Annotated in this window: 60 protein-coding genes, 1 pseudogene and 1 riboswitch (1 of these 62 running past the window's edge); of the genes and pseudogenes, 30 read left to right on the plus strand and 31 right to left on the minus strand. The window is 73.0% G+C overall.

All coding sequences use genetic code 11. The annotated features are described in order from the left end of the window. Positions 1-12: 12 nt before the first annotated feature. The 5 genes from ACPCK6_RS03145 to ACPCK6_RS03165 form a co-directional block, all read right to left on the minus strand. Positions 13-894, minus strand: coding sequence for a potassium-transporting ATPase subunit C (locus ACPCK6_RS03145; RefSeq protein WP_423480287.1), 882 nt, complete (start codon positions 892-894; stop codon positions 13-15). Continuing rightward, positions 894-3,068, minus strand: coding sequence for a potassium-transporting ATPase subunit KdpB (gene kdpB / locus ACPCK6_RS03150; RefSeq protein WP_423480288.1), 2,175 nt, complete (start codon positions 3,066-3,068; stop codon positions 894-896). The genes ACPCK6_RS03145 and kdpB overlap by 1 nt, the downstream gene beginning before the upstream one ends. A 20-nt stretch (positions 3,069-3,088) precedes the next feature. Then, entirely contained in the window at positions 3,089-4,744 is a 1,656-nt protein-coding gene (gene kdpA / locus ACPCK6_RS03155; protein WP_423480289.1) for a potassium-transporting ATPase subunit KdpA, read from the minus strand. After that, complete coding sequence (kdpF, locus tag ACPCK6_RS03160) at positions 4,744-4,833, minus strand: K(+)-transporting ATPase subunit F (protein WP_036311210.1); 90 nt, start codon at positions 4,831-4,833, stop codon at positions 4,744-4,746. The genes kdpA and kdpF overlap by 1 nt, the downstream gene beginning before the upstream one ends. A gap of 184 nt (positions 4,834-5,017) precedes the next feature. Further along, positions 5,018-5,437, minus strand: coding sequence for a hypothetical protein (locus ACPCK6_RS03165; RefSeq protein WP_423480290.1), 420 nt, complete (start codon positions 5,435-5,437; stop codon positions 5,018-5,020). Positions 5,438-5,609: 172 nt separating this feature from the next. Between ACPCK6_RS03165 and ACPCK6_RS03170 the strand changes: the two genes are divergently transcribed. Further along, positions 5,610-5,780 (plus strand): hypothetical protein, encoded by a 171-nt coding sequence (locus ACPCK6_RS03170; protein ID WP_423480291.1) that lies wholly within the window; start codon positions 5,610-5,612, stop codon positions 5,778-5,780. Positions 5,781-6,104: 324 nt separating this feature from the next. Here ACPCK6_RS03170 and ACPCK6_RS03175 read toward each other — a convergent pair whose 3' ends face one another. Then, complete coding sequence (locus ACPCK6_RS03175; RefSeq protein ID WP_013283796.1) at positions 6,105-6,323, minus strand: hypothetical protein; 219 nt, start codon at positions 6,321-6,323, stop codon at positions 6,105-6,107. Positions 6,324-6,408: 85 nt separating this feature from the next. On the opposite strand from ACPCK6_RS03175, the gene ACPCK6_RS03180 reads away from it, so the two are divergent. Beyond that, complete coding sequence (locus ACPCK6_RS03180) at positions 6,409-7,164, plus strand: SAM-dependent methyltransferase (RefSeq protein WP_423480292.1); 756 nt, start codon at positions 6,409-6,411, stop codon at positions 7,162-7,164. A gap of 38 nt (positions 7,165-7,202) precedes the next feature. Beyond that, positions 7,203-7,628 (plus strand): ATP-binding protein, encoded by a 426-nt coding sequence (locus ACPCK6_RS03185; protein WP_194798836.1) that lies wholly within the window; start codon positions 7,203-7,205, stop codon positions 7,626-7,628. Positions 7,629-7,656: 28 nt separating this feature from the next. Here ACPCK6_RS03185 and ACPCK6_RS03190 read toward each other — a convergent pair whose 3' ends face one another. Then, positions 7,657-8,439, minus strand: coding sequence for a DUF3152 domain-containing protein (locus ACPCK6_RS03190; protein WP_396882141.1), 783 nt, complete (start codon positions 8,437-8,439; stop codon positions 7,657-7,659). Between the two features lie 203 nt (positions 8,440-8,642). On the opposite strand from ACPCK6_RS03190, the gene ACPCK6_RS03195 reads away from it, so the two are divergent. The 3 genes from ACPCK6_RS03195 (at position 8,643) to ACPCK6_RS03205 (ending at position 11,543) form a co-directional block, all read left to right on the plus strand. Further along, positions 8,643-9,833 (plus strand): DUF2786 domain-containing protein, encoded by a 1,191-nt coding sequence (locus ACPCK6_RS03195; protein ID WP_423480293.1) that lies wholly within the window; start codon positions 8,643-8,645, stop codon positions 9,831-9,833. A 100-nt stretch (positions 9,834-9,933) separates the two neighbouring features. Continuing rightward, a complete protein-coding gene (locus tag ACPCK6_RS03200) occupies positions 9,934-10,296 on the plus strand; it encodes a YciI family protein (protein WP_228531393.1) in 363 nt (120 codons plus the stop codon). Beyond that, positions 10,293-11,543, plus strand: coding sequence for an RNA polymerase sigma factor (locus ACPCK6_RS03205; protein WP_423480294.1), 1,251 nt, complete (start codon positions 10,293-10,295; stop codon positions 11,541-11,543). The genes ACPCK6_RS03200 and ACPCK6_RS03205 overlap by 4 nt, the downstream gene beginning before the upstream one ends. A 66-nt stretch (positions 11,544-11,609) precedes the next feature. Here ACPCK6_RS03205 and ACPCK6_RS03210 read toward each other — a convergent pair whose 3' ends face one another. From ACPCK6_RS03210 to ACPCK6_RS03225, 4 genes are all read right to left on the minus strand, one after another. Then, complete coding sequence (locus ACPCK6_RS03210) at positions 11,610-11,783, minus strand: CsbD family protein (RefSeq protein WP_281943306.1); 174 nt, start codon at positions 11,781-11,783, stop codon at positions 11,610-11,612. Between the two features lie 67 nt (positions 11,784-11,850). Continuing rightward, complete coding sequence (locus ACPCK6_RS03215) at positions 11,851-14,106, minus strand: heavy metal translocating P-type ATPase (protein ID WP_423480295.1); 2,256 nt, start codon at positions 14,104-14,106, stop codon at positions 11,851-11,853. Positions 14,107-14,123: 17 nt separating this feature from the next. After that, the gene (locus ACPCK6_RS03220; protein WP_423480296.1) at positions 14,124-15,104 is read right to left on the minus strand and encodes a DUF8832 domain-containing protein; all 981 of its coding nucleotides are present in this window, start codon (positions 15,102-15,104) and stop codon (positions 14,124-14,126) included. 36 nt (positions 15,105-15,140) lie between these two features. After that, positions 15,141-15,347: a heavy-metal-associated domain-containing protein gene (locus tag ACPCK6_RS03225; RefSeq protein ID WP_423480297.1), complete on the minus strand. Its 207-nt coding sequence runs from the start codon at positions 15,345-15,347 to the stop codon at positions 15,141-15,143. Positions 15,348-15,427: 80 nt separating this feature from the next. On the opposite strand from ACPCK6_RS03225, the gene ACPCK6_RS03230 reads away from it, so the two are divergent. The 4 genes from ACPCK6_RS03230 (at position 15,428) to ACPCK6_RS03245 (ending at position 18,819) form a co-directional block, all read left to right on the plus strand. After that, positions 15,428-15,727 carry a metal-sensitive transcriptional regulator gene (locus tag ACPCK6_RS03230; RefSeq protein ID WP_013283780.1) on the plus strand — a complete coding sequence of 100 codons (300 nt, stop codon included), beginning with the start codon at positions 15,428-15,430 and terminating at the stop codon, positions 15,725-15,727. A gap of 126 nt (positions 15,728-15,853) precedes the next feature. After that, positions 15,854-16,063: an SHOCT domain-containing protein gene (locus tag ACPCK6_RS03235; protein WP_030503502.1), complete on the plus strand. Its 210-nt coding sequence runs from the start codon at positions 15,854-15,856 to the stop codon at positions 16,061-16,063. 163 nt (positions 16,064-16,226) lie between these two features. Continuing rightward, on the plus strand, positions 16,227-17,501 hold the full coding sequence (locus ACPCK6_RS03240; RefSeq protein WP_396882135.1) for a YibE/F family protein: 1,275 nt from the start codon (positions 16,227-16,229) through the stop codon (positions 17,499-17,501). A 154-nt stretch (positions 17,502-17,655) separates the two neighbouring features. Continuing rightward, a riboswitch (cyclic di-AMP (ydaO/yuaA leader) is annotated at positions 17,656-17,786 on the plus strand. Positions 17,787-17,790: 4 nt separating this feature from the next. Then, on the plus strand, positions 17,791-18,819 hold the full coding sequence (locus ACPCK6_RS03245) for a coiled-coil domain-containing protein (protein ID WP_318332128.1): 1,029 nt from the start codon (positions 17,791-17,793) through the stop codon (positions 18,817-18,819). 57 nt (positions 18,820-18,876) lie between these two features. Here ACPCK6_RS03245 and ACPCK6_RS03250 read toward each other — a convergent pair whose 3' ends face one another. Further along, on the minus strand, positions 18,877-19,530 hold the full coding sequence (locus ACPCK6_RS03250) for a carbonic anhydrase (protein ID WP_318332127.1): 654 nt from the start codon (positions 19,528-19,530) through the stop codon (positions 18,877-18,879). A gap of 167 nt (positions 19,531-19,697) precedes the next feature. Here ACPCK6_RS03250 and ACPCK6_RS03255 point away from each other — a divergent pair, with 167 nt between their 5' ends. Together ACPCK6_RS03255 and mycP are read left to right on the plus strand one after the other, a co-directional pair. Continuing rightward, the gene (locus ACPCK6_RS03255) at positions 19,698-20,039 is read left to right on the plus strand and encodes a helix-turn-helix transcriptional regulator (RefSeq protein ID WP_396882133.1); all 342 of its coding nucleotides are present in this window, start codon (positions 19,698-19,700) and stop codon (positions 20,037-20,039) included. Positions 20,040-20,096: 57 nt separating this feature from the next. Then, the gene (gene mycP, locus ACPCK6_RS03260) at positions 20,097-21,335 is read left to right on the plus strand and encodes a type VII secretion-associated serine protease mycosin (RefSeq protein ID WP_318332125.1); all 1,239 of its coding nucleotides are present in this window, start codon (positions 20,097-20,099) and stop codon (positions 21,333-21,335) included. A gap of 60 nt (positions 21,336-21,395) precedes the next feature. Here the strand turns inward: mycP and ACPCK6_RS03265 are convergent, their stop codons facing one another. The 7 genes from ACPCK6_RS03265 to eccCa all read right to left on the minus strand — a co-directional run bounded on the left by ACPCK6_RS03265 (position 21,396) and on the right by eccCa (position 28,032). Then, complete coding sequence (locus tag ACPCK6_RS03265) at positions 21,396-21,677, minus strand: WXG100 family type VII secretion target (protein ID WP_013283773.1); 282 nt, start codon at positions 21,675-21,677, stop codon at positions 21,396-21,398. 28 nt (positions 21,678-21,705) lie between these two features. Then, complete coding sequence (locus ACPCK6_RS03270; protein WP_013283772.1) at positions 21,706-22,014, minus strand: WXG100 family type VII secretion target; 309 nt, start codon at positions 22,012-22,014, stop codon at positions 21,706-21,708. A 216-nt stretch (positions 22,015-22,230) separates the two neighbouring features. Continuing rightward, positions 22,231-22,500, minus strand: coding sequence for a hypothetical protein (locus tag ACPCK6_RS03275; protein ID WP_423480298.1), 270 nt, complete (start codon positions 22,498-22,500; stop codon positions 22,231-22,233). A gap of 12 nt (positions 22,501-22,512) precedes the next feature. Further along, complete coding sequence (locus ACPCK6_RS03280) at positions 22,513-23,241, minus strand: hypothetical protein (protein WP_135243014.1); 729 nt, start codon at positions 23,239-23,241, stop codon at positions 22,513-22,515. Positions 23,242-23,272: 31 nt separating this feature from the next. After that, complete coding sequence (locus tag ACPCK6_RS03285; protein ID WP_194798849.1) at positions 23,273-23,566, minus strand: hypothetical protein; 294 nt, start codon at positions 23,564-23,566, stop codon at positions 23,273-23,275. A 16-nt stretch (positions 23,567-23,582) separates the two neighbouring features. Beyond that, a complete protein-coding gene (locus ACPCK6_RS03290) occupies positions 23,583-23,993 on the minus strand; it encodes a YbaB/EbfC family nucleoid-associated protein (RefSeq protein WP_135243012.1) in 411 nt (136 codons plus the stop codon). A 73-nt stretch (positions 23,994-24,066) separates the two neighbouring features. Continuing rightward, positions 24,067-28,032, minus strand: a complete 3,966-nt coding sequence (gene eccCa, locus ACPCK6_RS03295) for a type VII secretion protein EccCa (RefSeq protein WP_423480299.1) — start codon at positions 28,030-28,032, stop codon at positions 24,067-24,069. A gap of 168 nt (positions 28,033-28,200) precedes the next feature. On the opposite strand from eccCa, the gene eccD reads away from it, so the two are divergent. Beyond that, positions 28,201-29,598: a type VII secretion integral membrane protein EccD gene (gene eccD / locus ACPCK6_RS03300; protein ID WP_423480300.1), complete on the plus strand. Its 1,398-nt coding sequence runs from the start codon at positions 28,201-28,203 to the stop codon at positions 29,596-29,598. On the opposite strand, the gene ACPCK6_RS03305 is transcribed toward eccD, so the two are convergent. Further along, entirely contained in the window at positions 29,582-30,754 is a 1,173-nt protein-coding gene (locus ACPCK6_RS03305) for a type VII secretion protein EccE (RefSeq protein ID WP_423480301.1), read from the minus strand. The two genes, eccD and ACPCK6_RS03305, sit on opposite strands and share 17 nt — an antisense overlap. 162 nt (positions 30,755-30,916) lie before the next feature. Here ACPCK6_RS03305 and eccB point away from each other — a divergent pair, with 162 nt between their 5' ends. The 8 genes from eccB (at position 30,917) to ACPCK6_RS03345 (ending at position 37,384) form a co-directional block, all read left to right on the plus strand. After that, on the plus strand, positions 30,917-32,386 hold the full coding sequence (gene eccB, locus ACPCK6_RS03310) for a type VII secretion protein EccB (protein ID WP_423480302.1): 1,470 nt from the start codon (positions 30,917-30,919) through the stop codon (positions 32,384-32,386). A 116-nt stretch (positions 32,387-32,502) separates the two neighbouring features. Beyond that, positions 32,503-32,874, plus strand: a complete 372-nt coding sequence (locus tag ACPCK6_RS03315; protein ID WP_423480303.1) for a DUF2563 family protein — start codon at positions 32,503-32,505, stop codon at positions 32,872-32,874. Next, positions 32,867-34,153: a WXG100 family type VII secretion target gene (locus ACPCK6_RS03320; protein WP_423480304.1), complete on the plus strand. Its 1,287-nt coding sequence runs from the start codon at positions 32,867-32,869 to the stop codon at positions 34,151-34,153. Before ACPCK6_RS03315 ends, ACPCK6_RS03320 begins: the two co-directional genes overlap by 8 nt. 160 nt (positions 34,154-34,313) lie before the next feature. After that, complete coding sequence (locus ACPCK6_RS03325) at positions 34,314-34,715, plus strand: hypothetical protein (protein WP_423480305.1); 402 nt, start codon at positions 34,314-34,316, stop codon at positions 34,713-34,715. Between the two features lie 157 nt (positions 34,716-34,872). Beyond that, positions 34,873-35,703 carry a hypothetical protein gene (locus ACPCK6_RS03330; protein WP_396882124.1) on the plus strand — a complete coding sequence of 277 codons (831 nt, stop codon included), beginning with the start codon at positions 34,873-34,875 and terminating at the stop codon, positions 35,701-35,703. A 146-nt stretch (positions 35,704-35,849) separates the two neighbouring features. Further along, complete coding sequence (locus ACPCK6_RS03335) at positions 35,850-36,185, plus strand: YkvA family protein (RefSeq protein WP_013283759.1); 336 nt, start codon at positions 35,850-35,852, stop codon at positions 36,183-36,185. A 30-nt stretch (positions 36,186-36,215) separates the two neighbouring features. After that, positions 36,216-36,629 carry a pyridoxamine 5'-phosphate oxidase family protein gene (locus tag ACPCK6_RS03340; RefSeq protein ID WP_423480306.1) on the plus strand — a complete coding sequence of 138 codons (414 nt, stop codon included), beginning with the start codon at positions 36,216-36,218 and terminating at the stop codon, positions 36,627-36,629. 146 nt (positions 36,630-36,775) lie between these two features. Beyond that, positions 36,776-37,384: a C39 family peptidase gene (locus ACPCK6_RS03345; RefSeq protein ID WP_396882122.1), complete on the plus strand. Its 609-nt coding sequence runs from the start codon at positions 36,776-36,778 to the stop codon at positions 37,382-37,384. A gap of 51 nt (positions 37,385-37,435) precedes the next feature. On the opposite strand, the gene ACPCK6_RS03350 is transcribed toward ACPCK6_RS03345, so the two are convergent. Further along, the gene (locus tag ACPCK6_RS03350; protein WP_396882121.1) at positions 37,436-37,618 is read right to left on the minus strand and encodes an antitoxin; all 183 of its coding nucleotides are present in this window, start codon (positions 37,616-37,618) and stop codon (positions 37,436-37,438) included. A 130-nt stretch (positions 37,619-37,748) separates the two neighbouring features. Between ACPCK6_RS03350 and ACPCK6_RS03355 the strand changes: the two genes are divergently transcribed. Next, positions 37,749-38,846 carry an AI-2E family transporter gene (locus tag ACPCK6_RS03355; protein WP_423480307.1) on the plus strand — a complete coding sequence of 366 codons (1,098 nt, stop codon included), beginning with the start codon at positions 37,749-37,751 and terminating at the stop codon, positions 38,844-38,846. Positions 38,847-38,855: 9 nt separating this feature from the next. Here ACPCK6_RS03355 and ACPCK6_RS03360 read toward each other — a convergent pair whose 3' ends face one another. After that, a complete protein-coding gene (locus ACPCK6_RS03360; RefSeq protein ID WP_423480308.1) occupies positions 38,856-39,509 on the minus strand; it encodes a dienelactone hydrolase family protein in 654 nt (217 codons plus the stop codon). Positions 39,510-39,763: 254 nt separating this feature from the next. On the opposite strand from ACPCK6_RS03360, the gene ACPCK6_RS03365 reads away from it, so the two are divergent. The 3 genes from ACPCK6_RS03365 to ACPCK6_RS03375 all read left to right on the plus strand — a co-directional run bounded on the left by ACPCK6_RS03365 (position 39,764) and on the right by ACPCK6_RS03375 (position 40,734). Next, positions 39,764-40,156: a MerR family transcriptional regulator gene (locus ACPCK6_RS03365; RefSeq protein ID WP_013283752.1), complete on the plus strand. Its 393-nt coding sequence runs from the start codon at positions 39,764-39,766 to the stop codon at positions 40,154-40,156. After that, positions 40,126-40,473 (plus strand): thioredoxin, encoded by a 348-nt coding sequence (gene trxA / locus ACPCK6_RS03370; protein ID WP_281600360.1) that lies wholly within the window; start codon positions 40,126-40,128, stop codon positions 40,471-40,473. Before ACPCK6_RS03365 ends, trxA begins: the two co-directional genes overlap by 31 nt. A gap of 81 nt (positions 40,474-40,554) precedes the next feature. After that, on the plus strand, positions 40,555-40,734 hold the full coding sequence (locus ACPCK6_RS03375) for a hypothetical protein (protein ID WP_269702644.1): 180 nt from the start codon (positions 40,555-40,557) through the stop codon (positions 40,732-40,734). A gap of 42 nt (positions 40,735-40,776) precedes the next feature. Here ACPCK6_RS03375 and ACPCK6_RS03380 read toward each other — a convergent pair whose 3' ends face one another. The 3 genes from ACPCK6_RS03380 to ACPCK6_RS03390 are packed head-to-tail and all read right to left on the minus strand — an operon-like array spanning position 40,777 to position 44,416. Then, complete coding sequence (locus ACPCK6_RS03380) at positions 40,777-43,152, minus strand: glycoside hydrolase family 65 protein (protein ID WP_396882118.1); 2,376 nt, start codon at positions 43,150-43,152, stop codon at positions 40,777-40,779. Then, positions 43,149-43,901 (minus strand): HAD family hydrolase, encoded by a 753-nt coding sequence (locus ACPCK6_RS03385; protein ID WP_423480309.1) that lies wholly within the window; start codon positions 43,899-43,901, stop codon positions 43,149-43,151. The genes ACPCK6_RS03380 and ACPCK6_RS03385 overlap by 4 nt, the downstream gene beginning before the upstream one ends. Positions 43,902-43,948: 47 nt before the next feature. After that, positions 43,949-44,416: a DUF4442 domain-containing protein gene (locus tag ACPCK6_RS03390; protein WP_396882116.1), complete on the minus strand. Its 468-nt coding sequence runs from the start codon at positions 44,414-44,416 to the stop codon at positions 43,949-43,951. Positions 44,417-44,713: 297 nt separating this feature from the next. On the opposite strand from ACPCK6_RS03390, the gene ACPCK6_RS03395 reads away from it, so the two are divergent. Beyond that, on the plus strand, positions 44,714-45,073 hold the full coding sequence (locus tag ACPCK6_RS03395; protein WP_396882115.1) for a cyclic-phosphate processing receiver domain-containing protein: 360 nt from the start codon (positions 44,714-44,716) through the stop codon (positions 45,071-45,073). Here the strand turns inward: ACPCK6_RS03395 and ACPCK6_RS03400 are convergent. Continuing rightward, positions 45,055-46,041 carry a sulfotransferase family protein gene (locus tag ACPCK6_RS03400; RefSeq protein ID WP_423480310.1) on the minus strand — a complete coding sequence of 329 codons (987 nt, stop codon included), beginning with the start codon at positions 46,039-46,041 and terminating at the stop codon, positions 45,055-45,057. The two genes, ACPCK6_RS03395 and ACPCK6_RS03400, sit on opposite strands and share 19 nt — an antisense overlap. Here ACPCK6_RS03400 and ACPCK6_RS03405 point away from each other — a divergent pair. Next, positions 46,040-46,744 (plus strand): annotated as a pseudogene (locus ACPCK6_RS03405) (nucleoside/nucleotide kinase family protein); the annotation flags it as partial. The gene ACPCK6_RS03400 and the pseudogene ACPCK6_RS03405 sit on opposite strands and share 2 nt — an antisense overlap. A 27-nt stretch (positions 46,745-46,771) precedes the next feature. Next, positions 46,772-47,152, plus strand: a complete 381-nt coding sequence (locus ACPCK6_RS03410) for a YybH family protein (protein ID WP_423480340.1) — start codon at positions 46,772-46,774, stop codon at positions 47,150-47,152. A 15-nt stretch (positions 47,153-47,167) separates the two neighbouring features. Here the strand turns inward: ACPCK6_RS03410 and ACPCK6_RS03415 are convergent, their stop codons facing one another. Then, positions 47,168-47,356: a DUF397 domain-containing protein gene (locus ACPCK6_RS03415; RefSeq protein ID WP_400325068.1), complete on the minus strand. Its 189-nt coding sequence runs from the start codon at positions 47,354-47,356 to the stop codon at positions 47,168-47,170. Continuing rightward, positions 47,347-48,147: a helix-turn-helix domain-containing protein gene (locus tag ACPCK6_RS03420; RefSeq protein ID WP_366618298.1), complete on the minus strand. Its 801-nt coding sequence runs from the start codon at positions 48,145-48,147 to the stop codon at positions 47,347-47,349. Before ACPCK6_RS03420 ends, ACPCK6_RS03415 begins: the two co-directional genes overlap by 10 nt. A gap of 157 nt (positions 48,148-48,304) precedes the next feature. Between ACPCK6_RS03420 and ACPCK6_RS03425 the strand changes: the two genes are divergently transcribed. Next, complete coding sequence (locus ACPCK6_RS03425; protein WP_423480311.1) at positions 48,305-48,553, plus strand: hypothetical protein; 249 nt, start codon at positions 48,305-48,307, stop codon at positions 48,551-48,553. Further along, positions 48,550-48,897 (plus strand): hypothetical protein, encoded by a 348-nt coding sequence (locus tag ACPCK6_RS03430; protein ID WP_423480312.1) that lies wholly within the window; start codon positions 48,550-48,552, stop codon positions 48,895-48,897. Before ACPCK6_RS03425 ends, ACPCK6_RS03430 begins: the two co-directional genes overlap by 4 nt. A 47-nt stretch (positions 48,898-48,944) precedes the next feature. Here the strand turns inward: ACPCK6_RS03430 and ACPCK6_RS03435 are convergent, their stop codons facing one another. The 3 genes from ACPCK6_RS03435 to ACPCK6_RS03445 form a co-directional block, all read right to left on the minus strand. After that, positions 48,945-50,258 (minus strand): ABC transporter ATP-binding protein, encoded by a 1,314-nt coding sequence (locus tag ACPCK6_RS03435; protein ID WP_423480313.1) that lies wholly within the window; start codon positions 50,256-50,258, stop codon positions 48,945-48,947. 157 nt (positions 50,259-50,415) lie between these two features. After that, positions 50,416-52,599 (minus strand): bifunctional glycosyltransferase/CDP-glycerol:glycerophosphate glycerophosphotransferase, encoded by a 2,184-nt coding sequence (locus tag ACPCK6_RS03440; protein WP_423480314.1) that lies wholly within the window; start codon positions 52,597-52,599, stop codon positions 50,416-50,418. Between the two features lie 16 nt (positions 52,600-52,615). Beyond that, positions 52,616-54,029: the 3' portion of a DUF5941 domain-containing protein gene (locus ACPCK6_RS03445; protein ID WP_423480315.1), read on the minus strand. Its footprint extends 545 nt past the window's final position; only the last 1,414 of its 1,959 coding nucleotides appear in the window; its start codon lies off the right edge, out of view — the gene reads right to left on this strand; its stop codon occupies positions 52,616-52,618.

Raw genomic sequence — 54,029 nt, forward strand, 5'->3', positions numbered from 1 at the left:
TTAACGCCTCCGTCAGCGCGCCGGGAACGCCTCGTCCAGCGCGAGGTTGAGTTCCAGCACGTTCACACCGGGCTCGCCCATGAAGCCCAGCGCCCGGCCGGTGGTGTGCTCCGCGACCAGCCGCCGTACCGCCGCCGGGTCCGCGCCGCGCTCCCGCGCCACCCGCGCCACCTGGATCCGGGCGTACGCCGGGGAGATGTGCGGGTCGAGGCCGCTGCCGCTGGCGGTGACCGCGTCGGCCGGTACGGCGGGCCGGGCCGGGGCGTCCCCGCGGACCGGGGTGACGATGCCGCCCTCGGCCACGTAGTCGTGGCCGGGCTGGGCTGCCTCCACCGGTACGCCCTCCCAGGTGGCGACGAACGGCGTCGCCGGCGCGGCCTGATTGACGCTCACCACGCGGGTGATCCGGCCGGTGAGCCCGTCGGCGCGGAACACGGCGAGCACCGCGCCCACCCCGTCCGGTGTGCAGTACGGGCGCCGCCCGTCCACGCCGTCGAGGTCACCGACCGCCTTGCTGCGTGCGCAGACCTGCGTCAGCAGGCTCGGCGTGGAGTCGGCGGGGTCGGCGGCGAGCGTGTCCACCACGCTCTCCGGGCCGAGGTTGCCCGCCGCGGTGGCGGTCGGGTCGTAGCCGTCCCCGGCGGCCGACGGGCGGGACTGGAAGTAGCGCGGGATCGGCTTGCCGTCCGCGTCGGTGAACGACTGGCCGATCAGCGAGCTGCCGACGGTCCGGCCGCCGACGGTGAGCAGTGAACCGTCCGCCCTGCCGTCGAGGCCTGGGAGCCGGCCCACGGCCACCAGGGCGAGCGGGTAGACGAGGCCGAGCAGCACGGTGAAGACGAGCACCGCGCGCAGGGCGGCCAGGTGCTGGGAGAGCCAACTGGGAAGGCGCATCACGAGATCCCCGGGACGAACTGGACGAGCAGGTCGATGAGCTTGATGCCGACGAACGGCACCACGATGCCGCCGAGGCCGTAGAGCCACAGGTTGCGGCGCAGCAGCGTCGAGGCGCTGGCCGGGCGGTAACGCACGCCGCGCAGGGCCAGCGGGATCAACGCCACGATGACTATCGCGTTGAAGACGACGGCGGAGAGGATCGCCGACTCGGGGCTGGCCAGGCGCATGATGTTGAGCCGGTCCAGCGACGGGTAGATGCCGGCGAACATGGCCGGGATGATCGCGAAGTACTTCGCGATGTCGTTGGCGATGCTGAACGTCGTCAGCGCACCCCGGGTGATCAGCAACTGCTTGCCGATCTCCACGATCTCGATCAGCTTGGTCGGGTCGGAGTCGAGGTCGACCATGTTGCCGGCCTCCTTCGCGGCCGACGTGCCGGTGTTCATGGCGACGCCGACGTCCGCCTGGGCCAGCGCGGGCGCGTCGTTCGTACCGTCGCCGGTCATCGCGACGAGCCGGCCGCCCTCCTGCTCCTTCTTGATCAGCGCGAGCTTGTCCTCCGGCGTGGCCTCCGCGAGGAAGTCGTCCACGCCCGCCTCGTCGGCGATCGCCTTCGCGGTACGCGGGTTGTCGCCGGTGATCATCACGGTGCGGATGCCCATCCGGCGCATCTCGTCGAAGCGCTCCCGCATCCCGGCCTTCACCACGTCCTTGAGGTGGATGACGCCCAGCGCCCGGGCCGGTTCGCCCGCCACGTGCTCGGCCACCACGAGCGGCGTGCCGCCGGTGCCGCTGATCGCGTCGACCAGTTCACCGACCTGTTCGGTCGGGTGGCCGCCGTTGTCGCGTACCCACTTCATCACCGCGGCGGCCGCGCCCTTGCGGACGTGCCGGACGCCCTCGTCGGCGTCGAGGTCGACGCCGCTCATCCGGGTCTGCGCGGTGAACGGCACGAACGTGGCGTGCGGGATGAGGCCGGGCTCGCGCTCGCGCAGCCCGTACTCGTTCTTCGCGAGCACCACCACCGAGCGGCCTTCGGGGGTCTCGTCGGCCAGGCTGGACAGCTGCGCCGCGTCGGCGAGCGTGGCCGCGTCCACCCCGGTCACCGGCAGGAACTCGGCGGCCTGCCGGTTGCCGAGCGTGATCGTGCCGGTCTTGTCCAGCAGCAGCGTGTTGACGTCGCCCGCCGCCTCGACCGCCCGGCCGCTCATCGCCAGCACGTTGCGCTGCACGAGCCGGTCCATGCCGGCGATGCCGATCGCGGACAGCAGCGCGCCGATGGTGGTCGGGATGAGACAGACCAGCAGGGACACGAGGACGACGCCGGTGACGCCGGAGTCGGTGATCGCCGCGGTGTCGGGCGCGGCGGCCTGGTAGCCCTTCGCGAAGATCGCCATGGGCTGGAGCGTGACGACGGCGAGCAGGAAGATGATCGTCAGCGCGGCCAGCAGGATGTTCAGCGCGATCTCGTTCGGCGTCTTCTGCCGGTTGGCGCCCTCGACCAGCGCGATCATCCGGTCGATGAAGCTCTCGCCCGGCTTCTGGGTGATCCGGACGACGATCCGGTCGGAGAGGACCCGGGTGCCGCCGGTGACCGCGCTGCGGTCGCCGCCGGACTCCCGGATCACCGGGGCGGACTCGCCGGTGATCGCCGACTCGTCGACGCTGGCGATGCCCTCCACCACGTCGCCGTCGCCGGGGATGACCTGGCCGGCCTCGACCAGGACGACGTCGCCCTGCCGCAGTTGCGGCGCGGGCACCGCCTCGTCCCGGTACGCGTTCGCGGCGGCACCCGGCGTCCAGCCGACCAGTCGGGTGGCGATGGTGTCCTGCTTGGCCCGGCGCAGCGTGTCGGCCTGCGCCTTGCCGCGCCCCTCGGCGACCGCCTCGGCCAGGTTCGCGAAGATCACGGTGAGCCAGAGCCAGACGGTGATCGCGATCGCGAATACCGACGGGTCGGCCACCGCGAGCACTGTGGTGAACAGCGCGCCGATCTCCACGATCAGCATCACCGGGTTGCGCCACAGCGTGCGCGGGTCGAGCTTGCGCAGCGCGTCCGGCAGCGACCGGAGCAACTGCGCGGGGTCGAGCAGCCCGCCGCCGACCCGGCCGTCACGGGGGCCCGGCGTGCCGGGGACCGGTGCGTCAGCGGTCTGCACAGGTGCTGTCATGTCCTTGTCTCTCATGGTGGTCACAGCCCTTCGGCCAGCGGGCCGAGCGCGAGTGCGGGAAGGAAGGTGAGCGCGACGAGGACCACCGTGACGCCGACGACCATGCCGACGAACAACGGCCGGTGGGTCGGCAGGGTGCCCTCGGAGGCGGGTGTGGGTTGCTGGCGGGCCAGTGAGCCGGCCAGCGCGAGCACGAAGATGATCGGCAGGAACCGGCCGAGCAGCATGCAGAGCCCGAGCGCGGTGTTCCACCACGGCGTGTTCACGGTGATGCCGGCGAACGCGGAGCCGTTGTTGTTGCTGGCCGAGGTGAACGCGTAGAGCACTTCGGACAGCCCGTGCGGACCGACGTTCAGCGCTGTCGAGGCGTTGCCGGTGGCGAACGCCGCGGCGGTGCCGGTGAGCACCAGCGCCGGGGTGATCAGGAAGTACATCGACGCGAACTTGATCTCGCGCGAGCCGATCTTCTTGCCCAGGTACTCCGGGGTACGCCCGACCATCAGGCCGGCTACGAAAACCGTGATCACCGCGAGGATCAGCAGCCCGTACAGGCCGGCGCCGACGCCGCCGGGGGCGACCTCGCCGAGCATCATGTTGCCCAGCGTCATCATGCCGCCCAGGGCGGTGTACGAGTCGTGGAACGAGTTGACGGCGCCGGTCGACGTGAGCGTGGTGGCCGCCGCGAACGTGGCCGAGTTCGACACGTCGAAGCGCACCTCCTTGCCCTCCAGCGCCGCGCCGACCGCCTGCGGCACCGTGCCGTCGCCGGTCAGCTCGAAGACGTTGGTGAGGGTGATGCTGGCGAGCGCCAGGATCGCCATGACGGCGACGATCGCGTAGCCCTGCCGCTTCTGCCCCACCATCCGGCCGAAGACCCGGGGCAGGCTGAACGGGATCACCAGGATCAGGAAGATCTCCAGCCAGTTCGTCCACGCGGTCGGGTTCTCGAACGGGTGGGCGCTGTTGACGTTGTAGAAGCCGCCGCCGTTGGTGCCCAGCTCCTTGATGACCTCCTGGCTCGCCACCGGCCCGCCGGTGACGGTCTGGGTGCCGCCGGTCAGCGTGGTCACGTCGGTGCCGCCGGACAGGTTCTGCACCACGCCGCCGAGCATCAGCGCGACCGCGCCGAGCACCGCGATCGGCAGCAGGATCCGCAGCGTGACCCGGGTCAGGTCGACCCAGAAGTTGCCCAGCTCGCCGGTGCGGCTGCGGGCGAAGCCCCGGACCAGCGCCACCGCCACGGCGATGCCGACGGCGGCCGAGACGAAGTTCTGCACCGCCAGGCCGGCCATCTGCACCAGGTGGCCCATCGTCGACTCACCCGAGTACGACTGCCAGTTCGTGTTCGTCACGAACGACACAGCGGTGTTCCAGGCGCCGTGCGGCACCACCGGGTCGAATCCCAGCGAGAGCCACAGGTGGTTCTGCAGGCGCTGGAACGCGTACAGGAACAGCAGGGAGACGGCCGAGAAGGCCAGCACCGAGCGCGCGTACACGCCCCAGGTCTGCTCGGCGGCCGGGTCGACCCCGACCAGGCGGTAGATCCCCCGCTCGGCCCGGGACGACCGGGTTCCGGCGACCACACGGTGCATGTAGTCGCCGAACGGCCGGTGCACGGCGACGAGCGCCGCCACCAGCGACAGGACGAAGAGCACGCCGGCTGTCGTCATGCTCATCAGAAGCGCTCCGGGAACAGCAGGGCGGCGACCAGGAACACGCCCAGGCCGATCGCCAGCACCAGGCCGACGGCGTTGACGGCGTTCACAGCTTCTCCACGCCCCTCACCACGAGGGCGAGAGCCGCGAACAGCCCCACCGTCAGCAACACGAACAGCACGTCAGACACGGCTGATCTCTCCTAGCGGAAGATGTCCTCGCGACCGCCTCCCGGCCGCGCCGGGCAATCACAGCGCCGTATCCGCCGGACGGACAGGGGTCTTGACGCGACCATCACGCGCGGCCACGGTTTCTTGACGCGCTTTTCACGCCGTCTCCGTGGCCGGTGATCCGGGTCACCGGCCGGGACTCGGCGCCGATCGACCGGAGGTGCCGGTAGCCGGCGCCGAGCACCGCGGCGAACCCGATCGGCACGGCCCGGGACCAGGCGTCACCCGGGCCGGTCAGCTCGCCGTAGCCGTGCGCGAGGAACCCGACGAAGACCGCCGCACCCAGCGCGGCCACCGCCGCGACCGCGCGCAGGTCGGCCACCACAGCGGCGTACGCCCCGACGACGCCCGCCATCACCAGGACCCGCCCGGGCCGCTCGCCGGGTGTGAACACCCCGGCCGCCACCAGCGCCGCGCCGACCACCACTGCGGCGCCGGCGGCCACCCGGAATCCGGTGCACCCGTCCGCCCGATCTCGTCCCATGTCCGCCTCCCGCGTCGGTACGTCCTTCGCGGGCCATACCAACCGGGCCGGGTGCGTACGGTCGACGGCTTTGACGGATCCGGTACGGGTCACCGGCCGCTTTTCACGCCGCCTTCACGGACCGCCCGGCGCGGGGACGGTGACGGGCCGGTCCGGCGCCTACGCTGGCCCGGTGACCACCGAACTGACAGTGCTGTCGGACGTGGTCTGCCGAGGTGTGCCGGTGGCGGCGCCCGGCTGCGCGGGCTGCTGGCCCTCCTGGCCGGCCGGCTCGGGCCCGGCTGCGGCACCGGCGCGCTCGTCGACGCGCTCTGGCCGGACGATCCGCCCCGGCATCCGGTGAAGGCGTTGCAGATCCTGGTCTCCCGGGCCCGCGCCGAGCTGGGCGCCGACCTGATCGTCCGGACCGCCACCGGTTACCGGCTGGCGCTCACCGACGCGCAGGTGGACGTGGCGGCGGTGCTGCGGCACGCCGCGGCGGCGGACCGGGTGCTCGGCGGGGACGCGCTGCCGGTGCGGGAGACTGGCGCCGCCCGCCGCGCCGAGGCCGGCGAGGACGAGCGGGTGCTGACGGCCTACCTCGCCTGGGCCTGCGAATTCGACGGTTTCACGCCGCCGAGTCACCCGTCGGTCGCGCGGTGCACAGACCTCGTGACTGAGCGTCAGGTCAGCGCGGCATCTCGCGCCAGCCGGAGCCGCTCGCGCGCCACGCCCCGGCCAGGATCGTCGCTGAGCCGCGGCTCGGGCACTGCTGGATCCGGGACCGGCCGCTCGCCCCGCCGATCTGCGCCTGGACCTGCCACTGGCTTCCGTCGGTGCGGATGTAGACGTCGCGCCGTCCGCGAGGGTTGCTGACGCCGTTCCACCAGTGTTCCTCGACCACCATGCGGTGACCGTACCCCAGGAGACCCGGACGGGCCCAGACCGGAATTCCGTTGCTCCGCGTGACCGGGCGGCGGCACCCTCCACGGATGACCTCACCGGACCTTCCGCGCCAGTTCACCATTCGCGAAGGCGAGCTGCGCATCCTCAACCCGTTCGACGACGTCAAGCTGGCCACGCTGGGCCGGGCGATCCGGCTGCGGCCCGGCGACGAGCTGCTCGACCTGTGCAGCGGAAAGGGCGAACTGCTCTGCACCTGGGCCCGTGACCAGGGGATCACCGGCACCGGGGTGGACATCAGCACCGTCTTCACCACCGCCGCCCGGGAGCGCGCCGCCGGACTCGGTGTAGCCGACCGGGTACGTTTCGTGCACGGCGACGCGGCGGCGTACGCCCCGGAACGGCCGGTCGACGTGGCCGCCTGCGTCGGCGCGACCTGGATCGGCGGCGGGGTGCCCGGGACGCTGGAACTGCTCGACCGGGCGTTGCGGCCGGGCGGCATGGCGCTCGTCGGCGAGCCCTACTGGCGGCGTGACCCGCCGGACGACGAGGCGGTCACCGGCTCGCACGCCCGGTCCCGCGACGAGTTCCGCGACCTGCCCGGTCTGGTCGAGCAGTTCGGCGAGTGCGGCTGGGATCTGGTCGAGATGGTCCTCGCCGACCAGGACAGCTGGGACCGGTACGCTGCCGCGCACTGGCTGAACCTGCGCCGCTGGCTGGACGCCAACCCGGACGACGAACTGGCCCCGGAGCTGCGGCGGGAGCTGACCGAGGATCCGGTGCGGTACGTCCGTTTCCAGCGCGAGTACCTGGGGTGGGGCGTGTTCGCGCTGCTGCGGCGCTGATCTGCTTAACGAACGGCTACGCAGGGTAAAGGCAGATCATGGGACAGTTGCGCACCTCGCCTCCGCCGCCACAGGCCACCGAGCTGGAGCAGTGGGTGCTCGACAGTCCCGAGGATCTTCGTGGGCTGCGCGCCTCGCTCCGTGACGCGCTGAACCGGCACGGGCTGGTGCAGGGCGAGAATCTGGACGAGGTGCCACACCTGGTCGTGCTCGTCGCCACCGAGCTGGCCAGCAACGCGCTGCGGCACGGCCGGCCGCCCACCATCGTCACGCTTCTCACCACCGACGACCGGTTCCTGCTCGACGTGGCCGACCACGACGTCAGTTCGGTGCCGGAGCTGACCGACATCAGTCCGACCGACTCGGGCGGGCGGGGTCTGTTCCTGGCCCAGTCGGTCTCGCTCGACGTGGGCTGGTACGCCACCGAGAAGACCAAGAACATCTGGGCCTCGTTCTCCCGGTGACGACCGGGGCGGCCGCCGGGCGAGGGGCTCAGCGGTCCCCGGCCGGGATCGGGTCGTCGTACTGGCCGGGCGGCCCGGACAGCGGCTCGCCGCCCACGATCGGCCACGGGTTCGGCGTGCAGCCGTGCAGGCCGAGCGTCTGCTGCACCATGACCGGCGCCGGGCCGCCGGCCCGGGGGCAGCGCTCGTGGCCGCGGCCCAGCCGGTGGCCGACCTCGTGGTTGAGCAGGTACTGCCGGTAGCGGGACAGGTCGGTCACGTGGGGCACCCCGTACACCCAGCGGGCCACGTTGATCACCACCTGGTCGCCGTTGCGGCAGGACGTGTACCTGTCGCTCGGGTCGCCGCACAGCCGGCCCCGGGTGACGGGCGTGGTGAGCAGCACGGTGAAGTCGGCGCGGTCGTCGCGGCCCACCCGTTGCAGCCGCCACCGGCCGTCGCCGGTCCAGCCCCGCCGGTCGGCGAGGGTGGCGGCGACGTCCCGGGCGAACCCCTCCACGTCCACGTTGCGGATGCCGTCCTCGACCGCGACCCGGTAGCGCAGCAGCTCACCGGAGCGCCCGGCGACCGCGCCGACCGTGTCGGCGGTGCGGAACGTGCCGTCGCCCCGGGCCGGGTAGCCGATGCCGGGGGCCACCCGGCCGGCCGCCGGGACCGGTGTCGGCGCGGCCGTCGGCGTGGGACGCGCGTCCGGTGCGGGCGCGCCCGGTGCCGCCGCCTGCACGGTCCGCCGCACGTCGATGCGGTCCAGCAGGTCCGGGTGCCGGGCGGCGTACCCGCCGGCGGCGAGCGCGGCACCGACCAGGACCACCGCCAGGACCCGTGGTGATCGCGGCCTCCGTCGTCGCCGGTGCAGCCCCCGGTCATGCCCGCCCACGTGATCTCCGTCCGTCGTCCCGCCCCGCTCCGGGCAGGAGTACGGACGCCGGGCCCGGACGGTTGAACGGGCGGCCGGGTACCGTCGGTACCGGGGTGGGCGACCTGCCGCCTGTCGGAGTTCAGGGAGAGCCACCCGTGTCACCAGCCGAGCGACTGCTCGACGCCGCCGTCGCGACCGCGCGCGGCACCGACGTACGCGCTGCCGAGCGGGCCCTCGACGGGCTCGTGGTGGCCGACGGCGCGGCGGTGGACGCGGCGCTGCTCGCCCGGCTCACACGGGACGTGGGCCGGCTCTGGCCGCGTGGCTGGCAGCCCGCCGACCTGGATCGGCTCGCCGTCCGGCGGCTCACCCCGCGCGGCGCCCGGCTGCTGCGCGACGCGATGGCCGCGCAGCGGCGCACGCTGCCCACGCCGGTCCCGGCCTGGTTCGACGAGCAGCTCACCGAGACGGGTGCCCGCTGGGACGACGACGCGGGCTGGCTGGACCGGCGGGCCGACGGGGACCGGATCACCGCGCTGCGGGACGCGGTCGACGCGATCGTCCTGGTGGCGGGGCTGCCGCCGATCGCGGCGCTCCGGCCGCCGCCCGGCTCGGCCGGTACCGCCCTGGCCGCCGCGACACCGAGCGGTTCCCGGATGCTCGACCGGGTACGCGCGCTGCTGGCGAAGGCCGAGTCGACCGGCTACCCGGCCGAGGCGGAGGCGTTCACCGCGAAGGCGCAGGAGCTGATGGCCCGGCACAGCATCGACGCGGCGCTGCTCGACGCCGGGGCCGACCGGACCGGCGGCCCGGGTGGCGTACGGATCGGCGTCGACGCCCCGTACGCGGCCGCGAAGGCGCTGCTGATCCAGGAGGTCGCGGCGGCGAACCGGTGCGAGTCGGTCTGGTCCGACGACCTGGGCTTCGCCACCGTGCTCGGCTTCCCGGCCGACCTGGCGGCTGTCGAACTGCTGCACACGTCGCTGCTCGTGCAGGCCACCGCCGCGATGCTGCGCGGCCGGGGCGAGCGCGGCAGGGCCGGCGGGCGGCGCACCAAGGGCTACGACGAGTCGTTCCTCAACGCGTTCGCGCTACGCGTCGGCGACCGGCTGCGGTCGGCGAGCGCGGCGGCGGCAGAGGAACTCGACGACGACCGACTGCTGCCGGTGCTCGCGGCCCGCTCCGACGCCGTCCGGGAACGCGTCGACCAGCTCTTTCCGGGCACCACCCGGCACCGCCTCCAGGTGCGCGACGAGCAGGGCTGGGTCTCCGGCACCAGCGCGGCCGACCGCGCCTCGCTCGACCCCGGCCGTCCGGCACGCCGTCCGGTACGCGGGGGCCGCTGACCTTCCCGGGTGATGATGTCGGATCGGGCGGACCGGCTCCGACCCGTCTGCGAGGCGCCACCGCCGGTGGCCCGCACCCGAGGAGTGCACCGTGAAGTACATGCTGCTGATCTGGAACCGGCCCGGCTTCGTGGAGGAGCTGTCCGAGGCGGAACGCACCGCGATCTTCGGTGAGGTCGACGAGATCATGAAGGAGCTGACCGAGTCCGGCGAGCTGGTCGGCGGCGAGGCGCTCGCCCACCCCTCGCAGACCCGTACGGCCCGCCCGGCGGCCGGTGGCGGCGCCGAGGTCACCGACGGGCCGTTCATGGAGAGCAAGGAGCAGTTCGCCGGCTACCTGACCGTCGACTGCGAGACCCCGGAGCGGGCGGCCGAGATCGCCGCGCGCTGGCCCGACGTACGGCACGGTTTCGGTGTGCTGGAGGTGCGCGCGGTGATGGAGCAGGCCGGGACGGAGATGTGACATCACCTGCGGTCGAGGACCTGCTGCGTACGCTCGCGCCGCAGGTCCTCGGCGTGCTCGTCCGCCGGCACGGCCAGTTCTCCGCCTGCGAGGACGCCGTCCAGGAGGCGCTGCTCGCCGCCGCCGTGCAGTGGCCGGAGCAGGGCCTGCCCGACCACCCCCGCTCCTGGCTGGTCACCGTCGCCACCCGGCGGCTCACCGACGAGTGGCGCAGCGAGCACGCCCGCCGGGAACGCGAGGTGGCTGTCGCGGTCCGGCAGCCCGCGTACGCGGCTGTCGCCCCGCCCGCCGACGAGGAGCCGCCCAGCGGCGACGACACGCTGAAGCTGCTGTTCCTCTGCTGCCATCCGGCGCTGCCGGTGAGCGGGCAGGTGGCGCTCACACTGCGCGCCGTGGGCGGGTTGAGCACCGCCGAGATCGCCCGCGCGTACCTGGTGCCGGAGGCGACGATGAGTCAGCGGATCCGCCGCGCGAAGCAGCGGATCGAGGCGTCCGGCGCGCGTTTCACGCTGCCGTCCCCGGCCGACCGGGACGAGCGGCTGGCCGCCGTGCTGCGGGTGCTCTACCTGATCTTCAACGAGGGTTACACCGCGTCCAGCGGCGAGGCGCTGCGCCGGGCCGAGCTGACCGGGGAGGCGATCCGGCTGACCCGGGAGCTGCGCCGGCTGCTCCCGGACGACGGCGAGGTGGCCGGGTTGCTGGCGCTGATGCTGCTCACCGACTCGCACCGGGCTGCCCGTACCGGGCCGGACGGCGAGCTGGTGCCGCTGGCGGAGCAGGACCGTAGCCGATGGGACCGGGACGCCGTCGCGGAGGGGGTGGCGCTGGTGACCGAGGCGCTCACCTGGTCGGCGCCGGGGCCGTACCAGGTGCAGGCGGCGATCGCCGCGGTGCACGCGGAGGCGCCCACCGCCGAGGACACCGACTGGCGGCAGATCGTCGCGCTCTACCGGGTGCTGGCACGTGTCGCGCCGAACCCGATGGTCACGCTCAACCAGGCCGTCGCGGTGGCCATGGTCGACGGCCCGCGTGCCGGGCTGGCGCTGCTGGCCACGCTCGACGGCGACGACCGGACCGCGGGGCACCACCGGCTGGCCGCCGTCCGCGCGCACCTGCTCGACCTGGCCGGTGACCGTGCGGAGGCCCGGGCCGCGTACCTGGCCGCCGCGCGGGCCACCACGAGCCTGCCGGAGCGACGTTATCTGGAGGTACGAGCCGCGCGCCTGACCGGTGACCGGCCGCGCTGACCCGCGCCCGGACAGCACTCCGGGCCGGCCCGTGGGCCGACCCGGTGGTGTGTGTGCGTCGCGTACTCAGCTCTTGAAGGCGTCCTTGATCTTCTCGCCGGCCTGCTTGAGCTTGGCGCCCGCCTGGTCGTTGCGGCCCTCGGCCTCGAGGCGCTCGTTGTCGGTCGCCCGGCCGATGCCCTCCTTGACCTTGCCCGCGGTGTCCTGGGAAGCGTTGTCGATCTTGTCGTCCAGACCCATGATGACCTCCACTGAAGCGGTTGCCTGACGACAACTGGTTACCCCGTCGGTCGTCGGCTCAATCCCCTCACCCGATCGGGCGGAAGCTCCGCAACCGCAGGCTGTTACCCACCACGAACACCGACGAGAACGCCATGGCCGCTCCGGCGAGCATCGGGTTGAGCAGTCCGGCCGCCGCCAGTGGCAGCGCCGCGACGTTGTAGGCGAACGCCCAGAACAGGTTGCCCTTTATGATCGCCAGCGTCCGCCGGGAGAGCCGGATGGCGTCCGCGGCGGCCATCAGGTCGCCCCGGACCAGCGTCAGGTCGGCCGCCTCGATGGCCGCGTCGGTGCCGGTGCCCATGGCCAGCCCGAGGTCGGCGCGGGCCAGCGCGGCGGCGTCGTTCACCCCGTCGCCGACCATGGCGACCACGCGGCCCTCGCGCTGGAGCCGCTCGACCACGTCGACCTTGTCGGCGGGCAGCACCTCCGCGATCACCTCGTCGATGCCGACCTCGGCCGCCACCGCCTTCGCCACAGTCGTGTTGTCGCCGGTCAGCAGCACCGGCTTCAGGCCCAGCTCACGCAGCCGCGCGACGGCCGCCCGGCTGGTCGGCTTCACCGCGTCGGCCACCGCGAGCACGCCCCGGGCCCGCCCGTCCCAGCCGGCCAGGATCGCCGTCCGTCCGGCGGCCTCCGCACCGGTCGCGGACCGCACGACCTCCTCGGGTACGTCCAGACCCCGCTCCCGCAGCAGCCGGGCCCGGCCGACCACCACGGTCCGGCCGTCGACGGTGCCGGTCACGCCCAGCCCTTCGGCGTTGGCGAACTCGCCGACCGGCGGCAGCGGTCCGGCTTCGGCCGCGGCCTCGGCGACGGCCCGCGCGATCGGGTGTTCGGAGGCGGCCTCCAGCGCGCCGGCTACCCGGAGCAGTTCGGCGGCGTCCTCGCCGTCGGCGGGCAGCACCTCGGCCAGCGCCATCCGGCCGGTGGTGACGGTGCCGGTCTTGTCCAGCACCACGGTGTCGACCCGGCGGGTGGACTCCAGCACCTCCGGCCCCTTGATCAGCACGCCGAGCTGTGCGCCGCGCCCGGTGCCGACGAGCAGCGCGGTCGGGGTGGCCAGGCCGAGCGCGCACGGGCAGGCGATGATCAGGACGGCTACCGCGGCGGTGAACGCGGCGGTCGGCCCGGAGCCGGTGCCGAGCCACCAGCCGAGCGTGCCGGCGGCCAGCGCGATCACGATCGGCACGAAGACGCCGGAGATCCGGTCGGCGAGCCGCTGCACCGCCGCCTTGCCGGTCTGTGCCTGCTCCACGAGTCGCGCCATCTGGGCGAGCTGGGTGTCTCCGCCGACCCGGGTGGCGCGGACCACCAGGCGGCCGCCGGCGTTCACCGTGGCGCCGACCACGGCGTCGCCCTGGCCCACCTCGACCGGCACCGACTCGCCGGTGAGCATGCTGGCGTCGACTGCGGACGTGCCCTCCTCGACCACACCGTCGGTGGCGATCTTCTCGCCGGGCCGGACCACGAACCGGTCCCCGACCGCGAGCCGGCCGACCGGGATCCGGGTCTCCTGCCCGTCGCGCAGCACCGCCACGTCCTTGGCACCGAGGTCGAGCAGGGCGCGCAGCGCCGACCCGGCGGTGCGCTTGGAGCGGGCCTCGAAGTACCGTCCGGCCAGGATGAACACGGTCACCCCGGCGGCGGCCTCCAGGTAGATGTTGCCGGCGCCGTCGCCGCGGGTGATGTCGAGGCTGAACGGGTGCTTCATCCCGGGCATGCCGGCGTCGCCGAGGAACAGCGCCCAGAGCGACCAGCCGAACGCGGCAAGCGTGCCGAGCGACACGAGCGTGTCCATGGTCGCCGCGCCGTGCCGCAGGTTGATCAGCGCGGCGCGGTGGAACGGCAGCCCGCCCCAGACCACCACCGGGGCGGCCAGGGTGAGCGAGGCCCACTGCCAGTAGTCGAACTGCCAGGCCGGAACCATGGCGAGCACGATCACCGGCACTGTGAGCACGGCGGAGACCCAGAGCCGGGTACGCGCGGTGCGCAGCTCGTCCACCGGCTCCCCGCCCGCTGCCGCCTCCGCCTGCTCGGGCGGCGGCGGTACCACGGCGGTGTAGCCGGTCTTCTCGACGGTGGCGATCAGGTCGGCCGGCGCGATGTCGTCGGCGTACCGGACCGTGGCCTTCTCGGTGGCGTAGTTCACCGTCGCCTCGACGCCGTCCATCCGGTTGAGCTTCTTCTCGATCCGGGCGGCGCAGGACGCGCAGGTCATCCCGCCGATCGCCAGTTCGATCAGGTTCGGCGCGGTGGGCAGCGCCTTTCCCGTGGCAGTCATCGCGGCACCTCCGGCGCTCAACTGTGCCCGTGCCCCGGGGTGCCGTGTCCGGCGGCCGGGGTCGGTGCGGTGGTGGATGCCGGCGCGGCGGGCGGCGGCGCGGTCCGGTCGCCGACGAGGACGGTGAACTCGGCGGTGTGCACCGCGTCGCCGTGCCGGAAGTCCAGGTAGAGACGGTACGCCCCGGCCGAGGGCACCTCGGCGGCGAACGTGATCGCCGGACCGGCGGGTGTGCGCCCGTCGCCGGGCACGCCCTCCGGGTGCACGTGCAGGTACGCCAGGTCGCCCTGCCGCAGCGCCACCAGGTGCCCGTACGCGCCGAGGTAGGGCGCAAGGTCGGTGACCGGCCGCCCGTCGCGGCTGACGGAGAGCGTGAGCCGGCTGGTCCGGCCCGGCTCCGGCGTGCCGGTCAGGGTGACCGTGTAGCCGTCGACTGTGGTGCTGGTCGCCGGCGCGGGCAGCGGCCGGGCGGTCAGCTCGCCGGGGACCGTGACGTCCAGGCCGAGCGTCAGCGGCTCGCCGCCTTCGGGGGTGAAGTCGGCGAACGCCCGCCAGACGCCGGGGCCGTGCAGCGGTGAGGCGACCCGCCAGGTGCCGTCGCCGGCCATCTCCGGGTGGACGTGCCGGAACCCGGACAGATCCCGGCGGGCGACGATCAGGTGCATGCGCTTGTCGTGGGCCACCTCGAAGCGGGTGACCGGTGCGCCGTCCGGGCCGGTGATCCGGAAGGCGAACTGCCCGGCCGGGGCGTCGGCGGGCTGGAACGTGTAGCCGCGCTCGGAGACGAGCAGCCCGCCGGGCAGGTGCGCGGAGGCGCCGCCTACCTGGCTCTCGTCACCGTGGCCGGTGTCGCCGGCCCCGTGGTCGCTGTCGCTGTCGTCGTGTCGGGTCTCGGCGGCCGGGGCGACGGGATCGGCCAGGTTGCCGATCCCGTACGCCGCGCCGAACACCGCCACGAGGCCGAGCGCGAAGCCGCTGAGCTTCGTCGCCGTGTTCATGGTGTCTCCTCGGTTGTCGCGGGTCCGCCGGACCCGTCACGCACCGGCGAGGTCGTAGCCGGCCTCGTCGACCGCCGCGCGGACCGCGTCCACGTCCAGCGGGTTCTGACTGGTGACGGTGACCCGGCCGCCGGCCAGGTCGACCTGGACGTCGGTGACGCCCGGAAGTGCGCTCAGCTCGGTGCTCACCGAGTTGACGCAGTGCCCGCAGGTCATGCCGTTCACCTGGTAGGTGGTCTCCATCTCGCCCTCCGATCTGATACCCCCCAGGGGTACTTTCCGAACGTTAGCATACCCCCGTGGGGTACGCTATCCTCGGTTTCATGACCGCGCCGTCCAGCCCGACCCGGGGCTACACCGCCAGCAAGGACCAACTCCTCGCCCGGCTCCGCCGGATCGAGGGCCAGGTCCGTGGCATCGAGAAGATGGTCGAGGACGACCGTTACTGCATCGACGTGCTGACCCAGATCTCGGCCATCCAGGCGGCGCTGGACAAGGTGGGGCTGGGCCTGCTCGACGGCCACGCCCGGCACTGCATGCACGAGGGCGCCGCCGAGGGCCGGGCCGACGAGATGGCGACCGAGATGATGGCCGCCGTCGGCCGCCTGATGAAGCGCGGCTGAGCGGGGACCTTCGACCCCTCCGGCCAGGGCACATCGACCCGCGCCGACGCGCCCGGGCGGACGTACCGTCGATGTGGCGGGCAGGCCGGCCCGGCGGACCCGCGGTGACGGACGGAGGGCGGCCCGATGATGTGGCAGAGCCCGATGATGGGCTGGATGTGGATCTGGTCCCTGCTGGTGCTCGCCGTGCTGGCGGGGCTCGTCTGGGCGGCCGTGCGGTGGACCGGCCCGCAGTACCTGGGCCCGACGACGGCCCGGCGCATCCTGGACGAGCGGTACGCCCGCGGCGAGATCGACGAGGACGAGTACCGGCGACGCCGGGCCGGCCTGGCCTGACCACGCGGTGCGCGCGTCAACGGCCACGGTGTGCGGGAGCGGACGGCCGGGCTGCCTACCATGGCCGGACGACGACCCGGACGTGGTCGACACGTCCGCGCCGGCCGGGTGACCAGACCGGTCCGGCGGACCAGGCGTCGCCGCGACCGTTGGGAGAGACCTCATGGGTGCCGACCACACCCACCCCGCGCCCGCCGCGCCGCCGGGCGTACGACGGCTGCTCGTCGCCGTGGTGGTGCCGCTGTTCGCGCTCACCGTGATCGCGGCGCTGGTGCTCTGGCCCGGGCAGGACCGGGAGCCGATCGGCGGCGCTGACGTCCCCCGCTACCACGGCACGGTGACCCGGGTGGTCACCGAGCCCTGCCCGCCGACGCCGGAGGCCCCGGAGGGCGGCGGTGGCCCCTGCGGCACCGTGACGGTCACCGCCGAGCAGGGCCCGGACGCGGGCCGGCAGGTCGAGACGCCGATCCCGGCCGGGCCGGGCGCTCCCCGGGTCGCGGTCGGCGACGAGGTCGTCCTGGTCGAGCTGACCGACCCGGCCGACCCGGCGGTGAAGTCCTACAACATCGCCGAGCACCAGCGCGGTACGCCGCTGATCTGGCTGATGGTGCTGTTCGCCGCCGCGATCGTGGCGTTCGGCCGGTGGCGCGGGCTCGCCGCGCTCGGCGGCCTGGTGGCCAGCTTCGCCATCCTCCTGGGCTTCGTGCTGCCTGGTATCGGTGCCGGCCAGCCGCCGCTGCTCGTGGCGATCGTCGGCGCCGCGTTGATCATGTTCGTGGTGCTCTACCTGACGCACGGGATCACCGCGCAGACGTCGGTCGCGGTGCTCGGCACGCTCGGCAGCCTGGTGGTCACCGGCGTGCTCGGCCTGCTCGCCACGTCCGCCACCCACCTGACCGGCTTCGGCAGCGAGGACGCCACCACGCTGTCCATGTTCCAGGGCGACGTGGACCTGCACGGGCTGCTGCTGGCCGGCATCATCATCGGCTCGCTGGGCGTGCTGGACGACGTGACGGTCACCCAGGCGGCCACCGTCACCGAACTGGCGCACGCCAACCCCGGACTGTCCCGGCGGCAGCTCTACCGGGCGGCGACCCGCGTCGGCCGGGCCCACATCGCGTCCACCGTCAACACCATCGTGCTGGCGTACGCGGGCGCCTCACTGCCGCTGCTGCTCCTGCTGGTCGCCGACTCCCGCCCGGTGAGCGAGATCCTCACCAGTGAGTTCCTCGCCCAGGAGATCGTCCGCAGCGCGGTGGCGACGCTCGGCCTGATCGCCGCCGTACCGCTGACGACCGGACTGGCCGCGATCGTGACCACCGCCGGGCGGCGCTCGCCCGGCGCGGAGCCGGCGCCCGCCGCGCCCCCGCCGCCGGCCGGACGGGACGACGCGCTGGAGGCCCTCGGCGGCGGAAGGAGTACGGAGGCCGCATGGTGACACTCCGCAGCGTGACCATCGAATTCAAACGCGACGCTGGTCACGGTGTGCCACGGCGAAATCTCGCTATTGGTCGGCTTCCGGACGTAGATCCTCACGAGTGCTGTCAGGTAACCTCGCTGCCGGTCACCGCCGAAGGCGCGCACCGGCGCCAGCGGTGCCGCCGCCCAATCGCCCACGGGCGAACCGGGGAACCAGGTACATGGGGTGAATCCGCGACAGCGGTAGGGGCCACTTCCGTCCCGAACCCGTCAGCTAACCCGGTCGGCGGCCGACGGAAGGGAACACTGTGACGGCACCCCTGCGCCGCTGGCTGACACCCGTGGTGGCCGTGCTGGCCTCGCTGGCCGTGCTGGCCGGCCCGAACCCGGCGACCGCGGCCCCCGCCGCGGCGGCCCCCGGCAACCCCTCGGGCCACGAGGAGGACGGCGACCCGCCGCTCATCACCGAGGCGATCGACTCCGCCAACCGGAACTTCCTCCAGGCCAAGGCGAAGCTCGCCAAGTCCCAGGACCGCCAGCGGCGGCTGGCGGCCGAGGTGAAGACGGCACAGGCCGAACTCGACGCGCTCAGCCCGCAGGTCAACCAGCTCGCCGCCCAGTCCTACCGGACCGGCCGGATGGGCGCGATGGCGATGCTGCTGGAGAGCAACTCCCCCGACTCGTTCGTCCGCCGGGTCAACGCCTTGGACGAGCTGAACCTCCTCAACGCGCAGCGCCTGGCCGCCATCAACGCGGTCAAGACCCGCGCCGAGCAGGCCAAGATCGCGCTCGACGCCGAGGTGCGCGAGCAGGAGAAGCAGAAGAACGCGATGGAGCGCGAGAAGGTGCAGGCCGAGCGTGCGCTGAAGCTCGTCGGCGGTCTCGGCTTCACCGGCGGCCTGGTCTCCGCCACCTCACCGGTCGCCAAGATCGCCCCCGGCCGCACCTCCGACGGCGGGTGGAAGGCCGAGTCGTGCAGCGAGGACGACCCGACCACCTCGGGCTGCGTCACGCCGCGCACGCTGCACGCGTACAAGGAGGTCCGGCGCGCCGGCTTCAAGCGCTTCGTGGGCTGCTACCGGCCCGGCGGGCCGTGGGAGCACCCCAAGGGCAAGGCGTGCGACTGGTCGCTCCAGAACAGCGGCTTCGCGCCCTGGCACAACAACGACACCCGCCGGTACGGCAACGAGGTGGCCGCCTTCCTCATCCGCAACGCCGACCGGCTGGGCATCTACTACGTCATCTGGAACCGGCAGATCTGGTTCCCGGCCACCGGCTGGAGTTCGTACAGCGGACCGTCGAACCACACCGATCACGTCCACATGTCGCTGCTCTGACCCGGACACCACGAAAAGGGGCCGCCCTCGGGCGGCCCCTTTTCTCGTCCGTACGGGTCAGCTCGCCAGCGCCGGGTCGGCGGGCGCGGCCGGGGCGGGCAGCGGGGCCGGGGCCTGCGCCACGGTCCGCACCTCGCCACCGGCGAGCCGGTACGACATGCCCACCACCGTGCACCGCCCGGCGGCCACCCGCTCGGCCAGCACGGCGGACCGGGCCAGCAGCGTCTCCACCGTCTGCGCGATGTGGACGTCGATGATCCCGTCGAGATCCTCGACGCCCTGGCGGGCGGCGCGCAGCAGGCTCGGCGAGACCGCGTCCACCACCGCGCCCAGGTGCCCGGCCGGGGCGGCACCGGTCCGGACCCCCTCCCGGGCGGCCTGGACCGCGCCGCACGAGTCGTGCCCGAGCACCACCACGAGCGGCGTGCCCAGCACGGTGACGGCGTACTCGACGCTGCCGAGCACCTCCGGCCCGGCGGTGTGCCCGGCGGTACGCACCACGAAGAGGTCACCGAGACCGCGGTCGAAGATGATCTCGGCGGCGAGCCGCGAGTCGGAGCAGCCGACGATCACCGCGAACGGGTGCTGGCCGTCGGCCACCGCCGCCCGGTGCCCGGCGTCCTGATTCGGATGCTGCGGGACGCCCGTGACGAACCGGTGATTACCGGCACGCAGCTCGGTCAGTGCCTGTTCCGGGGTGCTCGGCGTCATGTCCCTCACCTCGTCTACCTGGGGAACCACCAGGCCGAACGGCCTCGCGACCCACGGTCACACGCCCCTCGGGGTCCGTCAAGATTCGTGATACGCATTTCATACTTTCCCGTCTCCGCCCCGCCCCGGACCGCGCCGATTCGGCAGGTGGCGAACGTGGCCATAGCATGACCACCATGGCGACCACACCAGTTGAGGACGGGAGCCGCCGTAACTGGACCTTCCTCACCAACCACGGCCACGTGCTGCTGGCTATCGCACGCAACCCCACCGCCCGGCTGCGCGACGTGGCGGACGAGGTGGGCGTGACCGAGCGGGCGGCCCAGGCCATCGTGGCCGACCTGGAAGCAGGGGGTTACCTGCGGCGTACGCGGGTGGGACGGCGCAACGAGTACACGGTCAACCCGAAGGGCCGCTTCCGGCACCCGGCCGAGGCCGACCAGCAGGTCGGCGCGCTACTGGCCCTGTTCGCCGCCGAGCCCGCCGGGGACGCCTCCGCCGGCCGGTGACCCGGGCCGGCACCACGTGTGCCCCGCGCAGGCGGGTGCGGCGGGTAATCTCACCGCGTGCGCGACAGCTTGCGGCCGGGCGCGACCACGGGACGCGTCCGGGCCGGACACCGGATCAGGTCCGTCCTCTCCGGAGCGGCGGTGACCGCCCTGCTCGGCGGCGCGCTGGCGGTGCCCGCGCCCGCGCTGGCCGCCCCGAAGTGCGGCCCGGCCGGCGGCCCCGCACCCACCGAGGTGCCGTGGGCGCTGAGCCGCCTCGACCCGGCCGCCGCCTGGCGGCTCGGCAAGGGCGCCGGGATCACCGTCGCGGTGATCGACTCCGGGGTCTCACCGACCCATCCCCTGCTGCGCGGGCGGGTGCTGCCGGGTGAGGACTTCAACCAGCTCGTCCGCCTGAAGGGGCAGTGCGACCTGGTCGGCCACGGCACCATGGTCGCGGGCATCATCGCCGGCCGGGAGGGCACCGGCACGCCGTACACCGGCATCGCGCCGGAGGCGAAGATCCTGCCGCTGCGGGTGCTGGCCGAGAACAAGGAGAACTTCGACCCGGACGTGCCGGCCGAGATCGGCAAGGCGATCCGCTGGGCCGTCGACCACGACGCCGACGTGATCAACCTGTCCCTGGTCACGCTCGACGACCCGGCGCTGAAGTCCGCCGTGCAGTACGCGCTCGGCAAGGACGTGGTGATCGTCGCGTCCGCCGGAAACCGGCAGGAGAACCGGGAGGACCGGCCCGCCTATCCGGCGGCGTACGAGGGTGTCGTCGCCGTCGCCGGGATCGACGAGCAGGGCGGGCACGTCGGCAGCTCGGTCAGCGGGGACTATGTGGACATCGCCGGCCCCGGCCTGAACATCGTCGGGCCCGCGCCGCAGGGGCCGGGCTACCGGGGTGAGCCGCAGGGCGGGACGAGCTTCGCCACCGCGTACGTCTCCGGGGTGGCCGCGCTGGTGCGGGCCGCGCACCCGGACATCAGCGCCGACGAGGTCGCCTACCGGCTGACCCGCACCGCCGACAGCCCGCCGGACGGGCACAACGCCGAGGTCGGCTACGGGATGGTCAACCCGTACCGGGCAGTCACCAGCCTGCTGGGCACCCGCAGCGACCCGCCGCTGGGCGCGATGCCGCCACCGGCGCCGCCGGCCGACCCGCTGGCCGGGCAGCGCACCGTCGCGATCTGGGTCGCCGTCGTCGGCGCGCTGCTGGCCGGCGTCCTGCTGACGCTGCGGCCCATCCTGGTACGCGGACGGCGGCGCGGGTGGCGGCCGGGCCGGCGCGACGTCCCGCAGGACGCCTGACGATGCACGACGGCTCCGCCCGGCGGGAGCCGTAGCGGAGCCGCTGTGGACCGGTCGGGGTCAGTTGCCCCAGACCTTGGAGTTGCTCATCTCCGTGGTCATGTAGTTCTCGCGCGCGATGCCCACCGCGCCACCGATCTCGTTCAGGACCTTGTTGATGTCCCGCACGGCGGCGTCCCACTGAGCCTGGTGCTGCTGGTAGGCGGCCCGGTCCTGGCCCTCCCACTCGAGCTTGGTCAGCATCGCCCGCAGCGTGTCGAGCTTCTCGTCGATGGTCCGCGAGATGGCCTGCATCTGCTGGTTGCTGCTCTCCAGAACAGCGTAGTCAACCTTGATGCTCATCGATTCCTCCTCTGCCTGTCTTCGCGGATCACGGGTTGAGCGCAGCGTGGAACTTGTCCAGCATCTGCTGCTGCTCTTCGTCGTTGACCTGGTGCGTGGTGCCCGACTTGTCGAGCAGGTCCGCGATGTTGTCCATCGCGGTCAGCAGCTTCGTCGTGTCCTCGTTCCAGCGAGTCATCAGGCTCTGGAAGCCCGTGGACGCCTGGCCCTTCCAGGCCATCGCCAGGTCGTCGACCACGTTCCACAGCTTCTTGAGCTCGCCGTCGACGTCGCTGCGCGTGGACCGCACGTCACTCGCGGCGGTGTGCAGAGTCGCTGCACTGACCTCGAACGCCATGCTTCACACCCTTCCGTCATCTTGTGGCGGCGGTTCCGCCGCGCCCTCCCCCGCGGCAAGGCGTACACACCCCACCGACGGACACTTCATCCGAACCGTAGCGGACGATGTCCAACCCGCGCAGCCCTGCTGACCCATCGTCGTATTCCGACACGCCACTGTCGACAGACGCGGCCCGCAACCCCCTCCGTACCAGGTGGACCGTCGACGCGGAGGTCAGGACCGATCGCGCGAGGATTTGACGATCGTCGACACGCCGAAGGCCAGCACCGCGACCAGCATCACCACCACGACCCACAGCACCGGCTTCTCGAACGCGCGCTGGAACGACAGCACCAGCAGCGCCGCGCAGGTGCTCAGCGCCACCACCTCGGCGGCCCGGCGCAGCCGCGCCGAACGGTTCAGCCCGGCGACCAGCATCAGGACCACGAAGACCGGGATGGTCAGCAGGACGTACAGCAGCAGCGAGAAGAGCAGAGTGTCCACGCGTCGCTCCCGTCACCCGTAGAACTTGGAGTCCCGCACCCAGTCGATCTTGATGTCCTTGATGTCCGGGTCGGAGCCGGTCGGCGCCCAGCCGGGACGGGAGTCCGCGGTGAACGTGAACCGGCTGTCGGTGTGGAAGGCGGCCATCAGCGCGTGCAGCAGCGCGCTGATCTCGCCGAACACCAGGACCAGGATGGCGGCGGTGGCGGCCAGGCCGGCGATGCCGATGGCCTGCGCCAGCGCGGTCGTCGCGGGGAAGAACTGGAGCGCGATCGAGGCGATCACCGCGACCAGGATCGGCATGAGCGCCTGGGCCAGGCCGGAGACCGCGTCGTTGTACGCGTCCCGGGCGGCGGTGAGCGTGTCCCGGTTGGCGGCGAACGCCTCGGCCAGCGAGTTGATCTCCGCACCGAGCTTGCGCAGGAACAGGTCGAACGCGTCCCGGTCGTCGAAGTCCCACTCCGCCGCGTCCGGCGGGACCGCCGCCATCGCCGCGCCGAACTGGTCCGCGCCGAGCAGGCGGGCCGCCTCGTCCCACTTCTTGATGGACTCGTTCACCTCCTGGTTGTCGAACGACTCCAGGTAGAGGATCGTGCCGATCAGCGCCGCCGAGGCGGCGATCCAGACCAGGTTGCCCTTGGCGATGGCCGCCGCCGACCGGACCGGCGCCGTGGTCTGCGCGACCGACACCGAGCCGGTCACCGTCCCGGAGGCGTTGGCGATGAGGATCTCCGGTGGCATCAGGCGTCCTTCCCGTGACGGGCCCGGCCGATCACTTGACCACCCAGGGCTGATCCGACTTCTCCCAGTTCTTCGCGCTCTGTTCGAGCTGCGCGGCGGCCCTGCGCAGATGCTCCACACCGGTGCGGACGTTGTCCAGGTGCCCGTCCACCGCCGCGTTGTGCCGCTCCACCGCGCCGGTGCCGAACCAGCTCAGCGCGCCACCGGGCAGCTTCACCTCGGCCAGCAACGTCTCGACGTTGCGCAGGTATTGGATCGGCCCGTCCGGGGCGTCGAGCCGCTGCCCGGCCTTCCGGATCGCATCGACGTCGACCGTGTTCGGCATCGTCGGCTCCTCTCGCTCAGCGCCGCAGATTGCGGGTCGGGTCGGACAGGTCCACCCCGAACTGACGGAACCAGTCCTCCGGGGTGAGCGTGCCGTCCTGCGCCCGGCGGACCATCTCGGAGTCGCCGAGCATCTCGCCCAGCAACTCCCGCTGCCGCTCCTCGAAGGCGGCGTAGGCCGCGTCGATCGCCGCCTGCATCGCCTCGGCCAGGGAGAAGCTGTCCAGCCGCATCGCCCGCGCGTTCAGCTCGACGTCACCGACCTTCATGTCGCCGTCGACTGTCACCCGCACCAGGCCGTCCGGGCTCTCCCCGGTCACCCGCAGCTCGGCGCGCTGCCGCTGGACCTCGGCCAGCCGGCGCTGCTGCTCCTGCGCCTGCCGCAGCAGACCCTCCACGGCGGCACCGAAACCCGACGGGCTGCTCACGGACGCGCCCCTTCCCACTCGCGGCTGTCGATCGGGCCGACGCTACCGGACCGGCGGCCCGCCGTCCGTCCCGTCAGGCCGGTTCCGTCCACGCGGTCTGGATCAGCTGCTGGCCGTCGCGGCGGCGCACGAGCGTGCCCCGGCCCGGCGGCTGCGGGGTCGGCCGCAGGTTGCCGAACACCGCGCCCTCCTCCCGGCTGCCGGACATCAGCAGGCCCGGCGAGTCCAGCTCGCGCAGGCGTTGCAGCACCGGCTCGTACAGCGCCCGAGCCACACCGCCGACCCGGCGCGTGATGATCAGGTGCAGGCCGATGTCGCGCGCCTGCGGCAGCAGCTCGTGCAGTGCGCTCAGCGGGTTGCTGCCACCGGAAGCGACCAGGTCGTAGTCGTCCACCAGGATGTACAGGTCCGGCCCCTTCCACCAGCTCCGGTCACGCAGCTGGGCGGTGGTCACGTCCGGGCCGGGCAGCCGGTTCTGCAACGCGCTGCGGATCGAGCCGAGGCCCTGGCTGAACACCTGGTTCGACGGCGCGTAGTCGAGCAGGTGGTCCCCCTCGACCGCACCCAGCAGACCACGCCGGTAGTCGGCGATGACCAGCCGCGCCTGGGCCGGGGTGTACCGCTCGGCGATCCCCCGGGCGATCAGCCGCAGCAGGTTCGTCTTGCCGCACTCGGCGTCGCCGAACACGGTCAGGTGCGGCTCGCCCGCCAGGTCCAGGTAGACCGGGGCGAGCGCCGACTCGTTGACGCCGATCGGGATGCCCGGGGCGGACCTGTCGACGACCTTCGCCAGCTCGGTGACCGCCAGCTTGCGCGGCAGCAGCCGGACCTTCGGCGCCGGCTGCCCCGGCCAGTTCGCCGCGACGTGACCGGCGAGCGCCACCGACGCCTCGGTCAGGTCCTCGATGTCGCGCTTGCCGTCGATCCGCGAGATCGCGGTCAGGAAGTGCAGCTTGTCCCGGGTCAGACCCCGACCGGGCGCGCCCACCGGCACGTTCTGCGCGGCCCGCCTGTCGATCTCCGACTCCGACGGGTCACCGAGCCGCAGCTCCAGCTTGGTGCCGAGCAGGTCCCGCATGTTGATCCGGATCTCCGCCCAGCGCACCGCCGTGATCACCACGTGGACGCCGAAGCCGAGGCCCCGGTTCGCCAGGTTGGTGATCGTCTGCTCCAGCTCCTCGTACTCCTGGCGCAGCGTGTTCCAGCCGTCCACGACGAGGAAGACGTCACCGAACGGGTCGTCGGCGAACTCACCCGCCGCCCGGCGGCGCCGGTAGCTCGCGACCGAGTCGATGCCGTGCTGGGTGAACCGGTTCTCCCGCTCGTCGATCACGGCGACCACCTCGGCCACCGTCCGCCGGACCGCCTCGACGTCGCGCCGCCCCGCCACACCCGAGGTGTGCGGCAGCCCGTCCAGGCTGCGCAGCGCGCCGCCGCCGAAGTCGAGGCAGAAGAACTGCACCTCGCGCGGCGTGTGGGTGAGCGCCAGCGAGGCCAGCATCGAGCGCAGCATGGTGCTCTTGCCGCTCAGCGACGCACCGACGATCACCACGTTGCCGCCGGCCCCGGCGAGGTCGACCATCATCGGGTCGCGGCGCTGCTCGTACGGGCGGTCCACGATGCCGACCGGCACGGCGAGCCGGCCACGGCCCGGCCAGTCGGCGGTGGTCAGGCCGTACGTCGGGTGCACGCTCAGCTTCGGCAGCAGCTCGGCCAGCCCGGACGGCTCGGCAAGCGGCGGAAGCCACACCTGGTGCGCCGGCTTACCGCGGCCCTTGAGCTGGTCGATCAGCACGTCCAGCATCGCCACGGCCTTGCCGTCGCCGCTCTGCTCCGGCTCCGGCGCGGCCTCCGCCGGACTCGGCGCCGCCGGCACCGGCACGTAGTCGATGCCGTACGGGACGATCCGGCGCTGCACCTGCGCCCGGGTGGAGCGCTGCACCTGCCCGGGCGCCCGGTACGGGCCGGACACGTAGGCGGCGCGGAACCGCAGCATGGTCGCGGTGTCGGTCTTCAGGTAGCCGTGGCCGGGTGCGCTGGGCAGCTCGTACGCGTCCGGCACGCCCAGCACGATCCGGCTCTCCACCGCCGAGAACGTGCGCAGACCGATCCGGTACGACAGGTGCGTGTCCAGGCCGCGCAGTTTGCCCTCCTCCAGCCGCTGCGAGGCGAGCAGCAGGTGCACGCCGAGCGACCGGCCGAGGCGGCCGATCATCACGAACAGGTCGATGAAGTCCGGCTTCGCGGCGAGCAGCTCGGAGAACTCGTCACAGATGATCAGCAGGCTGGGCATCGGCTCCAGCTGCTCACCGGCGGCCCGCGCCTTCTCGTAGTCGTACCGGGAGACGTAGTTGCCCGCCGCCCGCAGCACCTCCTGCCGGCGGTTCATCTCACCGGCGAGCGCGTCCCGCATGCGGTCCACCAGCGGCAGCTCGTCGGACAGGTTGGTGATCACCGCGCTGGTGTGCGGCAACGCGTCCAGTGAGGCGAACGTGGCGCCGCCCTTGAAGTCGACGAGGACGAAGTTCAGCTCCTCCGACGAGTGCGTCACCGCGAGCGCCGCGACCACCGTCCGCAGCAGTTCGCTCTTGCCGGAACCGGTGGCGCCGATCACCAGGCCGTGCGGGCCCATGCCCTCGTGCGCGGACTCCTTGAAGTCCAGCTCCACCACGTTGCCGTCCGGTCCCAGGCCGAGCGGGATGCGCAGCCGGTCGCGGTGGCTGCGCGGACGCCAGGTCTGCCGGGTGTCCACAGTCGCCGCGTCGCCGACGCCGAGCAGGTCGGGCAGCTCCATGCTGCGGGCCAGCGGCTCCTCGGTGCTGGCGCCCTGCTGCTGGGAGAGCCGGAACGGGGCGATCTGCCGGGCCAGCCCCTCGGCCGCGCTCAGGGACAGCCGGTCCGGCCGGCCGAGCCGCGACGTGGCGGTGCCGCGCACCAGGTCCAGCCCGGTGCCGTCGCCGGCGTCCAGGCAGAGCAACCAGCGGCCGGCGTCGCGCGGGACCGCACCGGACAGGTCGAACACCGTCGTGCCGAGCAGGCCCGGCCCGGTCAGCGCGCAGGTCGCCGAGACCTCGCCGCCGTCCAGCACCACCACCACGTGCGGCGCGGTGGTCAACGGCTTCGCCTCCGGCGCGAACCGGGGCCGTCCGCCCAGGTCCTGGGCCAGCGCGGTCTCCGCCTCGTCCAGCGCGGCGAACACCATCCGGCGCGCGCCCGCCGCGTCCGTACGCCCCGGGTGCTGGGCGTGCGGCAGCCACTTCACCCAGTCCCAGGCGGCCTGCCGGTCCGGCGCGGCGACCACGACCACCAGGAGGTCCTCCGGGGCGTGGAACGTGACCAGCTGACCCAGCGCGGCCCGGGCCAGGTCCAGCACCGGCTCCCGGTCGCCGCGCAACGCGATCCGGCTGAACGCGCGCATCGACAGCGCGGTCGGCAGATCCGGCACGCTGGAGTGGGCCCGGACGAACCGGCGCAGCGCGATCGCGCTCATCGGTTCCAGGTCCTCCACCGGCTTGGTCTCCGGCGGCACGATCTCCACCGCCAGCCGCTGCGGGCCCAGCGCGATCCGTACCTCGCCGAAGTCGTCCTCGGTGATCCGCCGCTCCCAGAGCCGGCGCGAGGCGGCGATCGACCAGAGCGCGTCCGGTTCCGGGTGCCGCCAGGTCATCGCGGCGCGCTGCTGCTCGGCCGCCCGCCGGGTGCGCTTGCGCATCTGCGCGAGGTACCGCATGTAGTCGCGCCGCTGGGCGTTCAGCTCGGCCTTGTCCTTGCCGCCGTTGCCGAGCGTGCCGATCGCCATGCCCAACATGGACACACCGAACAGACCACCCGCGACGTACGTCATCATGCCGCCGCCCCGGCCGGCGTAGAGGAACGCCATCGCGCCCACGCCGCAGAGCATCGGCAGGATCATCAGCACCTGGCCCATGCCCTTGGCCTGCGGTTCCGGCAGCTCGGGCGGGGATTCCAGCAGCACCTCGCCGCGCGGCAGCGCGGGCCCCGGTTGACGCGGAAGTCGGCGGAACACCACCGTACTCACGGCTCTCCCCTCCCCAGAAGCGGCCCTGATCGTGGTCTGCCACCGCCGGTGAGCGTCGGGTGGGCAACCTGTGCGACCGCCATCGTAGGTAATCTCCGTCAGGCGTCGTGGACCCGTGGGGCGACGCCGACGGCCCAGCGGATCGTATGCGAGCACGAGGAGGCCACTGTGGCGACGAAGACGGCGACCGGCGGGCTGAGCCGGATCACCATCGTGGCGCCGCGTACCAGGATGGATCTGGCGCTGCCGTCCGACGTGCCGCTCGCCGACCTGCTCCCCACGCTGCTGCGGTACGCGGGCGAGGACCTGGCCGACGAGGGCGTACGGCACGGCGGCTGGGCCCTGTCCCGGCTCGGCGGTCAACCGCTCGACGGCGGCCGCACCGCCGCGCAGCTCGGTGTCCGCGACGGTGAGGTGCTCTACTTCAACCCGCGCGCCGCGACCGCCCCCGAGATCGTCTTCGACGACGTGGTGGACGCGGTCGCCACCTCCACCACCCAACGGGCGGGCGCCTGGCAGGTGGGCACCACCCGGGCGTTCGCGGTCCTGCTGGCCGGCTCGGCGCTGGCCGCGGGCGCGGTGGCGACGCTGCTCACCGGCCCGCCGCAGCTACCCGGCGCGGCGGCCGCGTTCGTGGTCGCGGTGGCACTGCTGGTCGGCGCCGCGGTGCTGTCCCGCGCCGCCGGCGACAGCCGCACCGGCGCGGTGCTGGCCCTGGTCGGGATCGGGTACGCGGGGGTCGGCGGCCTGCTGGTGCTCGCCGGTGAGCGGACGCTCGGCGAGCTGGCCGGCCCGCACGTCCTGCTGGCCGGCACCGCAGTGGTGGTCTTCGCCGCGATCGCCGCGCTGGCGGTCGGCGACCGTCTGCCGCTGTTCCTCGGCGCGGTCGGCGTGGGCGGCGCGGTCGGCCTCGGCGCGGTGCTCAGCCTGTCCTTCGACATCGGCGCGGCGGCCTCGGCGGCGGTGGTGGCGACTGTCGCGTTCGGCGCGCTGCCGGCGCTGCCGATGCTCGCCTACCGCCTGGCCCGGCTGCCGGTGCCGTCCATCCCCACCGGCCCGGACGACCTCAAGACCGACACCGAGTCGGTGGACGGGCCGTCGGTGCTGCGCAACAGCGAGCGCGCGGACGCGTTCCTCACCGGTCTGCTGTGGACCGTCTCGCTGCTGGTGCTCGGCGGCGAGGTGGTGCTGGCCGAGGACGGCCGGCTCCCGGCGGTCCTGCTCTGCCTGGTACTGGCGCTGCTGTCGCTGCTGCGGGCCCGCCCGTTCCTCAGCCGCGCCCAGCGCACGCCGGTGCTGCTGGCCGGCACCGTCGGCCTCGGGCTGGTCGCCGCCGCCACCTTCGCCGCCGGCTCACTGGCGGTACGGCTCGGCCTGGTCCTCGGTGGCCTGGCCGTGGTGGCCGTGATCAGCCTCGTCTACGGCCTGACCGTGGCCGGCAAGCGGATCTCCCCGGTCTGGGGCCGGACCCTGGACATCGTCGAGATCCTGCTGATCATCGCGCTGGTGCCGCTGGCCGTGTGGGTGTGCGGCGCGTACGGCTGGATCGTCAACCTTCGACCGTGACGGTCCCCATCGCGGTGCCGACCGGCGCGGTGGCGTAGACGCCCGGGCCGTGCTGGCCGTCCAGCGGGCGGGCCGGCACGCCGGCGCGCCGGGCCATCTCCCGGACCGCCTTCACCAGCGCCTCGGCGTGCCCGTCCATGGCCGCCACCCGCAGCAGCGGCGGCACCCGCCGGCCACCCGGGAGCACCACCGCGGCGACCGTGTGCGAGGGCGCGGAGGTGGCGGTGACCGCGTCCACCAGTGCGCCGAGCGAGCCGTTGGGGCGTACCCGCAGGGCCAGGCAGCGCTGCGTCCAGCCGCCCCCGCGCAGGCTGGTCCACGTCTCCACCGGGGACTCCGGCGCCAGGTCGAGCCCGGCGCCGGACACCACCGCCGCGTGCAGCTCGTTGCGGTCGAGCACCCGGTGACCGAGGCCGGCGGCGTTGAGCGCCTTGCCGAGCCGGCCCACCCCGGCCGCCACCGTGCGGTGCACGCCGCGCAGGCCGCCGCCCCGGCTCACCGCCTCGGCCCGCGCGTCGGACACCGACAGGCGCAGCGCCACCCACACCGTCCGGTACGCGGACGGCGGCGCGCCTGGTGCCGGGTACCAGACCAGGGTGTGCGAGACGACCTGGGTCTGGGTGACCGGGCCGGAGAAGTCGGCGAGCACCGCGAGCGCCCGGTCGACCACCGCCGCCTCGATCGAGCCGGCGGGCGCGCCGGGACGGCCGGTCAGCGCCAGCGCGGCGAACCAGCCCCGGTCGTCCTGCCCGATGCCGAGCCGGGTGCCGCGCTCGGTCAGCTCCACCACCGTCAGTTCGGGGGCGAGCGCGGCGAGCCGCGGGTCACCGCCGGGCGCCGCGCCCCGGGCCCGGTCGCGCCGCCGGCGCAGCCGGCGGCGGAGCATCAGGTCCTCGTACCACCAGCGGCCGCCCCGGCGCGCGAACGCCGCGACCACCGCCAGCAGCGCCAGGACGCCGACCACCGCGAGCAGCCACGCCGGGCCGCCGGTGGCGAACCAGACGGCGAGCGCCGCGCACTCCACCATCACGAGCTGCCCGACCACGACCGGGCCGAGGCGGCCCCGGCGGCGCTTGTCGGCCGGGGTGACCGGCCGGTCCGGCGGTACGGCGGGAACGGTGGCGGTACGACCGGGTGGCGCCTGGAGCTGCGTCATCGGTGTGCGTCCCTTCTGGACATCCTGGGCATCCGCCGGGCGGGTGCGGTCGTTCGGGCGGCGGACGGGGTCCGGCGCACCCCCGACGGCCCCTTATCGTAGGGAAGCCCGCGGCGCTGTTCGGACCTGTCGCCGCGGACCCACCCCCGCCGGAGGTTAGTCATGCGGACCCGCCGCGATCAGGTGCAGGCGTACCGCTTCGTCACCCGCCGCATCGTCTCGGCGCTGCTCTCCGGCGATCCGGAGACGAACGACCTGCCGATGCGCCGCCTCGGCATGGCGGTGTTCGGCAGCGTCATCGCGGCCGCCGTGGTGCTCGGCGGCGTGGGCGCGTACGGGCAGCTCACCAGCAACTCCGCGCCGCTGGAGCCGAACACGCTGGTGATCGAGCGGGAGACCGGCGCGACGTACTACTTCGGTGAGGACCGGGTGCTGCGCCCGACGCTCAACTACGCCTCGGCGCGGCTGATCGTCAACGACGCGGCGGCGCAGCCGCGCACCATGTCCCAGGCGTCGATCAAGGACCGTCCACGCGGTCGGCTGGTCGGCATCGTGGGCGCCCCGGACGACCTGCCCGACCGCAAGTCCCTGGTCGGACTGCCCTGGTCGGTGTGCGACGTACCGGATCCGAACGACCCGCAGCGCTCCACCACGCACCTGGTGATCGACCGCGCCCTGCCCGGCGGCACGTCGCTGACCGACCGGGCCGTGGTGGTGCGGACCAGCGATGCCCGTTACCTGCTCACCGGCGGTTCCCGGCTGCAGGTCGCCGGCGACGAGCAGGCGCTGGTGGCGTTGAAGATGGCCGGCGCGACGAACCTGACGGTCGGGCAGCAACTGCTGAACGCGGTGCCGGTCGGTCCGGTGCTGCGCAAGCCGGCGATCGCCGGGGACGGCAGCGCGAGCGGGCTCACGGTGGCCGACCGGCCGGCCCGGATCGGCCAGGTCTACCAGGCCGCGGGCCAGTACTACGTGCTCACCCGGCAGGGCCTGGCCACCGTCCGCGAGGTCACCGCGCTGCTGCTGCTCGGCAGCGGCGGTGAGGTGACGCAGATCACCCCGGACGAGGCGGGCCGGCTCCTCACCGACCAGCGGCTGGACGCGGACGGCCTGCCCGCCCGGCTGCCGACGCTGCACGAGGTCCGGCCGGGACGGACGGTGCTCTGCGCCACCTACCGGCCCGGCCCGGCCGGTCAGCCGCCGACGACCACGCTGGAGGTCTTCGACTCCCCGCCGGCCGAGCTGACCTCGGCGACCGCGATGCCGGCCCGGCAGGGCGCCCGGGACGCGGTACGCACCGCCGAGAACGTGCTGCTACCGGGCGGCAAGGGCGTGCTGGTGCAGGCCACGGCCGGGGAGAGCGGCAAGGCGGCGGCCGGCTCGACGGTCTACCTGATCACCGCCCAGGGCATCCGCTATCCGCTCGGCACCGCCGGGGGCGACGCCCGGAGCGCGCTCGGGTACGGCGACGTGACGCCACTGGCCGTACCGGCCTCGCTGCTGGCGCTGGTGCCGACCGGCCCGACGCTGTCCCGCGAGGACGCGATGACCTACTTCGATGCGTCGGCGCCCCCGGGTGCCACCGCGACACCCTCGGCCGGTGGCGCGGCGGCGCAGGTCCAGGGCGGTTAGGCAGCCGCCCGCGGGTCCGAAGTGGAGGAGCCCCGTCACGGGTCGCCCGGGTTGGCTCGCTTCGACTAACCTGAGTACGGCGAACGGTTATCGACGATGACTACGGGGATGCAGCCATGACGGGGCGCACGACGGTAGACGTACTGTCCTTGGAGGACTTCCACCAGCGGCTCGAGCGGCGCCTGCACGAGGCGGAGTCGGTGTTGCGCAAGCTCAACACCCAGATGCAGTGCCGCCCGCCGGCGCTCGGCACGTTCACCGACGCGACCGACAACGCACGTCGCTACTCCGAGACGCACCAGAGCTACGTCAACCACGTCGACCGGCTGCGCCGGGCGATCCTGGCCGCCCGCGAGGCGACCCACAAGATCATGACGAACTACAGGACCGCCGAGGCCCGCAACGCCGCCGCCGCGGCCGACATCGCCGCCGCCCTCTCCGGGCTCAACGAGGCGATGAAGCAGCCGAAGGAGGATCCGCGTGTCTGAGTACACCCGGCGCTACGAGCACGTCAGCCACGAGGAGCTCTACCAGGGCGTCAACGCCGGCGACCCGAAGCAGATCGAGGCGCTCAGCGCCCAGTGGACCTCCCTGAAGGGCACGCTCGACGACCTCGGCCGCGACCTGACCGCCGACCTGGAGGCGCTGGCGAAGTCCTGGACCGGCGACGCCGCGCGGGAGTTCCACCGCCGGCTGGACATGGTCGTCCGCTACTCCGGCAACCTGTCCGAGGGCATGACCGGCATCCGTCAGGGCCTGGACATGATGTCCAGCGAGCTGCGGGCCGCGCAGTCCAAGGCGGAGAGCCCGGAGAAGACCGACGACAACGACAAGCTGCTCTCCGGCGCCGGCAAGGGCTTCCTGATCGGCGGCGCCCCGGGCGCGGTGATCGGCGGGATCGTCGGCCACCAGCAGGACAAGGCCGAGCAGGAGAAGGCGCACCAGCGGATGGTGCAGGTCGTGGCGAAGCTCGCCGAGGGCTACGACTTCTCGGCGTACGGCCGCATCGTCGTGCCGGACCCGCCGGAGACCGAGTTGCCCGGCCACACCAGCAACGGCGACCCGACGCTGCAGAACGGCCCGTCGGTGAAGACACCGTCGTCCGGCCCGAGCCTGGGCAGTTTCGGCCCGGGCGCCAACGCCACCGCCACCACGTCGGGCGTGCACCACACGGCCCCGACCGCCGGCACGCCGGGCGAGGGCACGCCCGGTGCGGGCACTCCGGGCGGCCAGCCCGGCGCAGGCGCTCCGGGTTCGGTGCCGACCAGCGGCACCGTCGACCCGGGCGGCACCTCGCTGGCCGGTGCCGCGCCGCTGACCAGCACCGTCGGTGGTCCGACGATCGGCGGCGGCCCGGGCTTCGGTCCCGGCGGTGCCGGCCCGACGACGATGAGCGCCGGCGGACCGGGTGGCGGGCTCTACGGCGCCCCCGGTGTGCTGAGCACCGGCTCGCTCGCGGGCACCGGCACCAACGCGGCGTCCTCGGCCCGCTTCGGCGGCATGTCCGGCGCGGAGAACCGTTCGGCGGCCGGCACCGGCCGGCTCACCTCCGGCCGTGGCCTGGTGGTCGACGCCGGCAGCAAGCCCGCCGAGCGCACCGGCGGCGCCACCGGGCGGCCCGCGATGGCCGGCCGCGGCGGCGTGCTGGGTGGGCGCGGCGGCCACGGTGACGACGAGTCCGACGGCCGGCTGACCTGGCTCACCGAGGACGAGATGGTCTGGAGCGACGGCGACGCCGCCCCGCCGCCGGTGCTCGGCGGCAACTGAGTCCGGCCTTCACGAAGCGGCGCGGCACCCCGGCAGGGGCGCCGCGCCGTTGCGCGTCCGGCCTGCGTGCGTGTCCGTCCACACCGACCCGTGGGGTGGCTCACGTAACCCGCAAGATCCTTGAGCTGCGGGATCGTCCGTCGACCGATAGGTTGAACAGGTGCTGCCCGTAGCGTTCACCCCGTCCACCTGGACGGCGACGCTGCGCCGGATCGCCCGCACGGCTGTGGCCGGCCTGGTGATCATCGTCGGCCTCCAGGGCATCGCCGCCGCACCCGCCCACGCCGCCGCGGCCTCGCACGCCACAGTCGCCTCGCACGCCGTCGCGATCGAGCACGCCGGGGCGCGGCAGGCGGTCACGACCGGCGCCGCGCGTTCCGCCGGCCTCCCGGCCACCGACGCGACGACCGCCGCCCTGCGGACCACCGGTCCCGGCACCGGTCCGGCCGTCACGGAAGCCCTCGCCGCCGACCCCGCCGGGCGCGTCCCCGGCGTCGAGGTCGTCGCCGCCGCCGACCCCGGCCGGGCGGACATCGCCCGTCGCGGTCCGCCGCGCACCTGACCGGGCGCCCCTTCCGATACGCCCCGGCGCGGCCCCACCGGCCGCAGGCCTCGCGCCCTGCCGCGCGTCCCGTCGCGTCCGAGTCACGACGCGCACCCGCCCGGATGTCCGGGCCACGACCGTTTATCGTCCTTCGTTCCACCACGAGGTGCTGGTGATGCAGACCGTCTTCTCCTCCGTCCTGCCCGACATGCCCGCGGTCGCCGTGATCTGGCTGGTCCTGCTCGCCGTGGCCGCGACAGTGGTCACCGCGCTGATCGTCCGCCCGTCCCGGTTCCGCTCGGAACTGATCGACCGGATCAGCGACGCCGCCCGGCCGAGCAGCATCGATCGGGCCGAGCGGGCCCGCGTACGGGACCAGGAGCAGGTCCGCTACGCCGACGAGGTGGCGGTGGCCGCGTCCCGTGCCACGGCGACCGCCGAGCGGAGCCGGGCCGAGTGGCTGACCGCCCAGGAGGAGGCCGAGGCCGCCTGGCAGGCGTACCAGACAGCCGAGGAGGACGTCCGTCGCCTGACCGCCGCCGCGGCGCTGCCGCTGCCCCGGACCGCCCGGACCCCGGCCGAGTACGCGGACCGGGAGCGCTGGCTGCACCGGGCCGCGATGGACGCCCAGTGGCGGAACGAGATCACCGTGCGGCAGCTCAGCGACATCCTCGGCGGCAACGGCTGGGACCCGAGCCGGCACCCGGTCGAGCAGGAGCTGCTGCTGCGCCGGCTGGTCCGGGACAACATGGCGGCCCGGCACCGGGCCGCCATGCAGCGGGAGCAGGCCGCCTGGCAGGCGGCCGAGCTGGCCGCGGCGGCGGCGCAGAGCCTGCGCGACGAGGCGTTCGCGGCCCTGCACCCGGTGGCCGAGCCGCAGACGGAACTCTCCATCGTCGGGTTCGCCGGACCCGAGGCCACCCGGGAACTGCCGACCGTGGTTGGCGTGGAGACCACTCGTGAGCCGGCCCCGGTGGCCCGGGGCCGGGCGGCGGTCGTGGCCTGAGAGCACCGTGGCCCGGACTCCCGGATGGATGACTTCCGAGCCGTCTGTCGGCGGCGGCTACCGGAAGTAGCGGACACCACGGAGAGCGGGAAGGCTCGGAGCTTCGACACCGCGCGGCCCGGGCCCGGCTCGGCTAGCGTGGTGGCGTGTCCCGTGAAGCCTGGGTGCTGGTCGTCCTCGCCGCCGTCCTCGCGGCGGCCATGCTGGCCGGGGCGGTACTGCTCGCCATCCGGGTGGTCCGCACCCGCCGGATGCTCGGCGCGCTCGGCGCCGGCGGCAAGGTCGCGTTCTACGGCGCGCTGATCTACACGATCCTGCCGGTGGACCTGCTGCCCGACCCGATCTACCTGGACGACATGGGCGTGCTGGCCGGCGCGCTGTTCTACCTGGGCCGGCTGGTCGCCAAGCATCGCGCCGAGCAGCGGGCCGCCGGGGAGTCCCCGGTGGCGACGTTGCCGCCAGGCGCGGCACCCCGCCGCTGAGACGTCACCGGCACGGAACGAGGAGACGACATGGCGGGACGGCATCGGCTGGATCCGAGTGACGAGCGGGTGGCCCGCTTCTTCGCGGACCGGCACCTCGCCACGCTCACCACACCGCGTGCCGACGGCACCCCGCACGTCGTACCCGTGGGGGTGACCTTCGACCCCGCCACCCGGCTGGCCCGGGTGATCACCTCCGCCGGGTCGGCCAAGGCCCGGCACGTCGCGGCGGCCGGGCCGGACGGCGTCCCGGTCGCGGTGTGCCAGGTCGACGGCCGCTGGTGGCTGACGGTGGAGGGCCGGGCGGTGCTGCGCCGCGACCCGGAGTCGGTGGCCGAGGCCGAGCGGCGGTACGCCGAGCGGTATCGCACGCCGCGCCCGAATCCGGAACGGGTGGTCATCGAGATCGCGGTGAACCGGCTCCTGGGAAGTCTCCCCGGCTGAGGCGTCTGTCCGGTTCCGCGGTGGCCCCGGTCACGGCCGGAAATGGCCTGCCGAGGCAGGGCGGTTGAACTCTCCGTACGCCGAGCGCCACTCCTGGTGCCGCGTCTCCCGTACGGAGCCGTCGACCCCCGAATGGAGCCTCGACCATGAACCCGATCATCCGTAAGTGTGTGCTGTCCGTCGCCGGCCTGGCCGCGGCCGGCGGTGCCGTGGCCGGTCCGGCCGCCGCCCACGCCGCCCCGGTCAAGGGCAAGGGTGACCGCGCCGCCGACTACGAGTACCAGGCACAGCCGAACTACTTCTACTGCGGTCCCGCCTCGACCCGGATCGCGCTGTCGGCCGAGGGCAGGGACGTGAGCCAGGACGAGCTGGCGACGAAGCTCGGCACCACCGAGAACGGCACCGACTCGGCCATCGACATCACCCGCGTGCTCAACGAGTACACGGGTGGCAAGTACAAGACCACCGAGATCCGCGACGACGTGGCCACCCGGGACCAGATCGAGCGTCTGCGCGCGGACGTCCGTACCGCTGTGGACGACGACCGCCCGGTGGTGGCGAACATCCTGGGCGGCGCCCGGGACATCGACGGGGTGGAGCACAGCTACCCCGGCCACTACGTGACTGTCGTGCGGTACGAGGGCGACGGCGACCGGGTGCTGATCGCCGACCCGGCCCGGCCGGACGAGCCGACGTACTGGATGGACGTGACCGAGCTGGCCAACTGGATCGCCGGACGCGGCTACAGCTCCTGAACCGCACGGGCCGGTCTCCCCTCTGGGAGGCCGGCCCGCCGTCGGGGTACGTCAGCGGCCGGTGTCGCCGTCGCCGGTGCGCTGCTGCGCCATGTCGACGCCCTTGTCGATCTGCGCGTCGTACTTGCCGCCGGTGCGCTTGTCCGCCGCGTCACCGGCCTTCTCGATGCCCTGGTCGACCTGCTTGTCGTGCTTGTCGGCGAAGTCCTTGGCCTTGTCCATGAAGTCGCTCATGCTCGATCTCCCTTCGATACGGTGAATGCCTTCCCGGAGGCCGGGGGCACAAACACCGGGTGGGCGGTTACGTCCCTGGTGTCGGATCGGTCCGCGTCGGGTACCAACGGCCCGGATCGAGGAGGGCGACGTGGACGACGACGCTGGCATAACCGGGCGGGCACCGACCGCCGGACCGCGGCAGACCTGGGCGGGACTTCCCTGGCCGGTACGGACGGCGGTCACCTGGAGCGCCTGCCTGCTGGTGGTGACCGCCGGGCTGTGGCTGCTCGGGCAGATCGCCGTACTGCTCGCGCCGCTGGCGGTGGCGCTGGCCGGCACGCTGTTCCTCGCCGCGCTGCTCGACCCGATCCTGGTACGGCTGCGCCGGCTGCGGGTACCGGCCGGACTCGCCGCGCTGCTGAGCATCCTGCTGCTGCTCGGCATCCTGGGCGGTGCCGGCGTCCTGGTGTGGAACCTCACCGCGAGCCAGTTCGGCGAGTTGAGCCAGCAACTCGACGAGGGGTTGCAGCGCACCCGGGACTTCGTCACGTCCAGCCTGCCGGTCACCGACCAGCAGCTCGACCGGCTCGTCGAGCAGATCCGGCAGGGCCTGAGCAGCGGCGCGCCCGACCCGGTAGCCGGTGCGCGCAAGGTCGCCGAGGTCGCGGGCGCGGTGCTGCTCGCCCTGGTGCTGCTGTTCTTCCTGCTCAAGGACGGCCGCTCGATGTGGCGCTGGGTGTTGCGCCGGCTGACCGGCCCGCGCCGGGAGCTGACCGCCGAGGCGGGACGGGCGGGCTGGCGGACGCTCGGCGCGTACAGCCGGGGCACGATGATCATCGCGGCGATCGACGCCATCGGCATCGGGCTGGCCCTGGTGGTGTTGCGTGTCCCGCTGGCTCTGCCGCTCGCTCTGATCACGTTCCTCGGCGGGTTCGTACCGATCATCGGCGCCACGGTGGCCGGTGCGGTGGCGGTGCTCGTCGCGCTCGCCGCGAACGGTCCCACCACCGCGCTGCTGACGCTGGCCGCCGTGATCGCCGTCCAGCAGATCGAGGGCAACCTGCTGGAACCACTGGTGATGCGTCGGCAGGTGCAGCTGCACCCGGCGGTCATCCTGGTGGTGGTCACGGCCGGCACGCTGGTGGCCGGGGTCGCCGGGGCGTTCGTGTCGGTGCCGATCGCGGCGGTGCTGTGGCGGGTGCTGGACACCGTGCAGCGGCACCGCGCCGCCGAGGCAGCGGGCTGACGGCGCCGGTCAGGCGGGGTGTGGCTGGCGCAGGTGCGTGGTGAACCACGTACCGGCCTGGTCGGCCACCTGCTCCAGCGTGCCGGGCTCCTCGAACAGGTGCGTCGCACCGGGCACGATCCGCAGGTCGGCGACCTCGCCCAGCGCGTCCCGGGCCTGCTCGTTGAGTGCGATCACCTGCTCGTCCAGGCCGCCGACGAGCAGCAGCGTCGGTGCGCGTACCGCGGTCAGTGAGCTGCCGGCCAGATCGGGCCGGCCGCCCCGGGACACCACAGCGCCCACCCGGTCCGGCCGGGCCGCGGCGGCGACCAGCGCGGCGGCGGCGCCGGTGCTGGCGCCGAACAGTCCGATCGGGAGCCGTCCCAGCTCCGGGTCGGCGCCCATCCAGTCGACGATCCCGGCGAGGCGCTCGGCCAGCATGCCGATGTCGAAGCGCAGTTCGGCGGTGATCTCGTCGCGGGCCTCCTCGTCGGCGGTCAGCAGGTCGACGAGCATCGTGGCAAGCCCGCGCTCGTTGAGCGCGCGCCCGACGGCCATGTTGCGCGGGCTGTGCCGCGAGCTGCCGCTCCCGTGCGCGAACAGCACCACCCCCTGCGCCTCGGCAGGCACCACGACGTCCCCCACGAGCCCGCCGTCCACCACAGGCACCGAAACCTCACGCATTACCTCACCGCCCCTCCCGCTCTCCCCCCACGCATACCCACCACCCCGACGATCATGAAGTTGACGCCCGAGAAAGCGCTCCCCCCACCGGCCAACTTCATGATCGCGCCCACCGGAAAGCCCCCGGCAAGATCCACATGATCGACGGGGAAGGCCGGCGGGGAGGCCGGCAAGGGTGCCGACGCGTGCGGGGTTGCGTTGACGTCGGCGGCAAGGTTTAGCGTCAGCCTGGCAGTGAGGGACGGGGGCGGCGGATGCGGATCGGGGAACTGGCGCAGCGGGCCGGTACGAGCACCCGCACCCTGCGCTACTACGAGGCCCACGGGCTGGTCCGGCCGAACCGGTCCGCCAACGGATACCGGGTCTACGACGAGGCGGAACTCCGCGTCGTCCGCGAGATCCGGTCCCTGCTGGCGATCGGCTTCGGCCTGGACGACATCCGCCCGTTCGTGGCCTGCCTGCGCGCCGGAAACGACTCCGGTGACGTCTGCCCCGATTCGGTGGCGGTGCTGCGGCGCAAGCTCGCCGAGGTGGACGACTACCTCGACCGGCTGGGCGACGTCCGCCGCCGGCTGCACGACCAGCTCGCCCACGCGATCGCCCAACGGGAGGAAACATGTCTCAGGACACGGGGACCGGCCGGCTGAACCCGGTCACCGACGACACCTTCGCGGCCACCGTGCTGGCCGCCGACCGGCCGGTGGTGGTGGACTTCTGGGCCGAGTGGTGCCCGCCGTGCCGGGTGGTGTCGAAGCACCTGGCCGAGCTGGCCGAGGAGTTCGGCGACGCGCTGCGCTTCGTCACCCTCAACACCGACGAGAACCCGGCCACCGCACGCGCGCACCGGATCATGTCCGCGCCGACGATGCTGGTGTTCCGGGGCGGCGAGGTGGTCGGCTCGATCGTCGGTTCCCGCCCCAAGGATCACCTGCGGCGCAGCTTCGCCCAGCACGTGGACGGCTGAGCCCGCGCCTGGACGGTTGAGCCGCCGCCGGACGGGAACGCGCCGGGTGACCACGGACCCCGACCGATCGCGAGGATCGTCATGGCGAAACAGGACAGGTCCCGGGACCAGGAACTCACCGACCAGGAACGCCGTAAGCAGGAGCTGAAGGACTCGCCGGACTGGGCCGACCGCGCCGCGACGGCGCGGACGTCCGACGATCCGCGGGCCACGGCGCCGCGCGACGCCGGCGGGCGTCCGTCGAACGGCCGCCAGTTCTGAGGTACGCGTACCGAGCGGTCCCGCCCCTCGTGGCGGGGCCGCTCAGTCCGTGCGTTCCGGCAGGTGCATCAGCGGCGCGCGGCCCTGCGGCTGCTCCGGCTGCGGCCCGCTCGGGTGGGCCGGTGGCGGCACCGCCACGGTGACCGGCCGCGCGGAGGTGACCCGCAGCGGCTCACCGTGGTGCCGCAGCTCGACGACGGTGTCCGGCCCGCCGTTGCGCAGCGAGTACGTCGTCTGGTGCGGCCGGACGTCAACGCGCAGCCGCATCCCGTGCCATTGGAGCGAGAACTCCAGGCGGCTGAGGCGGCTGGAGAGCCGGGGCGCGAAGGAGAGCATCCCGTCGTGGTCCCGCAGCCCGCCGAACCCGGCGACGAGCGCGATCCAGGCGCCTGCGAGTGACGCCATGTGCACGCCGTCGCGGGTGTTCTCGTTGAGGTCGTGCAGGTCCATCAGCGCGGCCTCGCGCATGTAGCGGTGGGCCAGTTCGAGGTAGCCGACCTCGGCCGCCAGCACCGCCTGGGTGCAGGCGCTCAGCGACGAGTCGCGTACGGTGCGCCGCTCGTAGTAGACGAAGTTGCGGAGTTTCTCGGCGGCGCTGAACGCGTCGCCCCGCCAGTGCATGGCGAGCACCAGGTCGGCCTGCTTGACGACCTGCTTGCGGTAGAGGTCGAAGTACGGGTAGTGCAGCAGCAGCGGGTACTTCTCCGGCGGCGTGTGCTCGAAGTCCCACTCCTGGAAGCGGGTGAATCCCTCCACCTGCTCGTGCACGTCGGTCTCCGCGTCGTACGGCACGTGCATGTCGTTTGCCGCGTCCCGCCAGGCGGCGGCTTCCTCCTCGGTGACGCCGAGGTCGAGCGCCTGGTCCCGGTAGCGCATCGCGCAGTCCGCTGCGGTACGCAGGTTCCGCTGGGCCATCAGGTTGGTGTAGACGTTGTCGTTCTTCACCGCCGTGTACTCGTCCGGGCCGGTGACGCCGTCGATGTGGAACCGTCCGGCGCGGTCGTGGTGGCCGAGCGAGCGCCACAGCCGGGCGGTCTCGACGAGCAGTTCCAGCCCGATCTCCCGTTCCAGCGCCTCGTCGCCGGTGACGAGCACGTAGCGGCGCAGCGCGTCGGCGACGTCGGCGGCGATGTGGAACGCGGCGGTGCCGGCGGGCCAGTACGCCGACGACTCCGGCCCTTCGATGGTGCGCCACGGGAAGGCGGCACCTTCGAGGTTCAGCGTGCGGGCGCGTTCCTGGGCCTGGGCCATCGTGTCGTACCGCCACTGCAACGCGTCGCGCACCGCGCTGGGCTGCGTGTAGGTGAGCACCGGCAGCACGAACATCTCGGTGTCCCAGAACGCGTGGCCGTCGTACCCCGGGCCGGTGAGGCCCTTGGCCGAGATCGGCCGCCGTTCCGCGCGGGCGCCGGCCTGGAGGACGTGGAAGAGGCCGAAGCGGACGGCCTGCTGCACCTCGGGGTCGCCCTCGACGCGCACGTCGGCGGCGTCCCAGAACGCGTCCAGGTATTCGCGCTGGGCCCGGCGCAGGCCGTCCCAGCCGTCGAGCCGGGCCGCGGCGAGCGCCGCGCCGACCTGGTCGCGTAGCGCCGGCAGGGACCGGCGGCTGGACCAGCCGTACGTGAGGTACTTGACCACGCGGAGCGTCTGGCCGGGCTTGAGCACGCAGCCGATGGTGGTGCGGACCCAGTCCTCGTACCCCTCGCTCTCGATCGTGGTGCGTTCGGGCCCTTCGACGTCGTGGCCCATCGCGGCGGCGACCCGCAGGCCGCTGACCTTGGTGCGGTGGATGAGCTGGCCGCCGTCGTCGGTGGTCAGCTCCTCCTCGGCCTGCAACGGCGACTCGAGGACGGCGGCGACCCGGGGGTCGCGGCTCTGCGGCGGCAGCGACTCGTTGGCGACCAGCTCGGACTGGAGGATCAGCCGCAGCGGCCCGTCGACCGGCTCGACCTCGTAGTGGATGGCCGCCACCGAGCGCTGCGTGAACGACACGAGGCGGGTGGTGCGGACCTTGACCTCGCGGCCGGCCGGGGAGCGCCAGTGCAGGTCCCGCTGGAGCGTGCCGGCGCGCATGTCGAGGACCCGTTCGTGGGCGAGGAGTTCGCCGTAGCGCACGTCGAGCGGCTCGTCGTCGACGAGCAGCCGGATCAGTTTGCCGTTCGTGACGTTGACGATGGTCTGCCCGGATTCGGGGAACCCGAAGCCGGCTTCCGCGTACGGCAGCGGGCGCAGTTCGTAGAACGAGTTCAGGTAGGTGCCGGGCAGTCCGTGGGGCTCGCCCTCGTCGAGGTTGCCGCGCAGCCCGATGTGCCCGTTGGACAGCGCGAACACCGACTCGGACTGGGCCAGTACGTCCATGTCGAGCTGCATCTCCCGGACGTGCCAGGGCTCGACCGGGTACGCCCGTTCCCGGATCACGCGGCCGGCTCCGCCGCGAGCAGGTCGGCGAGGTCGGTGACCACCACGTCGGCGCCGTGTGCCAGCAGTTCGTCGGCCTGGCCGACCCGGTCGACGCCCACCACGTACCCGAATCCGCCGGCCCGACCGGCGGCGACGCCGGCGAGGGCGTCCTCGAAGACGGCGGCCTGCGACGGTTCGACGCCGAGCAGCCGGGCGCCTTCCAGGAACGTGTCCGGGGCCGGTTTGCCGCGCAGCCCGTTCGCGCGGGCGACCACGCCGTCCACCCGTGCCTCCAGCCAGCGGTCCAGTCCGGCGGCGTGCACCACGGCGGCGCAGTTGGCGCTGGCCGAGACGACAGCGCGGCGTAGTCCGGCCGTGGTGGCCGCCTCCAGGTAGCGCACCGAACCCTCGTACACCTCGACGCCGTGCTGCTCGATCTGCTGGAGCAGGACGACGTTCTTGCGGTTGCCGAGGCCGTTGACGGTGTCCGCCTCGGGCGGGTCGTCCGGCGATCCCTCGGGCAGCGTGATGCCGCGCGAGGCCAGGAATGTGCGCACCCCGTCGGCGCGCGGTCTGCCGTCCACGTACCGGTTGTAGTCCGGTCCGGTGTCGAACGGGTGGAACGGCTCGCCGGTTTCCGCGGACCGTCGCCGCAGATACGCGTCGAACGTCTCCGCCCAGGCGGCGTTGTGCACCTTGGCGGTCTGCGTCAGCACACCGTCCAGATCGAAGAGACACGCGCTCACGTGCGCGGGGAGGCCCAGCATCGCTTGAATCTATCCAGCGCTCGCTGCGGGCAAACCCCGTTCGGGGCTCAGCGGTTCGGGCGGAGCGTCCAGATCACGGTGAGAGCCGAGGTGACGGTGCCGTCCTCGGTGCCGATCTCCACCTCGACGGGGAACTCGGGCCGCGTCCCCGCGTCCAGCTCGGCCAGCACGTCGGCGGGCGGACGCCCGAGCCGGGCGGTCGCCTGCACCGGCCCCACCGCCACCTTGAGGTAGCGGATGGTCGCGGTCACGGCCAGGGGTACGGCCCGGTCGAGCACCTGCCCGAACGCGGCCAGCACCACCGCGCCCGAGGCGGTCTCCCCCAGCGTGAACATGGCCCCGGCGTGCGGGCCGCCCACGTGGTTGTGGTGCGCCGGGTCGTCGGGGAGCCGGACTACGGCCCGGACCCCGCCCTCGGCCTCGGGCGCCACCTCGACGAACTCGATTCCGAGCGTGCGGGCGAACGGCACGGCTTCGAGGAGACCGGCCGCTACCTGGCGAGAGTCGATACTCATGCCCGAACGCTACTCGCCAGTAACTTCCCCGGCAAGACGATGAGCCCGGCGTCCCGATGTCTCCAGCAAAGTGACATCCCGTGCCGAAATCTCCCTGCCCTGTCTCTTAATAAGAGACATTGGGACACGAGACGATCACTTCATCCCGCCACAGCCGTACCACCCTCCCAAATATCAAGATTTACGCTCCGGATACTGAGCCCGGAGTAGATCTTGGTACGAAAGTGCCCCCAGAGGGGCCTTTTCCTACCAAGATCTACGGTGCGGAGACCGGCACGTCTGCGGCATCATCGGCGCGTGTCTGAGCGCCGAACGATCCTGTTGGTCGACGACCTGCGTTCGTTCGTGGATGGCCGCAGAGCTGCGATCGCCCGGACGAGTGCCGCTGGCGCCGAGCTTCTTGAGCGGCACCGGGACGGACACATAGACGAGCTGTGGCTGGATCACGACATGGGCGGCGACGACACGGTCTGGCCGGTCGTGGAGATCTTGGAACGGGCCGCGTTCGAGAACCGCCCCTTCGACATCGGCGTCGTTCACGTCCATTCATCCAACCCGGGTGGCGCCGCAAAGATCGCACAGGTCCTACGACGCTGGGGCTACCGCGTCTGCATCGCGTCGGGCTCCACGGAGCTCGGCTACCTCGATACGCCCTGAGCGGGCCGCGTCATGCCGTAGCCCATGGCGGGGATGATCTCGCCCAGTTCCCGCTCGACGTACGCGCGGGTGCCGGCGTCGAACTGGTCGTCGCGGTGCGCGAGCTTGTCCGCCTGGAACGTCGACGCGGTGACGGCGTCCTCGACGCCCAGCCGTTCGAACAGGGCCCGCCGCTGCCCGGGCCAGTCGGCCGCCAGATCCTCAGTCTTCACCTCGACGTACCGACGGCCCGTCAGGTCGGCCGCGTTCTTCCAGGCCAGCCAGCGATCGTAGACCGGCAGCAGGTAGGCGAGCGCACCGTCGACTGTGGATGGGGCCCACGGCTGGGCCAGGTGGGAGGCGAGCACCGAGAGCGGGTGACGCTTGATGTGCACGATCGTCGCCTCGGGCACCAGTTCCCAGAGGAAGTCCAGGTAGAAGAGGTTGAACGGCGTCTTCTCGCACCAGGTCGGCTTGCCCGCGTCGGCCGCCGCGCCGCCGAAGAGGGCGTCGACCAGGCCCCGCAGGACGCCGATCAGTTCGCTCCGGTCACGGAAGTACCTCGGGACGACCCGCCGTCGGCTGGCCGGCCCGAACGGCCCGGCGGGCCGGTCGCCGTCGCCGAAGCCCTCCGCGGGCGCGGGCTCTTCGAAGGCGTACGCGATGACCTGCGGCCAGAGCCGGTGTACGGCGTCCCGGTACCGACCCACGCCGACCAGCTCGGGCACGGTCTTGCCACGGTCGTCACGCCGCCCGGGTACGCGTACGGTGAGGAAGTCGCTCAGCCGGTGCAGCGCGTCCTCACCGACGATGGGGTCGTACCTGTCGGTGAGCGCGTCGGCCAGGTCCCGCAGACCGCCCGGTTCGACGAGGAACTTGGTCTCCATCGGGATCCGGTGGATCAGCGGATGCTGGCCGATGACGTCGGCGATCCGCGACGTGCCCGAACGGCCAGTGCCCGCGACGAAGACCGGTGAGGGGGACGGCATGGACGGCAGTCAAACTCCCGGCCCGGCGCAGGGGCAATCCAATTATCCCCGCCGGGATCAGCTGATCGGCCTCCTGGCCGACGCGGTCGGGTCCGTCACAGTGGCGCACCCGACGCGGGTCGCCGTCGACGGGCCGCCCGCCGCCGGCAAGACCACGCTCGCCGACGAGCTGGCCGCCGTCCTGCGCGCCCGCGGCCGGTACGTCATCCGGGCGACGGTCGACGACTTTCTCTTCCCCCGGGCACGGCGCTACCGACGGGGTGTGTTCTCGGCCGAGGGCTGCTACGTCGACACCCACGACCACGGGACGCTCAAGCGGGTGCTGCTCGATCCGCTCGGTCCGGGCGGCGACCGGCGCTTCCGGCACACGGTCTACGACCACGCCACCGACGAGGTGCTGTCCCCGCCGCTCACCACCGCTCCCGCCGACGCCGTGCTGGTGTTCGACGGCGTCTTCCTCCTGCGCCCGGAACTGCTCGACCGGTGGGAGCTGCGGGTGCTCGTGTCGACCGCGCTGGACCGTACCGTGGAGCGTGCGGTGGTCCGGGAGAGCCGCGTGTCGACGACAGCCGACGTGGAACGGCGCTGGCGGGAGCGTTACCTGCCCGCCCAGCGGCTCTACTTCGCCACGGCCCGCCCGGCCGAGCACGCCCACGTCGTCGTGCACAACGACGATCCCCGGCAGCCGATCTGGGAGACCCGGACACAACCGGATGGCAGGCTGGCGACCATGGACAGGAATCGGGTGGCCGCCTGGATCGCAGCGTACGAGCAGGCGTGGCGCACACCGGGAACGGCGGCGCTCGGCACGATGTTCACGGCCGACGCGAGCTACCAGCAGGGGCCGTACCGGGATCCGGTCGTCGGCCTGCCCGCCATCACCCGCATGTGGGACGGCGAGCGCGACGGGCCCGACGAGGTCTTCGAGATGACATCGGAGGTCGTCGCGGTCGACGGCGACACCGCTGTGGCCCGGGTACAGGTGCGGTACGGCGACCCCGTCCACCAGGAGTGGCGCGATCTCTGGATCATGCGGTTCGCCGAGGACGGCCGGTGCCTGTCGTTCGAGGAGTGGCCGTTCGCGCCGGAGAAGCGGGCCACCGCCGGGTGACGCCGGGCGCCGTGCCTAAGCCCGTTTGGTGTACGCGACGAACGCCGCCCAACTCGACGGCGTGAACGTCAGCGCGGGCCCCTGCCGGTCCTTGCTGTCCCGCACCCCCACCACACCGGGCAGATTGTCCGCCACCTCGACGCAGTCGCCACCATTGCCGCTGCTGCGGGTGCTCTTGCGCCAGATCGCGCCGGTCAACTCCATCGCTTCGCCGCCTCCGAAATCGCCGCCAGGGTCGCCCCGTGCGGCATCGCCTCCGCGCGGATGGACTCCCACGTCTGCCGCAGTGAGTTCACGTCCACCGTGCGCTCCACGATTGTGCCGTGCAACTGGTTGTCCAGGTAGCCCAGGTCGTCGCCGTCGGCCGGGGTCGCGAGCACGAAGGCGCCGTTGACCCCGGGATAGGCCCCGACCGTCTCCGGCACCAGATGCAGGTGCACCCTCGGCCGCCGCGCCATCTCGATCAGGTGCTCCAACTGCTCCCGCATCACCTTCGGCCCGCCGACCGGGCGAGCCAGCACCGCGTGGTCGAGCACCACCACGAACTGCGGCGGCGTCGGGCCGTCCAGCACCGCCTGCCGGGCCAGCCGGGCGGCCACCTGCTGTTCGACAGCCTCGCCGACGAACTGCGCCGCCCCTTCGTACAGTGCGCGGGCGTACCCCTCGGTCTGCAACAGGCCGGGAACCACCAGCGGTTGGAAGCTGCGCAACGCCGTCGCTTCCTGCTCGATGCTCACCCACTCGCGGAACCACGGCATCAGCGCCTCCTGCATCAGCGCATCACGGATGCGCACCAGCAGGCCGCCGCCGTTCAACACCTCGTCGCAGCGCTCGGTGAACTCGGCGCGCGGCGCCCGGCGGCACTGCTCGACGGCCGCGACCAGCGACGCCGAATAGCTCACCCGCTCGCCCAGCGCCTCCTGGGTCAGACCGGCATCGGTACGTAACCGGCGCAGCTCACCGGCGAACAGTTCCCACAACGGCACACGGATCATCTGCACACCTCTGCACACGGCTGCACACGGAAATCGGCCGGTCGGACGGCCGGGAAGGTGGGGGTGGAACGCCTTCCGACCCTAGCGGCGCGGTGACGAGACTGTCACGCAGTGGAGCTGAATTCGTCCGGTTCCCGCTACCGAGAGGAGTTGCGCCGTGCGACTGCGCTGGTTCCGCTGCCGGGGTGTGTCGGCACCGACACTGCCCCACCGGGTACGGGGCGACAACCTGCCGGAGTGGATGCGGCAGCCGACGCGTCCACTGCCGACGATGGGCCCCGGCCGGGTCGGCAACCTCACCCCGGCCCAGCAGTGGCGGGCGAACGGCGGTCGCTGGTCCGTACCGGAGCAGCGCGGAGGCGACGCCGACAACCGGCGAGACGGCCACCACGAGGAGCGCCGGTGATCAGCCACCAGCTCGGGCAGCCGCCGGACGGGCCCACGCCGGATCGCCCCCGGCCGTACCCGTTGCACGCCACCCCGCACACGCCGCTGCGTCCGATGTGGTGTTGCCGGGCCTGCGGCCAGCCGTGGCCGTGCCCGATGGCCCGCCTGCTGCTGCGCAGCGAGTACGAGGACAACCGGATCGGCTTGTCCATCTACCTGTGCGGGCTGCTGTACGAGGCCACGCGCGACCTCTACCGGCTGAACCCGAACGACGCGCCGGCCCCGGCCGACATGTTCGCTCGCTTCGTCGGCTGGGGCCCGTACCGCCGTCACCCGCCCATCCCTCCGGGCGGTGACTGTTAATAAGGGGCCCTTCCTCTACCGGAGGCGTTAATAGGGTGCCCTTCCTTTCACCGCCAGCCGACGTCGATGCGGTCGCCTCGCTCGTCGAAGAAGTGCAGCGCGTCCATCCGTACCTGCACGGCGAGCGGGTGCCCGGGCGACACCTGCGGGTACGGCGCGAGCCGTACCGCCAGTTCCGCCGGACGACGGTGGTGGCGGCCCGGGTCGGGCAGCACGCTCGTCCGGTTGCCGCCGCCTCCGCCCGCCTCCAGGGCCGGGGCCGACGACTCCGTCGCGCGGCCGGTGAGCCGCTGCATCACCTGGTTGAACCGGCGCAGGCCGCGCTGGCCCGGTGCGGCCTGCTCGACCGGCGTGCCCATCTCGTCCACCACGATCGCGGTCGCGCCGATGTCGAGGAACGCGAGCGACTCGTGACCGTGGTGCTCCAGGTAGCGGATACGCCCGTGCAGCACGTCACCGGCGGTGTCCGGGGCGACCGGGGTGAGCGCCTCGGCGCGCATGCCGACCACGATCCGCTCGCCGTGGTAGTGCGCCACCGCCCGGCTGCGGATGTCGTCCCAGGGCAGGTAGAGCGACTGCTCACCGAGGTTCAGCGCGACGTACCGGTCGAGGTGGACGTAGACCGACGCCTCCAGCAGGTTCATCCGGGGGCTGCCCAGGAACGCGGCGACGTAGAGCGTCGCGGGCCGGCCGTACACCTGGGTGGGGGTGCCCACGTCCTGGAGCACGCCCTTGCGCATGATGGCGACCCGGTCGGCCATGGTCAGCGCCTCGGCCTGGTCGTGGGTCACGTAGATGGTGGTGACGCCCAGTTCGCGGGTGAGGCCGGAGATCTCCGCCCGCAGCTCGGCGCGCAGCCCGCTGTCCAGGTTAGACAGTGGCTCGTCCATCAGGAACAGGCCGGGCCGGCGCACTATCGCCCGCCCCATGGCGACCCGCTGCCGCTGGCCGCCGGAGAGCTGGCTGGGCTTGCGCCCGAGCACGTCGCCGATGCCGAGCGCGCTCGCCACGTCCTGGATCCGCTCGCCGCGCGGGCCGGGCTCGACGCCGCTCAGGCGCAGCGGGAAGCCGATGTTGTCGCCCACAGTCATGTGCGGATAGAGCGCGAAGTCCTGGAAGACCATGGCGATCTTCCGGTCGCGCGGTGGCAGGTCGTTCGCCAGCTCACCGCCGAGCATGATGGCACCGGAGGACGGATCCTCCAGCCCGGCCACCATGCGCAGCACTGTCGATTTCCCGCATCCCGACGGGCCGAGCAGCACCATGAACTCGCCGTCGTTGACGTCCAGATTGATGGTGTCGACCGCGACTGTTCCGTCCGGGAACACCTTGGTGACATCCTTGAGCGCGACGGTCGCCACCGCCACCTCCCCAGTTACTCGCCCCAAACCCGGGAATGACTGTGACCAGGATCATCTGATTCGCACATCGGGTAAACGTGCGATGTTCGGCTCGTGACAGTCCTATTAAGCGGTATTCGCCGGGCTCCACGGTTAAGTGACCTGCCGGTAACCACTTTTACGGCGTTTCGCCGAGGAACACGCGGCGTACCACGCGCTCGGCGGCGTGCCCGTCGTCGAGCGCGCAGAACCGCGACCGGAACGCCGCCCGGGCCGACTCGGCCGCCTCGTCGTCGACCGCGCCGGAACGGAACACGTCGAGCAGCCCGGGGAAGTCCAGCGCGACGGTGCCCGGCGGCTCGGCGAGCAGGTCGAAGTAGACGCCCCGGGCCACCCGGTAGGCGTCCCAGTCCGGCGCGTAGACCACTATCGGCCGGTCCAGCACGGCATAGTCGAACATCGCCGAGGAATAGTCGGTGACCAGCACGTCCGCCGCCACGTAGAGGTTCTCCACCCGCTCGTACGCGCTCACGTCCAGCACGCCGCCCGCCGCCGGTCCCCGAGGGTGCCGCTCCCGGTCGTGGAAGTAGTGGCTGCGCATCAGCAGGCGGCCCCGGGGGCCGAGCACGTCGAGCATCCGGTCCGGGTCGAACGGTGGCCGCCACCCGGGCAGGTGCTCGCGGTGCGTCGGTGCGTAGAGCACCACGTACTCGTCGGGTGCGATGCCCAGCGCGGCGCGGACCTGGCCACGGTCCTCGGCGGTGGCCAGCGCCAGCCGGTCGTTTCGCGGGTAGCCGACCTCGAGCGTGGTGTAGTCCGCCGGGTACGCCCGCTCCCACATCTGCGTGGAGAAGCTGTTCGAGGTGATGCTGTAGTCCCAGCGGTCCACCCGGCGCAGCAGGCCGGCGAAGTTCATCCCCATCGCGCCCACCGGGTAGCGCTGCTGGTCCAGGCCCATCACCTTCACCGGCGTGCCGTGGTGGGTCTGCACGTGCACCGAGCCGGGCCGCTTACGGACGAAGTCGGGGAAGTTGACGTTGTTGACCAGCCAGCGGGCGCGGGCCAGCACGCGGTGGTACTCCCGGGTGCCGGCCACCACGTACTCGACGCCTGGCGGCAACGTGGCCACCCGGTCCCGGCGGACGATCCACACGCCACGCACCTGCGGCGCGAGCCGGCGGGCCGCCTCGTAGATCGCCGCCGGGTTGCACGAGTAGCCCCGGTACCAGTAGGCCGCGTACACGGCGAGCGTCGGGTCGATCGGCCGGTGCAGCTCGGCCCGGTAGTACTCGCCCAGCGCCAGGTCACGCGCCCGCCGGGCGGTACGCCGCACCACCGGCGTGACCCGTCGCCGGGCCCGGCGCGCGGTACGCCGGGCCGTCTCCCCCGCCTGGTGCGCCTCGCGCAACGCGCTGAACGTCCGCCAACGCCCGGCCGCCACCAGCCGGTGCTTGAGCCCTTCCGGGCCGGGCGGGACCGGGTAGCCCTCGGGCGGCAGGAACCGCACGTAGTCGGCGTGCATCTGGGCGAAGAACGGCGCCCGCAGTTCGGGTGCGATCCGGTCGCCGTTGCCGAGCACCGTCAGGTAGTGCCAGATCATCCGCTCGAAGACGGCCGGTCGCAGCCCGGTCACGTGCCAGCGGTCCATCAGCCCGAACACCCGGTGCCACTGGGCGAAGACCTCGAAGTGCCGGTCCCCCCGGGTCTTCGTGATCGCGCCGGTGCGGCGCTGCCGGTAGTTCAGGCAGATCCGGTCGAGTACGCCGATCCGCCCGGCCGCCATCAGCGCCGGATAGCTGAACGACACGTCCTCGTACCAGCCCGGCTCGAAGCGCAGCCCGCGTTCGATCAGGAACTCCCGGCGTACCACCCGGTTCCACGCGGTGTGCAGCAGCTTCAGCGTCTCCGGCCGGTCCCGCAGCGGGAACGTCGTCGCGCCGGGCGGGTCGGGGAACACGTCGCGCATCGCGCTGCGGGTGCCGATGTTGTTCCAGTGCGCCCGGACGTGGTCGACGATCAGCACGTCCGGCGCGGTGTCGCGGAGCCGGTCCGCGACGTGCGGCAGGCAGCCGGGCACCAGCCAGTCGTCCCCGTCGACGAACCACACGTACTCGCCGACGGCCCGGTCCAGCCCGATGTTGCGGGCCGGACCGAGCCCGACGTTCTCGGCGAGGCGCACCGGGCGGACCCGGGGGTCGCGCAGCGCGTACTCGGCCAGGATCTCGCCGCTGTCGTCCGGTGAGGCGTCGTCGACGCCGATCACCTCGATGTCGCCGAACGGCTGACCGAGGATCGAGTCGAGACATTCCCGCAGGTAACCCTGCACCTTGAAGGCCGGCACGACGAAGCTGATCAAGGTCACCCCGGCCCGCCCTCCGTCAGCCCGGCGAGCGCACACCCCCACGGGCGCGGGCCGGCAGGACCACCCAGGCGAGGACCACGCTCGCGACAAAAACCACGAGAAGGTACGCACCGAGTGTAGCCAGAGCGATACTCGCATATCCGGCGATCAGCCCGATTGCCAGCAGCAGCGAACGCCCCGGCCAGCCCAGCGTGGCCGCGTGCAGCGGCGGTGCCGACTGCCGCTTCTCCAGCCGGGCCGTCAGGTCGTAGTGGTGCAGCGTCAGCACCAGGACGTACCCGAAGATCAGCCACGCGGGTGCCCGGCCCGCCACGCCGACCGCGATGGCGAACAGGTACTCGGCGGCCCGCAACGCAGCAGGCACCAGCCAGTCCAGCGACCCGTCGTGCGGCGACCGCGAGCCCTGCGCGGCCCCCAGCAGCAGCACCAGCGCGAGCACCGGCACCCAGACCGGCAGGTCGCCGCCGCCGTGCACCGCGAGCAGCGCCCACACCAGCGTCCCCGCCGCGCCGAGCGCGCCGAGCACCGCCAGCAGCAGCGGCCGACGCGCGGTCGGCAGCGTCCGCGCCAGCAGGCCGTCGTCCCGGTGCAGACCCGCGTCCACAGTAGTAAGCACCGGCACCCGCATCCACCGCGCCCGCAAGGTCCGCAACCCCCCGGTGTACGCGAACGCCAGCGTCCCCCAGACCAGCACCGCGACCAGCGCCACCAGCGGCCCGAACAGCGCGGCGGCGATCGCGATGAGCGCCCACCGCTCACCGATCGGGAACACCACAGTGCGCTTCAGCCAGTACGACACCGAGCCGGTGTCCGCCTGCACCCGCGTCGACGCCGCGTTCAGCTTCCCGCCGATGCCGCCCGCGTCGGCGGTCACCACCTTCGGCCGCCGGGCCGCCTCGTCGTGCAGCGCGCCGTACCAGGTGTCGGTCATGTGCCGCACGGTCTGCAACGTCATCGCGGCCAGCGCCAGCGCCCAGCCGTACCGGAACCCGGCGTGCGTGGCGCCGAAGCCCAGACCCGCGTAGACCACGTACTCCTTGAACCGGTCGGCCATCGTGTCCAGCCAGCCACCCCAGGCGCTGAAGTGCCGGGTGTAGCGGGCGAGCTGCCCGTCCACGCAGTCGAGCACGAAACCCAGGTAGAGCAGGACCGCGCCGGCCACCAGCGCGGGCCGTCCACCCGTGCCGAACAGCACCGCCGCGGCCACCGCGAACGCCACTGAGATCATGGTGACCCCGGTCGGGCCGATCCCGACCCGGGCCGCCGCCTTCGTGACGTACGGCGACCAGGTGCTGACGAAGTACGTGGTGAAGAAGTCGTCCCGCTCCTTCACCGACAGCTTCAACTCGGCGCGGTCCTCGTCGACGGCGGCCACCGCCGACTCGGCCGCCGCCCGCTGCGCCTCGTCGCCGACCCGGTGCGCCACGAGC

The organism is Micromonospora sp. AB353 (assembly GCF_049538395.1).
Classification (GTDB): domain Bacteria; phylum Actinomycetota; class Actinomycetes; order Mycobacteriales; family Micromonosporaceae; genus Micromonospora; species Micromonospora aurantiaca.

What these genes read in the sequence shown, in the direction of transcription:
- ACPCK6_RS03220 (WP_423480296.1), bottom strand. Translation starts at nt 15,104, where the DNA reads ATGAACACGGCGACGAAGCTCAGCGGCTTCGCGCTCGGCCTCGTGGCG.
- ACPCK6_RS03235 (WP_030503502.1), top strand. Translation starts at nt 15,854, where the DNA reads ATGATGTGGCAGAGCCCGATGATGGGCTGGATGTGGATCTGGTCCCTG.
- ACPCK6_RS03280 (WP_135243014.1), bottom strand. Translation starts at nt 23,241, where the DNA reads ATGCCACCGGAGATCCTCATCGCCAACGCCTCCGGGACGGTGACCGGC.
- ACPCK6_RS03415 (WP_400325068.1), bottom strand. Translation starts at nt 47,356, where the DNA reads ATGGAGTTGACCGGCGCGATCTGGCGCAAGAGCACCCGCAGCAGCGGC.
- ACPCK6_RS03265 (WP_013283773.1), bottom strand. Translation starts at nt 21,677, where the DNA reads ATGAGCATCAAGGTTGACTACGCTGTTCTGGAGAGCAGCAACCAGCAG.
- ACPCK6_RS03360 (WP_423480308.1), bottom strand. Translation starts at nt 39,509, where the DNA reads ATGCGTGAGGTTTCGGTGCCTGTGGTGGACGGCGGGCTCGTGGGGGAC.
- ACPCK6_RS03350 (WP_396882121.1), bottom strand. Translation starts at nt 37,618, where the DNA reads ATGAGCGACTTCATGGACAAGGCCAAGGACTTCGCCGACAAGCACGAC.
- ACPCK6_RS03240 (WP_396882135.1), top strand. Translation starts at nt 16,227, where the DNA reads ATGGGTGCCGACCACACCCACCCCGCGCCCGCCGCGCCGCCGGGCGTA.
- ACPCK6_RS03200 (WP_228531393.1), top strand. Translation starts at nt 9,934, where the DNA reads ATGCTGCTGATCTGGAACCGGCCCGGCTTCGTGGAGGAGCTGTCCGAG.
- ACPCK6_RS03270 (WP_013283772.1), bottom strand. Translation starts at nt 22,014, where the DNA reads ATGGCGTTCGAGGTCAGTGCAGCGACTCTGCACACCGCCGCGAGTGAC.
- ACPCK6_RS03410 (WP_423480340.1), top strand. Translation starts at nt 46,772, where the DNA reads ATGGACAGGAATCGGGTGGCCGCCTGGATCGCAGCGTACGAGCAGGCG.
- kdpB (WP_423480288.1), bottom strand. Translation starts at nt 3,068, where the DNA reads ATGACAGCACCTGTGCAGACCGCTGACGCACCGGTCCCCGGCACGCCG.
- ACPCK6_RS03315 (WP_423480303.1), top strand. Translation starts at nt 32,503, where the DNA reads ATGACGGGGCGCACGACGGTAGACGTACTGTCCTTGGAGGACTTCCAC.
- ACPCK6_RS03175 (WP_013283796.1), bottom strand. Translation starts at nt 6,323, where the DNA reads ATGGTGGTCGAGGAACACTGGTGGAACGGCGTCAGCAACCCTCGCGGA.
- ACPCK6_RS03145 (WP_423480287.1), bottom strand. Translation starts at nt 894, where the DNA reads ATGCGCCTTCCCAGTTGGCTCTCCCAGCACCTGGCCGCCCTGCGCGCG.
- ACPCK6_RS03210 (WP_281943306.1), bottom strand. Translation starts at nt 11,783, where the DNA reads ATGGGTCTGGACGACAAGATCGACAACGCTTCCCAGGACACCGCGGGC.
- ACPCK6_RS03385 (WP_423480309.1), bottom strand. Translation starts at nt 43,901, where the DNA reads ATGCTGGGCCTCCCCGCGCACGTGAGCGCGTGTCTCTTCGATCTGGAC.
- ACPCK6_RS03305 (WP_423480301.1), bottom strand. Translation starts at nt 30,754, where the DNA reads ATGACGCAGCTCCAGGCGCCACCCGGTCGTACCGCCACCGTTCCCGCC.
- trxA (WP_281600360.1), top strand. Translation starts at nt 40,126, where the DNA reads ATGTCTCAGGACACGGGGACCGGCCGGCTGAACCCGGTCACCGACGAC.
- ACPCK6_RS03230 (WP_013283780.1), top strand. Translation starts at nt 15,428, where the DNA reads ATGACCGCGCCGTCCAGCCCGACCCGGGGCTACACCGCCAGCAAGGAC.
- ACPCK6_RS03420 (WP_366618298.1), bottom strand. Translation starts at nt 48,147, where the DNA reads ATGATCCGTGTGCCGTTGTGGGAACTGTTCGCCGGTGAGCTGCGCCGG.
- ACPCK6_RS03400 (WP_423480310.1), bottom strand. Translation starts at nt 46,041, where the DNA reads ATGCCGTCCCCCTCACCGGTCTTCGTCGCGGGCACTGGCCGTTCGGGC.
- kdpA (WP_423480289.1), bottom strand. Translation starts at nt 4,744, where the DNA reads ATGAGCATGACGACAGCCGGCGTGCTCTTCGTCCTGTCGCTGGTGGCG.
- eccB (WP_423480302.1), top strand. Translation starts at nt 30,917, where the DNA reads ATGCGGACCCGCCGCGATCAGGTGCAGGCGTACCGCTTCGTCACCCGC.
- ACPCK6_RS03365 (WP_013283752.1), top strand. Translation starts at nt 39,764, where the DNA reads ATGCGGATCGGGGAACTGGCGCAGCGGGCCGGTACGAGCACCCGCACC.
- ACPCK6_RS03185 (WP_194798836.1), top strand. Translation starts at nt 7,203, where the DNA reads ATGGGACAGTTGCGCACCTCGCCTCCGCCGCCACAGGCCACCGAGCTG.
- ACPCK6_RS03375 (WP_269702644.1), top strand. Translation starts at nt 40,555, where the DNA reads ATGGCGAAACAGGACAGGTCCCGGGACCAGGAACTCACCGACCAGGAA.
- ACPCK6_RS03250 (WP_318332127.1), bottom strand. Translation starts at nt 19,530, where the DNA reads ATGACGCCGAGCACCCCGGAACAGGCACTGACCGAGCTGCGTGCCGGT.
- ACPCK6_RS03330 (WP_396882124.1), top strand. Translation starts at nt 34,873, where the DNA reads ATGCAGACCGTCTTCTCCTCCGTCCTGCCCGACATGCCCGCGGTCGCC.
- ACPCK6_RS03215 (WP_423480295.1), bottom strand. Translation starts at nt 14,106, where the DNA reads ATGACTGCCACGGGAAAGGCGCTGCCCACCGCGCCGAACCTGATCGAA.
- ACPCK6_RS03340 (WP_423480306.1), top strand. Translation starts at nt 36,216, where the DNA reads ATGGCGGGACGGCATCGGCTGGATCCGAGTGACGAGCGGGTGGCCCGC.
- ACPCK6_RS03285 (WP_194798849.1), bottom strand. Translation starts at nt 23,566, where the DNA reads ATGCCGAACACGGTCGACGTCGATGCGATCCGGAAGGCCGGGCAGCGG.
- ACPCK6_RS03165 (WP_423480290.1), bottom strand. Translation starts at nt 5,437, where the DNA reads ATGGGACGAGATCGGGCGGACGGGTGCACCGGATTCCGGGTGGCCGCC.
- ACPCK6_RS03225 (WP_423480297.1), bottom strand. Translation starts at nt 15,347, where the DNA reads ATGGAGACCACCTACCAGGTGAACGGCATGACCTGCGGGCACTGCGTC.
- ACPCK6_RS03255 (WP_396882133.1), top strand. Translation starts at nt 19,698, where the DNA reads ATGACCACCATGGCGACCACACCAGTTGAGGACGGGAGCCGCCGTAAC.
- ACPCK6_RS03180 (WP_423480292.1), top strand. Translation starts at nt 6,409, where the DNA reads ATGACCTCACCGGACCTTCCGCGCCAGTTCACCATTCGCGAAGGCGAG.
- ACPCK6_RS03390 (WP_396882116.1), bottom strand. Translation starts at nt 44,416, where the DNA reads ATGAGTATCGACTCTCGCCAGGTAGCGGCCGGTCTCCTCGAAGCCGTG.
- ACPCK6_RS03345 (WP_396882122.1), top strand. Translation starts at nt 36,776, where the DNA reads ATGAACCCGATCATCCGTAAGTGTGTGCTGTCCGTCGCCGGCCTGGCC.